This is a genomic window from Pseudomonas onubensis, assembly GCF_965653655.1.
GTDB lineage: Bacteria > Pseudomonadota > Gammaproteobacteria > Pseudomonadales > Pseudomonadaceae > Aquipseudomonas.
This window is the reverse complement of record NZ_CBFHAZ010000042.1, coordinates 1-48,082: the sequence shown is the minus strand read 5'-3', so window position 1 is coordinate 48,082 and position 48,082 is coordinate 1. Positions and strand designations below refer to the sequence as shown.

General features: G+C 61.6%; 30 protein-coding genes. 27 read left to right on the top strand and 3 right to left on the bottom strand.

From position 1 onward, the window contains the following. Positions 1-1,180, bottom strand: a 1,180-nt coding sequence (locus tag ACTD9P_RS15645; protein WP_438868370.1) for a retention module-containing protein, incomplete at its 3' end; no start/stop codon positions are given. 341 nt (positions 1,181-1,521) lie between these two features. Between ACTD9P_RS15645 and ACTD9P_RS15640 the strand changes: the two genes are divergently transcribed. The 11 genes from ACTD9P_RS15640 (at position 1,522) to ACTD9P_RS15590 (ending at position 15,298) form a co-directional block, all read left to right on the top strand. Then, positions 1,522-2,880 carry a TolC family outer membrane protein gene (locus ACTD9P_RS15640; RefSeq protein WP_438868369.1) on the top strand — a complete coding sequence of 453 codons (1,359 nt, stop codon included), beginning with the start codon at positions 1,522-1,524 and terminating at the stop codon, positions 2,878-2,880. 41 nt (positions 2,881-2,921) lie between these two features. Continuing rightward, positions 2,922-5,078 (top strand): type I secretion system permease/ATPase, encoded by a 2,157-nt coding sequence (locus tag ACTD9P_RS15635; protein WP_056858202.1) that lies wholly within the window; start codon positions 2,922-2,924, stop codon positions 5,076-5,078. Then, complete coding sequence (locus tag ACTD9P_RS15630) at positions 5,068-6,432, top strand: HlyD family type I secretion periplasmic adaptor subunit (RefSeq protein ID WP_438868368.1); 1,365 nt, start codon at positions 5,068-5,070, stop codon at positions 6,430-6,432. The genes ACTD9P_RS15635 and ACTD9P_RS15630 overlap by 11 nt, the downstream gene beginning before the upstream one ends. A gap of 246 nt (positions 6,433-6,678) precedes the next feature. After that, entirely contained in the window at positions 6,679-7,572 is an 894-nt protein-coding gene (locus ACTD9P_RS15625) for a TauD/TfdA dioxygenase family protein (RefSeq protein ID WP_438868367.1), read from the top strand. 20 nt (positions 7,573-7,592) lie between these two features. Next, complete coding sequence (locus ACTD9P_RS15620) at positions 7,593-8,444, top strand: ABC transporter ATP-binding protein (RefSeq protein ID WP_438868366.1); 852 nt, start codon at positions 7,593-7,595, stop codon at positions 8,442-8,444. A gap of 11 nt (positions 8,445-8,455) precedes the next feature. Continuing rightward, positions 8,456-9,304: an ABC transporter permease gene (locus ACTD9P_RS15615; RefSeq protein WP_017136616.1), complete on the top strand. Its 849-nt coding sequence runs from the start codon at positions 8,456-8,458 to the stop codon at positions 9,302-9,304. A 99-nt stretch (positions 9,305-9,403) separates the two neighbouring features. After that, positions 9,404-10,030, top strand: a complete 627-nt coding sequence (locus ACTD9P_RS15610; RefSeq protein WP_138817394.1) for a TonB family protein — start codon at positions 9,404-9,406, stop codon at positions 10,028-10,030. Positions 10,031-10,082: 52 nt separating this feature from the next. Continuing rightward, on the top strand, positions 10,083-11,003 hold the full coding sequence (locus tag ACTD9P_RS15605; RefSeq protein ID WP_438868365.1) for a LysR family transcriptional regulator: 921 nt from the start codon (positions 10,083-10,085) through the stop codon (positions 11,001-11,003). Positions 11,004-11,240: 237 nt separating this feature from the next. Further along, positions 11,241-12,776, top strand: coding sequence for an MFS transporter (locus ACTD9P_RS15600; protein WP_438868364.1), 1,536 nt, complete (start codon positions 11,241-11,243; stop codon positions 12,774-12,776). A gap of 15 nt (positions 12,777-12,791) precedes the next feature. Then, positions 12,792-13,850, top strand: coding sequence for an HlyD family secretion protein (locus ACTD9P_RS15595; protein ID WP_438868362.1), 1,059 nt, complete (start codon positions 12,792-12,794; stop codon positions 13,848-13,850). Then, positions 13,847-15,298, top strand: a complete 1,452-nt coding sequence (locus tag ACTD9P_RS15590; RefSeq protein WP_438868361.1) for an efflux transporter outer membrane subunit — start codon at positions 13,847-13,849, stop codon at positions 15,296-15,298. The genes ACTD9P_RS15595 and ACTD9P_RS15590 overlap by 4 nt, the downstream gene beginning before the upstream one ends. Positions 15,299-15,317: 19 nt before the next feature. On the opposite strand, the gene ACTD9P_RS15585 is transcribed toward ACTD9P_RS15590, so the two are convergent. Together ACTD9P_RS15585 and ACTD9P_RS15580 are read right to left on the bottom strand one after the other, a co-directional pair. Further along, positions 15,318-16,022 carry a DUF3142 domain-containing protein gene (locus tag ACTD9P_RS15585; protein ID WP_438868360.1) on the bottom strand — a complete coding sequence of 235 codons (705 nt, stop codon included), beginning with the start codon at positions 16,020-16,022 and terminating at the stop codon, positions 15,318-15,320. Continuing rightward, a complete protein-coding gene (locus tag ACTD9P_RS15580; RefSeq protein WP_438868359.1) occupies positions 16,019-18,175 on the bottom strand; it encodes a PA5441 family protein in 2,157 nt (718 codons plus the stop codon). Before ACTD9P_RS15580 ends, ACTD9P_RS15585 begins: the two co-directional genes overlap by 4 nt. Before the next feature lie 194 nt (positions 18,176-18,369). On the opposite strand from ACTD9P_RS15580, the gene ACTD9P_RS15575 reads away from it, so the two are divergent. From ACTD9P_RS15575 to ACTD9P_RS15500, 16 genes are all read left to right on the top strand, one after another. After that, complete coding sequence (locus tag ACTD9P_RS15575) at positions 18,370-19,980, top strand: glycosyltransferase family 39 protein (protein WP_438868358.1); 1,611 nt, start codon at positions 18,370-18,372, stop codon at positions 19,978-19,980. A gap of 33 nt (positions 19,981-20,013) precedes the next feature. Next, a complete protein-coding gene (locus ACTD9P_RS15570) occupies positions 20,014-20,259 on the top strand; it encodes a DUF2789 domain-containing protein (RefSeq protein ID WP_438868357.1) in 246 nt (81 codons plus the stop codon). 470 nt (positions 20,260-20,729) lie between these two features. Beyond that, positions 20,730-21,146, top strand: a complete 417-nt coding sequence (locus ACTD9P_RS15565; RefSeq protein WP_200431220.1) for a MarR family winged helix-turn-helix transcriptional regulator — start codon at positions 20,730-20,732, stop codon at positions 21,144-21,146. Next, the gene (locus ACTD9P_RS15560; protein ID WP_438868356.1) at positions 21,143-23,221 is read left to right on the top strand and encodes an FUSC family protein; all 2,079 of its coding nucleotides are present in this window, start codon (positions 21,143-21,145) and stop codon (positions 23,219-23,221) included. Before ACTD9P_RS15565 ends, ACTD9P_RS15560 begins: the two co-directional genes overlap by 4 nt. After that, the gene (locus tag ACTD9P_RS15555; RefSeq protein WP_016969155.1) at positions 23,218-23,427 is read left to right on the top strand and encodes a DUF1656 domain-containing protein; all 210 of its coding nucleotides are present in this window, start codon (positions 23,218-23,220) and stop codon (positions 23,425-23,427) included. Before ACTD9P_RS15560 ends, ACTD9P_RS15555 begins: the two co-directional genes overlap by 4 nt. Next, complete coding sequence (locus ACTD9P_RS15550; protein ID WP_438868355.1) at positions 23,424-24,314, top strand: efflux RND transporter periplasmic adaptor subunit; 891 nt, start codon at positions 23,424-23,426, stop codon at positions 24,312-24,314. The genes ACTD9P_RS15555 and ACTD9P_RS15550 overlap by 4 nt, the downstream gene beginning before the upstream one ends. Continuing rightward, positions 24,311-25,753, top strand: coding sequence for an efflux transporter outer membrane subunit (locus ACTD9P_RS15545; RefSeq protein WP_438868354.1), 1,443 nt, complete (start codon positions 24,311-24,313; stop codon positions 25,751-25,753). Before ACTD9P_RS15550 ends, ACTD9P_RS15545 begins: the two co-directional genes overlap by 4 nt. An 81-nt stretch (positions 25,754-25,834) precedes the next feature. Further along, positions 25,835-26,467: an NADH:ubiquinone oxidoreductase subunit N gene (locus ACTD9P_RS15540; protein ID WP_200431216.1), complete on the top strand. Its 633-nt coding sequence runs from the start codon at positions 25,835-25,837 to the stop codon at positions 26,465-26,467. 148 nt (positions 26,468-26,615) lie between these two features. Beyond that, positions 26,616-28,112, top strand: a complete 1,497-nt coding sequence (locus ACTD9P_RS15535) for a YdgA family protein (protein WP_438868353.1) — start codon at positions 26,616-26,618, stop codon at positions 28,110-28,112. 375 nt (positions 28,113-28,487) lie between these two features. Next, positions 28,488-30,968, top strand: coding sequence for a poly-beta-1,6 N-acetyl-D-glucosamine export porin PgaA (gene pgaA, locus ACTD9P_RS15530; protein ID WP_438868352.1), 2,481 nt, complete (start codon positions 28,488-28,490; stop codon positions 30,966-30,968). Positions 30,969-30,980: 12 nt separating this feature from the next. After that, positions 30,981-32,978 (top strand): poly-beta-1,6-N-acetyl-D-glucosamine N-deacetylase PgaB, encoded by a 1,998-nt coding sequence (pgaB, locus tag ACTD9P_RS15525; protein WP_438868351.1) that lies wholly within the window; start codon positions 30,981-30,983, stop codon positions 32,976-32,978. Between the two features lie 2 nt (positions 32,979-32,980). After that, the gene (gene pgaC / locus ACTD9P_RS15520) at positions 32,981-34,321 is read left to right on the top strand and encodes a poly-beta-1,6-N-acetyl-D-glucosamine synthase (RefSeq protein ID WP_438868350.1); all 1,341 of its coding nucleotides are present in this window, start codon (positions 32,981-32,983) and stop codon (positions 34,319-34,321) included. A 2-nt stretch (positions 34,322-34,323) separates the two neighbouring features. Beyond that, entirely contained in the window at positions 34,324-34,806 is a 483-nt protein-coding gene (gene pgaD / locus ACTD9P_RS15515; RefSeq protein ID WP_438868349.1) for a poly-beta-1,6-N-acetyl-D-glucosamine biosynthesis protein PgaD, read from the top strand. A 647-nt stretch (positions 34,807-35,453) separates the two neighbouring features. Continuing rightward, positions 35,454-37,178 (top strand): ShlB/FhaC/HecB family hemolysin secretion/activation protein, encoded by a 1,725-nt coding sequence (locus ACTD9P_RS15510; protein ID WP_438868348.1) that lies wholly within the window; start codon positions 35,454-35,456, stop codon positions 37,176-37,178. Positions 37,179-37,209: 31 nt separating this feature from the next. Then, on the top strand, positions 37,210-47,541 hold the full coding sequence (locus tag ACTD9P_RS15505; RefSeq protein ID WP_438868347.1) for a hemagglutinin repeat-containing protein: 10,332 nt from the start codon (positions 37,210-37,212) through the stop codon (positions 47,539-47,541). Beyond that, complete coding sequence (locus ACTD9P_RS15500) at positions 47,541-47,825, top strand: hypothetical protein (RefSeq protein ID WP_043305952.1); 285 nt, start codon at positions 47,541-47,543, stop codon at positions 47,823-47,825. Before ACTD9P_RS15505 ends, ACTD9P_RS15500 begins: the two co-directional genes overlap by 1 nt. The last annotated feature ends 257 nt before the right edge of the window (positions 47,826-48,082 follow it).

Genomic DNA, 48,082 nt, shown 5'->3' with positions numbered 1-48,082 from the left:
TATAGGTAATCTGACCGCCTTCGGTCACGGTGTTACCCGCCGTCAGCGTGACGGTGGTGGTGTCGATCGAATCAGTGATCGTGGTAACCGCAGGCGTAGTGCTCGGTACCAGGTTCTCAAAGTTGCCACCGGTAGCGCCGGTAATAGTAGTGCTGACGGTCGAGCCATTGTTGTAAACGTCGTTAGCCGGAGTATCCACGACGACGGTGCCAACCGACTCCCCAGCCTTGATGGTAATCACCGAGCCGTTGCTCAAGGTGACAGTCACCGGCGTCTGCGCCGGGTTGGTCAAGGTGGCGGTGTAAGTGATCTGACCGCCTTCGGTCACGGCGTTGCCCGCCGTCAGCGTGACGGTGGTGGTGTCGATGGTGTCGGTAATCTGCGTAACGGCCGGGTTCGGGTCAATCGTCAGCACCAGGTTGTTGCCGCCGGTGGTGCCGGTGACGTTCACGCTGATCTGGCTTGGGTCGATGTACGGGCTGTCATTCGGTGCCAGCGGCACGTTGACGGTGCCGGTCAGTTGGCCGGCGGTGATGGTGATCACGGCACCGTTGGACAGGGTGATGCTCAGGTCATTGATCGGTGGCTGCGTGACGGTGGCGGTGTAGGTCAGCACACCACCGGCTTCGGTGATGGTCGGCGTTGCGCTCAGCGTCAGGGTCGAGGTCTGCAAGACCAGGTTGCCGTTGCCACCTGCGCCTTGGGCGCCCGTGAGTTGGGTGGTTGTCGCGGCGCCCTGGCCCAGTGGGCCGGTCGGGAAACCGATCGTCGGGTCGACACGGCCAGCCGTCGCGTCCAGTACAACAAAGCTGTGGCCCCCGCCCGCAGCACCATTACCGGCAGCCGTCGCACCTGCGGCGGTAGCATCCAGGTCGGTGGTCGGGTCGGCGCCCGCGACGATGGCTTGCTGCAGTTCGGCAACTGACGGTGCAGCGTTCTCGGCGGCAGTGGCCAGGTCGAGGCTGGAGTCCGGCAGTTTGGCGCTCCACTGGGTTTCACGGCCCAGGTCCAGGGTGCGGCCGTCGGCCAGCTCAAGGCTCACAGCACCGGAAATGCCGGTGTCGATCTGGTCGCCCGCGAACAGGCGGTCACCTTCTACAAGGACACGACGCGTCCCTTCCGGAGAAATAACGAAAACTTGACCAACAATGCTTTTGACGATGGCAACAACACTGCTCATTAAAGATTTCTCCGGCGATCCGTTTCTGATGAATTCCAAGTGGCCGCTCGCGGGGGTGAGGGCCAGACAGGAGGGGGCGTAGTCTAAGTAGTTACTGACGTCAAATTATTGGCTAGATTTATTCGTTATCTAGTTTATGCCAAACTATTGACCTTCTGGTCGCCATCCTAAACAATTGGTCCCGTAATGTCACATTGATATTTATGCGGCGAACCGTCCTACATGTGTGAAGCAGTTCCGCTTTTTGAACTTTCCGACGTACGGTCATTACGGTAGCCATTATCCGACGCAGCGAGGCCAATCGCTGTGATTTGAGACAAGAAGTCCTGGGGAATTTTTTAATGCGTCTGCACCTGTTCAAGGCAATACCGTTCGTACTCGCCGCCGGTTTCGTACACGCCCAAACATTGCCCCAGGCCATGCAGCAGGCGCTGGATGTGCACCCGGAAATTCAAGCCGGTGTGAACAGCCGTATCGCCGCCGATTACCAATTGCGCGCCGCTCAAGGTGGTTACTTGCCACGCGTTGACCTGAACGCCGGTTATGGTCGTGAAGGCACCGACGATTCCAACACGCGCGCCGCCAGCGGCCCGAACGGCAACCAGTGGGACACCCACAACCGCGGCGAATCGAGCCTGCGTCTGCAACAGATGATTTTTGACGGTTTCGCCACCTCCAGCGAAGTCGGGCGCCAACAAGCCAACGTCAATTCCCGCGCTTACTCCTTGTTGGGTACTTCCGAACGCACCGGTTTGACTGTCGCCCAGGTGTACCTGGATGTGTTGACTCGCCGCGAATTCGTGCGCCTGGCTGAAGAAAACCTGCGCAACCACGAACGCATTTACGACCAGATCAAGCTGCGCACCCAGCGCGGCGTCGGTAACGGTGCCGACCAGGACCAAGCCGAAGCGCGTCTGGCCCAGGCCCGCAACAACCTGATCACCGAGCAGACCAACCTGGCCGACTCACAGGTCAACTACCTCAGCGCCGTCGGCCAGATGCCCGACCAGCTTGAGCGCCCAGCGCCTTTTATGGCCATGCTGCCGGCGGACCTGACTGAAGCCCGTCGCCAGATGCTCGACAACAGCCCGATCCTGCGTTCGGCCGAGTCGGATATTTCCGCCGCCGAAAGTCAGTACGAAGCTGCCAAGTCCACCTTTTACCCGCGCTTTGATGCAGAGCTGGGCACTAATGCCGACAACAACGTCGGCGGCGATGCCGGTCACAGCAACGGCTGGGAAGCCATGGTGCGCATGCGCTTCAACCTGTTTGCCGGTGGCAGCAACAAGGCCGACCTGCAGTCCAAGTCGTACCAGGCCAGCCAAGCCCTGGATATCCGCAACAACGCCTTGCGCCAACTCAATGAAGAACTGGGCCTGGCCTGGAACGCCTTGAACAACGCCAACGCGCAGTTGCCGGTTGCCCAGCAATACGTCGACCACAGCACCCGCGTGCGCACGTCTTACCAGCAGCAGTTCAGCCTTGGCCAACGAACCCTGCTCGATTTGCTCGACAGCGAGAACGAATTGTTCACCGCTTCCCGTCGTCTGGAAGAGATCAAGAACATTCAGTTATTTACTCAATATCGAATCAAGGCGACCATGGGCGAATTGCTCAAAAGCCAGGGCGTAGTCGCACCAATGGCGTCCGTCGTACAGAACGACGTGAAACCTAAAGTCCAACTGCCTGGGATGAATTGAGCCACCCCTATAGCCCCATCTGTTAGTCGAGAGTGCACCGCGTGGAATCCGAAGTCAGTCGAGTTCATCTCAGTCATGATCCACGCACGCTGCACGACGACCCGTTACTGGACGGGCTGTTGGCGCTCTGTGCCCTGCATCAAAAGCCCGCCAGCGCGGCCATGCTCACCACCGGTTTGCCGCTGCCGTCGCAGCGCCTGAGTGCCGAGTTGCTGCCGCGTGCAGCCGCGCGTGCCGGGCTGCAAGGCCGGGTGTTGCAGCGCAAGCTGGAGCAGATCCCGACGATTGCACTGCCGGCGTTGCTGTTGCTCAAGGACGGTCGCAGCACCGTGCTGGTGGGTTGGCAAGGTGAAGACGAAGCACGCATCCTGCTCAGCGAAAGCGACGGCGGTGAAGTGCTGATCAAACGTGAGCTGCTGGCCGACGACTACATCGGCAAAGTCTTCTTCGCCCAGCCGCAGCACAAATTCGACGTCAACCACGGCACCCTGATTCCTCGGGCGCGCTCGTGGTTTCGCGACACGCTCAAGCGTTCGCGCTGGCTCTACACCGACGCCATTGCCGCGAGCTTCCTGATCAACATCATCGCCATGGCCGCGCCGCTGTTTGTGATGAACGTGTACGACCGTGTCGTGCCAAACCAGGCCACCGCGACCCTCTGGGTGCTCGCCGTGGGTATCTGCGGCGCCTACCTGTTCGACCTGGTGCTCAAAAGCCTGCGCAGTTTATGCCTGGACCTGGCGGGTAAAAAAACCGACCTGATCATCTCGGCCACGCTGTTCGAGCGCATTGTTGGCATGTCCATGAAGTACCGCCCGGCACGGGTTGGCAGCTTCGCGCAGAACATCCATGAGTTTCAGAGCCTGCGTGATTTCCTCGCATCCTTGACCCTCACCAGCCTGATCGACCTGCCGTTTACTTTGCTGATTTTCCTGGTGATCGCCATCCTCGGCGGGCACCTGGTGTGGATCCCGGTGCTGGCCTTCCCGCTGGCCCTGGGCATCGGTTATGCCCTGCAAAAACCGCTGGTGGCGACCATGGAACGGACCATGGCCCTGGCCGCCGAGCGCCAGTCCAGCCTGATTGAAACCCTCGCCGGGCTCGACGCGGTCAAGGTCAACAACGCCGAGAGCGAGCGCCAGTACGGCTGGGAACAGACCATCGGCACCCTCAGCCGCCTTGAGCTGCGCGTGAAGTTGCTGTCGGGCCTGTCGATGAACATGACCTTGCTCATCCAGCAACTGGCCGGCGTGATCATGATCGTGTTCGGTGTGTACCAGATCATCGACGGCAACCTCAGCATGGGCGGGCTGATTGCCTGCTACATGCTCAGTGGCCGCGCCCTGAGCCCGCTGGCCTCGCTGTCGGGCCTGCTGACCCGTTACCAGCAAGCCAAGGTCACCATGACCTCGGTGGACCAGATGATGGAGCTGCCCCAGGAGCGCAATTTCGAAGAGCGCCCCATGAGCCGTCGCACTCTGCAAGGCGCCATCGAGTGCCGTGGCCTGAACTTCACCTATCCGAACCAGCAGAACGCCGCGCTGAAAAACATCAACCTGGTGATCAAGCCGGGCGAAAAAATCGGCATCATCGGCCGCAGTGGCTCGGGCAAAAGCTCCCTGGCCAAGCTGATTGTCGGCCTGTACCAGCCCGACTCCGGCGCCTTGCTGGTGGACGGCGTGGACGTGCGCCAGATCGACGTGAGCGAGCTGCGCCACAACATCGGCTACGTCGCTCAGGACATTCAATTGCTGGCCGGCACCCTGCGCGACAACTTGGTGTCCGGTGCGCGCTATGTAGAAGACGAAATGGTCCTGCAAGCCGCGGAATTGGCCGGCGTACACGAATTCGCACGCTTGCACCCACAAGGTTATGAACTGCAAGTGGGCGAGCGTGGGCAGAACCTGTCCGGCGGCCAGCGCCAGAACGTCGCCCTGGCCCGTGCGCTGCTGCTCAACCCGCCCATCCTGCTGCTGGACGAACCCACCAGCGCCATGGACAACACCGGTGAAGAACGCTTGAAACAACGCCTGCAAGCCGTGGTGCAAAACAAGACCGTGGTGCTGGTGACGCACCGTGCCTCACTGCTCTCGCTGGTGGACCGCCTGTTGGTGGTCGACCGTGGGCAGATCCTCGCAGACGGCCCGAAAGCCGTGGTTATGGAAGCGTTGAAAAAGGGGCAGATCAGTGTTGCTTAACTCCATTAGAAGCGCGGTCGGCCGCTACTTCAAAGGCACCGACTCGCTGCAGGGCCAGCCCCTGCCTGAAGTCAATAAAGCGCTGATCGAAGATGCGCCGCGGGTTATCCGCCTGACCATCTGGGCCATCATCGCGTTCTTCGTGTTCCTGGTGACCTGGGCCGGATTTTCCAGCATCGATGAAGTCACCCGTGGCGACGGCAAGGCGATTCCGTCGTCCAAGCTGCAAAAAATCCAGAACCTGGAAGGCGGTATCGTCTCCGAGCTGTATGTGAAGGAAGGCCAGATCGTCGAAGCCGGCGCGCCGTTGATTCGCCTCGACGACACCCGGTTTGTCTCCAATGCCGGCGAAACCGAGGCGTTGCGCCTGGCCATGCAACTGCGCGTCGAGCGCCTGAGTGCGCAGGTGGATGACCGCCCGCTGAACATCCCGGATGACGTGCTCAAAGCCGCGCCAAGCCAAGCCGCCAACGAGCGCTCGCTGTATGAAAGCCGCCGTCAGCAATTAAAAGACGAAGTCGGTGGTTTGCAGGAGCAGTTGGTGCAGCGCCAGCAGGAACTGCGCGAATTCACCTCCAAGCAAGGCCAGTACCGCAGCCAGTTGTCCCTGCAACGCCAGGAAATCAACATGTCCGAGCCGTTGGTGGCCCAGGGCGCGGTATCGCCGGTGGAAGTGCTGCGCCTCAAGCGAGCCGAGATGGAAACCCGTGGTCAGTTGGACGCCACCACCCTGGCGATCCCGCGCGCCGAGTCGGCGATCAAGGAAGTGCAGCGCAAGATCGACGAAACCCGTGGCAAATTCCGCAGCGAAGCCCTGACCCAGCTCAACGAAGCCCGCACCGAGCTGAATAAAGCCGAGTCCACCGGCCGTGCCCTCGAAGACCGCGTCAGCCGTACCTTGGTCACCTCGCCGGTGCGCGGCATCGTCAAACAGCTGCTGGTCAACACTGTCGGTGGCGTGATCCAGCCGGGCAGCGACATGGTCGAAATCGTGCCGCTCAATGACACCCTGCTGGTGGAAGCCAAGATCCGCCCGCAAGACATCGCCTTCCTGCATCCCGGGCAAGAAGCGATCGTCAAATTCACCGCCTATGACTACACCATTTATGGCGGCCTCAAGGCCAAGCTTGAACGCATCGGTGCCGACACCATCACCGATGAAGACAAGAAAACCACCTACTACATGATCACCCTGCGCACCGACCGCAGCCACCTGGGCACTGATGAGAAGCCGTTGCTGATCATCCCGGGCATGGTGGCCTCGGTGGACATCATCACCGGCAAGAAAAGCATCCTCAGCTACCTGCTCAAGCCGATCATCAAGGCGCGGGCCGAGGCGTTGCACGAGCGGTAAGCCGCATCGCCTGTACCGACGCCTTCGCGAGCAAGTCGAATCGTCGCACCGCCGCTCCCACCTTGGAAAGCATTCCAAATGTGGGAGCGGCGGTGCGACGGTTCGACTTGCTCGCGAAGGGGCCATCAGCCTCACCACCTTTCACAATGCCTACTGCAAATCGCCATATCGATATTCGCTAACGGTATTTAAGCTTCCATTCTTATACCTATAAATTCACTCCCCTGTCCGACCGGGAGTGCCCTCATGTCCGCCACCTCTACTGTTCCAACAGCGACGCCAACCGCCCAATCCTTCGAGATTCGCCCACTGCCCGGCAGCGTCGGCGCCGAGGTCATCGGCCTGGACTTGTCCCGCCCAGTCAACGACACAGACTTCGCGCGCATCCACCGCGCGCATCTGGATCACCACGTCGTAGTGTTCCGCGACCAACGCATCACCCCCGAACAACAGATCGCCTTCAGTCGCCGTTTTGGCGTGCTGCAGATTCACGTGCTCAAACAGTTCCTGCTGGCCAACCACCCGGAAATCCTGATCGTCTCCAACATTATCGAAAACGGCCAATCCATCGGCTTGGGTGACGCGGGCAAGTTCTGGCACTCAGACCTCTCCTATAAAGAGCTGCCAAGCCTGGGCTCGATGCTGCACGCTCAGGAACTGCCCTCCGAAGGCGGCGACACCCTGTTCGCCGACATGCACAAAGCCTGGGATCAACTGCCCGAGCACCTGCGCAAAGCCGTGGAAGGCCGCAGCGCCGCGCACTCCTACACCGCGCGTTACAGCGAGACTAAATTCGAAGGCAACTGGCGCCCAACCCTCACGCCCGAACAGTTGGCTCAGGTGGCGCAAGTGGTCCACCCGATTGTGCGCACCCACCCCGAAAACGGCCGCAAAGCCCTGTTCGTCAGCGAAGGCTTCACCACCCGTATCGTCGACCTGCCGGAAGACGAAAGCCGCGACCTGCTGGCCCAGCTCTACGCCCACAGCGTGCTGCCGCAGAACATCTACCGTCACCAATGGCAGCCCCACGACCTGGTGTTCTGGGACAACCGCTCGCTGATCCACCTGGCTGCCGGTTGCCCGAGCCACCTGCGCCGCAAACTGTTTCGCACCACCATCCAGGGCGATGCGCCTTTCTGATTCCCGGCAAGAGAGTTGACATGAACGCGCCCCTGCAAGGCCACGCGGCCAGCACCCTGAGTACCGCCAAACCGCTGTTGGCGGTGGACAACGTCAGCCTCGAATACCGCACGCCCGAGCGTGTGGTGCGGGCCACGCACCAGGTCAGTTTCGAAATCGACCCGGCCGACCGTTACGTGCTGCTCGGCCCTTCGGGGTGCGGCAAATCCACCTTGCTCAAGTCCATCGCCGGGTTTATCAAACCCTGCGAAGGCGAGATTCGCCTGTTGGGGCAAAAAGTCGACGAACCCGGGCCGGATCGCATTGTGGTGTTCCAGGAATTCGACCAGCTGCCACCGTGGAAAACCGTCAAACAGAACGTGATGTTCCCGCTGTTGGCTTCCAAGACCCTCAAGCGCCGCGAAGCCGAAGAACGCGCGCTGCACTACCTGGAAAAAGTCGGCCTCAGTGCCTTTGCCGACGCCTACCCGCACACCCTGTCCGGCGGCATGAAAGCCCGTGTGGCCATCGCCCGCGCGCTGGCCATGCAACCGAAAATCCTGCTGATGGACGAACCCTTCGCCGCCCTCGATGCCCTGACCCGGCGCAAGATGCAGGAAGAATTACTGCTGTTGTGGGAAGAAGTGCGCTTCACCCTGTTGTTCGTCACCCATTCCATCGAGGAAGCACTGGTGGTGGGCAACCGCATCCTGTTGTTGTCGCCGCATCCTGGGCGCGTGCGGGCAGAAATCCACAGCCATCAATACGACCTGCACAGCCTCGGCGGTGTGGAATTCCAGGCGTCGGCGCGGCGTATTCATCGCCTGCTGTTCGATGAAGCGCCCGAGGCCGACCGTGAGTTGGGTTTCGCCGATATCCGCATTGCTTACTAAGGGGCCGAACCATGCGCCAGGAATTTGAAGTCACCCTCGAACCACTGCTCAGCGTCCCTGTCGAGCGCGAACTGCCCCTGCGCCAACGCCTGTGGCAGCAAGGCTGGCTACGCAAGGGCTTGATCCTGATCGTGCTGGCGATTCTCTGGGAGGCGGTCGCCCGCTACCAGAACAACGACCTGCTGCTGCCGAGCTTTTTGCAGACCTCCCAGGCACTGTTCGACGGCCTGCTCAGCGGTGAGCTTTTGAGCAAGGTCTGGATCTCGCTGGCGGTGCTGATCAAGGGCTATCTGATCGGCATTGTGTTGGCGTTTGCCCTCACCACGCTGGCGGTCTCGACCCAACTGGGGCGCGACCTGCTCAGCACCCTGACCTCGATGTTCAACCCGCTGCCGGCGATTGCCCTGCTGCCGCTGGCGCTGTTGTGGTTTGGCCTTGGGCAGAACAGCCTGATCTTCGTGCTCGTGCATTCGGTGCTGTGGGCGTTGGCGCTGAACACGTATTCAGGGTTTCTCGGCGTGTCCGAAACCCTGCGCATGGCCGGTCGCAACTACGGCCTCAAGGGTATGCGGTTTGTGTTGTTCATCCTGATTCCGGCAGCGCTGCCGTCGATCCTCGCGGGCCTTAAAATCGGCTGGGCCTTTGCATGGCGCACGCTGATCGCCGCTGAACTGGTATTCGGCGCCACCAGCGGCAAAGGCGGCTTGGGTTGGTACATATTCCAGAACCGCAACGAGCTGTACACCGATAAGGTCTTCGCCGGTTTGGCCGTGGTGATCCTCATCGGCCTGCTGGTGGAAAACCTGGTGTTTGATACCTTCGAACGGCTCACCGTAAAGCGTTGGGGCATGCAGCGTTAAATAGGAATGATTGCTCTTTGTCGGGTGTGAGCCCGATAATGCTGGCCGAACCTGACGTCGCCCTGGCGTCAGGCATTCCCGGTAGAAGGATTTACGGCGATGCGGTTTTTTGTCTTGGTGGCGGCTTTGTTTTTGTCGGCGTCGGCTTTTGCTCAGTTCACCCCGCAAGCGGTGTCGATGCCCAAGCCGACCTACCCATCCAACCTGATTGGCATCCAGGGACACGCGCGCATCAGTTTGAATATCCATAACGACGGCTCGGTCAGTGATGTCAAAGCGCTCAGTGCTACTAAGCCGGCTTTTGGCGAAGCCGCCGTAGCCGCAGCCACGCTGTGGCGCTTCAAACCCTGGGAGGTGAGCGCAGACCAACCCGCCCATGTCGTGGCGCAAAACGACATGGTCTTCACGCCTACACAGTCCAGCAAAGAAAGCGTCCAGCTGAGCTTTACTCAAACCACCTATCAATCCTGCAGCGCCTTGAACGAAGAAGTCAGCCAGTTCCAGCGTGAGCATCCCAACCGTCCTTTGATCGACATGAAGAGCTTTGCCATCACCCGAGTCGCGGTGATGTTCCCGGCATTGAGCGGCAAAAAGGACTACTACGAGGGGCTGTCCAAGGCGGACGACTTTGAGAAAGCCCTGCCGGAAATCGTGCGCAAGTGCCAGGCCAATCCCAAAGCCGCTTTCGCCGACTTCCTGCCACGCGGCACCAAGCTCTACCTGTAAAGCCTGCTAGGATTGCGTGCAATTCACTCTCCACTGATCACGAGTGCTTGGCATGCAACTACCGGACATGAACCTGCTCGTCGCCCTCGACGCCTTGCTCGACGAGGGCAGCGTGGTTGGCGCGGCGCGGCGGATGAACCTCAGCCCGGCGGCCATGAGCCGCACGCTCACGCGGATTCGCGAGGCGGTGGGCGACCCGATCCTGGTGCGTGCCGGTCGCGGCCTGGTGCCGACGCCCAAGGCTTTGCAGCTGCAAGGCCAGGTGCGCAACGTGGTAGAGCAGGCGGCGTTGCTGTTTCGCTCGGCGGACCAGGTAGACCTCAGCACCTTGCGCCGCCGCTTCAGCGTAAGGGCCAACGACTTTTTTGTCGGCGTGTATGGCGGTCGGCTGTTCGACACCATGGAGCGCATGGCGCCGCTGTGCGAGTTGTGCTTTGTGCCCGAAGGGGATACCGACGACGACGCACTGCGCGAAGGGCGCCTGGACTTGCGCGTGAGCAATACGTTGCCGGCCAGCCCCGAGGTGAAGGTGCAGAATCTGTTTTCCACCACCTTCGTCGGTTTGGCGCGGGAAGATCATCCGCTGTTCGACGAAGAAATCACCGCCGCACGGTTTGCCAGTTATTCCCATATCAGCATTTCGCGACGCGGCATCGCCCGTGGGCCGATTGACACTGCGCTGAACGCCCAAGGCCTGGAGCGCCGCGTGGCGATGATCGCCCCAGGCTTTCACGGCGCGATGTTCATGTTGCCCGATTCCGATCTACTGCTGCCGGTGCCAAAGGAAGCGTTGCTGAGCGCCAACCGCCTGAACCTGCCATTGCGCGCCTTCCCGTTGCCGATCTCCTTGCCAACCTTGGTATTGGCCCAATCCTGGCACCCACGCTTTGACAAAGACCCGGCCCATAGATGGCTGCGCGAGACCATGCGCGAGAGCTGCCATGCCACCTGGCTCGAAGCCCAGCCCAGCTGACTGTTGATGCTGGCTCGGTCAAAATGTGGGAGCGGGCTTGCTCGCGAAAGCGTTGGGTCAGTCAATACTTAAGGTGCCTGGCACACCGCCTTCGCGAGCAAGCCTGCTCCCACATTGGATTTACGCTATTCCAACGATTGCGTCTGACACACTTATAAGCTTCCAACAAGTAACTTTTTTGTCATGTATGCGCCCCCTTAAACTGCTCGGGTATTTCTAATCCCGAGTTGCGCGTTCATGACATCCCTCGCTGCCCCCGCTCTCCAGGCTGCAGCCAAACCTACTGCCCTGAGCCCACCTGTGTTCGGCCCGCGCATCATCATCGGCCTGGTCGGTGTGTTGTTGGCGGTGCTGGTCTCTGGCCTCAATGAGATGGTCACCAAGGTAGCCCTCGCGGATATTCGCGGTGCGCTGTTCATCGGCTTTGACGAAGGCACCTGGCTGGTCGCGGCCTACACGGCCACCTCCGTGGCGGCCATGGCCTTTGCGCCGTGGTGTTCGGTGACCTTTTCCCTGCGACGCTTCACCCTGTGCGTTATCGGTCTGTTCACCCTGCTGGGGATCCTGTGCCCGTTTGCGCCGAACTACGAAAGCCTGCTGGTGCTGCGCACCGTGCAAGGCCTGGCCGGCGGCGCATTGCCGCCGATGTTGATGACGGTGGCGCTGCGTTTCCTGCCGGCCCACGTCAAGCTCTACGGCCTGGCCGGTTATGCGCTCACCGCCACGTTCGGCCCGAGCTTGGGCACGCCGCTGGCGGCGTTGTGGACCGAATACGTCGGCTGGCAATGGGCGTTCTGGCAAATCGTCGGGCCGTGCCTGCTGGCGATGGTCGCGGTAGCTTACGGCTTGCCGCAAGACCCGCTGCGCCTGGAGCGCTTCAAGCAGTTCAACTGGCGCGGACTGTTGCTGGGTTTTCCGGCGATCTGCATGCTGGTGATCGGCCTGTTGCAGGGCAATCGCCTGGATTGGTTCGAGTCCGGCCTGATCACCTTTTTGCTGATCGGCGGCGGCGTGTTGCTGGTGCTGTTCATGCTCAATGAATGGTCGCAACCGGTGCCGTTTTTCAAGTTGCAGATGCTCGGCCTGCGCAACCTGGCGTTCGCCCTGATCGTGCTGGCGGGCGTGCTGATGGTGCTGACCTCAGTGATCATCATCCCGTCGAGTTTTCTCGCCCAGGTGCAGGGTTACCGGCCACTGCAAACCGCGCCGGTGATGCTGTTGATGGCGTTGCCGCAATTGATCGCGCTGCCGCTGGTGGCGGCGCTGTGCAACCTGCGTTGGGTCGACTGCCGCTGGGTGCTGGGGATGGGTTTGAGCATGCTGGTGCTGTGTTGCATCGGCAGTTCGCACCTCACCTCGGCATGGATACGCGACGATTTTTATGGCTGGTACCTGCTGCAGATTTTCGGCCAACCCATGGCCGTATTGCCACTGCTGATGCTCTCTACCGGCAGCATCCAGCCGATGGACGGGCCGTTCGCTTCGGCCTGGTTCAACACCGTCAAAGGCCTCGCGGCGGTGATCGCCACGGCCGTGCTGGACACGCTGACCACCCAGCGAGAGCACTTCCACTCGACCATGCTCGTGGACCACCTCGGCAACTCGCCCCTGGCCGACGGCGACGCGCCGGGCCTGGCGCAGCGCCTGCACCAGCAGGCGGTAGTGCTGACTTCTTCGGACCTCTATTACGTCATGGCCGGTGTCGCGGTGGCGTTGATCCTGCTGATTTTCTGGATGCCCACGCGGATCTTTCCGCCTCGCGCACCGACCTAGCCTCAAGGACTTCTCATGAAACGCAAAGACAAAATTGCCGTCTCCGTTATTGCTGTGTTTGCCGTCGGCGTGCTGGTTTATCTGGTCGCGCCGGGCGTGCTGGGCAGCAAGCGCCAGACCACTAACGACGCCTTCGTCGCCGCCGACTTCACACTGGTGGCGCCGCGCGTGGCGGGCTTCATCAAGGAAGTGCTGGTCGAAGACAACCAGCGCGTCAAGGCCGGCCAGCTGTTGGCGTTGATCGACGACCGCGATTTTCGCGCTGCCGCCCAGGCTGCCGACGCCGACACCTTGGTCGCCCAGGCCCAACTGAAGAACGCCACCGCGACCCTGGAGCGTCAAAGCTCGGTGATCGCCCAGGCTCAGGCCACCGTCGCGGCCGACCGCGCCGAAGTGGCGTTTGCCGAGCATGAACTGAACCGCTACAACCATCTCGCCGGTGTGGGCGCAGGCACCGTGCAGAACGCCCAGCAAGCCAAGACGCGTATCGACCAGGCCACCGCAAACCTGGCCAAAGCCACGGCCGTGCTGGCGGCTGAACGCAAGCAAGTGGAAATACTCACCGCCCAGCGTGACGCTGCCGACGGTGGGCTCAAACGCGCCCAGGCCGCCTTGGAAATGGCCAGCTACCAGTTGTCCTACACACGCATTGTCGCGCCGGTGGATGGCATGGTCGGTGAACGTGCCGTGCGCGTCGGCGCCTACGTGACGCCGGGCAGCAAGATCCTCGCGGTCGTGCCGTTGGCCGAGGCCTATGTGGTGGCCAATTTCCAGGAGACGCAACTGTCGCATATGCATGCCGGCCAAGCCGTAGAGCTCAGCGTCGACAGCCTCGACGGCGAATTGCTCAAGGGCCATCTGGAGAGTCTGGCGCCTGCCACCGGCGTGACTTTTGCGTCGGTCAGGCCAGACAACGCCACCGGCAACTTCACCAAGGTGGTACAGCGCATTCCGGTGAAGATTATTCTGGAGCCGAACCAGCCCCATATTGAACGCCTGCGCGTGGGCATGTCGGTGGAGGCCAGCGTCGACACTCAGCCCGTCGCGCAGTCGCGTGAGGTGGCCCGGCAATGAAGTCATTTGCCTGGCTCACCTTGAGCCTTATCAGCCTGAGCGCCTGCACGGTCGGCCCGGATTTCCAGCGGCCCCAAGGCCCGCAAGTCACCCAGTGGCGCGAACCCCAGGGCCGCCAGGCGGCCAGCCACGCGGTGGCCGATCCTTTGCAGGAGCGTTGGTGGGACGTGTTCCACGATGCAGAGCTCTCGGCCCTCACGCGCCGTGCGCTCACCGATAACCTCGACCTGAAACTGGCCAGCAGCCGCCTGCAACAAAGCCGCGCCGTGCGTCAGGTGACCACTGCCGAGCGTTATCCCAACGTCAACGCCACCGGGGATTACCTGCGCCAGCGCAACAGCGGCAAAGGTTTGAGCGACCCGTCCAACCGCAATGGTCAGTCAGCTTACAGCCAATGGGATATGGGCTTCTCGGCGGCCTGGGAGCTGGACTTCTGGGGCCGTGTCAAACGTGAAACCGAAGCCGCCGACGCTACCCTGCAAGTCGCTGAAGATGACCGTCGCGCTGTGTTGCTGTCGGTACTCGCCGAAACCGCCCAGGACTACATCCAACTGCGCGGCGTGCAGAACACCCGCGCTGTCACCGAGCAAAACCTCGACGTCGCCCGCCACAGCCTCAAGCTCTCGCAACTGCGCCTGGCCGACGGCGTGGCCACCGACCTGGACGTGGCTGAAGCCGCCGCCCAGGTTGCCGCCATCGAAGCGCGTTTGCCGGACTTGCAGCAGCGTCAGGACCAACTGATCAATGCCCTGAGCCTGCTGATGGGCGAGCCGCCGCAAGCGCTGCATGCGCAATTGTCCAAGGACGCCGCCATGCCGCAAACCCCGCGCCAGGTCGCTATCGGCTTGCCGTCGGAACTGGCCGAACGCCGGCCCGATATTCGCCAGGCGCAAGCGCGCCTGCATGCGGCCACCGCCAGTATCGGCGTGGCCAAAGGTGATTTTTACCCGCGTATCACCTTGTCCGGCAGCCTCGGTTCCCAAGCCCTGCAACTCTCGGATTTCGGCTCCTGGGGTTCGCGCGCCTTTGCCTTCGGCCCGCAGTTCAGCCTGCCGCTGTTCAATGGCGGGCGCCTGCAAGGCATGTTGAATTTGCGTGAAGCCCAGCAACAGGAAGCGGCGCTGGCGTACCAGCAAACCGTGCTGCGCGCCTGGCATGAGATCGACGACCAACTGACCCGCTACAACGCCAGCCAACTGCGCCGCGACAGCCTCGCCGAAGCGGTGCGCCAGAACCAGATCGCGTTGAGCACCGCACAACAGCAGTACGTCGAAGGCGTGGTGGACTTCGTCACCGTGCTCACCGTGCAAAGCGCGCTGCTGGCCACGCAGGAGCAGTGGGTAGAAAGCTCCACCGGCGTGTCGCTGGCGATGGTGGGGCTGTACAAGGCGTTGGGCGGTGGCTGGCAATCCGTCTACCCCGAAACAGCTTCCATTCCCGCTGGCTGAACATAACCCAATGTGGGATTTAAGGGTTCTGCAAAAACACCACATACCCCCTGAACCATTCACTCCCTTTCAAATACGCAGGCTCTTCCCACACGCCGCCCTGCATCAGCCCCACCTTGAACGGCAGCCCCAGCCGGTTCATCCGTGGCAAATACGCCGCGTAATCCGGGATGCTGTGGCGCCCTTGGTAGGTCTGTACCACCACTTCATCAACCACGCCTTTGAGCTGGGCGATGGCGGCTGGGTCGGCGTTGCTGCTCCAATCCATAAGCCCCGTGATGCTCAACTTCATCTCAACGGGCAGGCGTTGGCGCAGGTCGCGCAGGAAGCTTGTGTATTCGTGCAGGTATTGGGTGCGGGCGTCGAAATCGATCTGGATGCCGACCACCGGGTTGCCCGCATCGCGCCAGCGTTGCACCTGGCCGAGCAGTTGGCTGTAGACGCGCTCGGGCCAGTGCAGGGTGTGGGCGCGGTACACCACCCAGACCTCGCCTTGGGTGATGCGCGGTACGCTGATGCCTTGGGCGATAAACTGCACACCCAGTTGAGGCGCGCGGCGGGTGGAGTTGATCTGGCCCTGGAGGATGTACAGGGTTTTCGCCTGCTTGAGCACCGGCTGCGGCGCGACCCCGCTCCACAGCCAGAAGGCGTCGTAGTCGCGGGCATTAACGCCGGCAAAGGCCGGGCTTGCCAGGAGCAGCAAGCCTAGCCACAGGTGCTTCACCAGTAGTACTTCAGCGACTGCGCCCACTCGGTGTCGGCAAACCCGGTTTTTAGCTGGCGGAACCAGCCTTTGCGCACGGATTTATCCACGTCTACACCGCCGCAACCGTTATAACCGGCCCGCGCATAGCAGTTGATCGCACGGAACAGTGCGTAGGCCTTGTCGTTGTGTGGCGCCTTGGGGTTGGCGATGACTTGGCGGTAACCGTCGAGGCGCGAGAAGGTCTCGCCCTTGAACAGCGAGGCGGTGCTGCCCAGGCTGCCGGCGGCGCGCACTTGGTCCAGCGGCATGCCATCGAGGTTGTTGCGCAGGATGAACTCACCCAGGCAGTTCAGGCCCTTGGGGTTTTTCCCATCGGCCTGCAGGGTGCTGGCGATTTGCGCAATACTCGGGCAGGTGTAGCCGGACTCAGCCTTATCGCCGTTCCACTGAAACAACTGCAGCGAACGGCCATCGCCATACACATAACCCAGGCTGGTGCCGAGTTTGTCGGCGGGCGCCGATGCCGGCAGTTGCTTGAGGTCGTCGGCGAAGGTGGCGTACTGGCCGCGCATCAGGTCTTTGTACAGCAGCACAAACTGGGCGGTGGCACGCTCGACCGGGTCACTGGCCTGGGTGATCTGCTGGCGCAGCAGGTCCTGGCCTGCGATGTTGCGCAGCAAGATATAGCGCACCTGCTTGGCGCTGATCGGCGAATCGCTGGCGAACACGCTGGCCAGTTGGTCATTGCGCTCGTAGTTCATCGCCAGCGCCAGTTCCAGCTGGTCGCGCTGCAAGGGTTGCTTGGCGAGGGGCAGCAGCTTCAGCCACAGCGCTTGCGCGCCTTGCCAATCCTTCTTGGCTTCCAGGGCAAGGCCACGCAGGGTTTGCTGGCTGAAGGCGAAGTAGTCGAGGCTGGCGGGCACCTCCTGAGGCAGCAGTTTCAAGGAGCTGTCGGGCTGATGTTCGACGTACAGCGCAAATGCCGCCTGCACGTAGTCGTACAGCGCAGGCTCCTGGGCAAACACCGGTTTTTGCGCATCCAGGGCCGCGCGGCTGAGCTGGGGCGGGTTGCCGGCGCGCATCCACATCAAGTCGTTGACGGCCAGCATCAGTGGGTTGGCAGAAGGTTTTTGGATGGCACTCAGCAGCTTGTTGTCGGCTTCCTGCACCAGCTCGTCCAGCGACACATTGCGCTGTTTGGCGCTCAACTGCGCGGCCAGGTCGTTGGCCAACTTGTCGGTATCGCCCGCCAGCCAATGCACCCGGCGCAGCAGGCCCTGGGCAGAGACAGCGTATTCACCCTGTGGATAAGTTTTCAGGTACAGGCTGAAGCTGGTGTCGGCATTCGCCAGCACCGATTTATCCACATGCTCCAATTGCGGCATGCCGTATTCGTCGAAGGCGTTTTCCTGGGCCTGGTTCAACTCGGTGCGCGCGATCATGTAGAACGCGGCTTCCTTGACCCACGGCAGGCTGCCGGCGGCGGCGGCGACAAAACCGCGCTGCGCATCAGCGAAACGGCCACTGTAGAAGTCACCGGCGGCTTGCAGGTAAGTGCGCAGCTCGCGGCCGGCGGTGGACTTGATCTGCTCCGGGTCACCCAGGCTGGCGCCGTCCCAGGTACAGGCGCCGAGCATCTGTACACGCCCCTTGGCCAGCAGCTGGCGCTCCGCTTCGGGCACGTCGGCTTTAACCACTTGGCTGATAAACGCCGTGGCGCTGCCTTCATCATTGCTGCGGCAGCGGCTGCCTTCGCCGGTCAGGAAGGCGTCACCCGCCGCCTTGTCGCCTTCACGCTGAATGCCCAGTGGCGCGAGCAACTCGTCGAGTTTGCCGGGTGTGGGGGCCACGTCGGTTTTTTCGTCGGTGGCGTCGGCCACCGGGGTCAGGCGGTACACCGGAAACGGCACCGGGCCGAAGCCTTCTTCCAGGTCGGTCTCGCCCAGTGCATTGGGCGTCAGCGCTGCCACCTGTTTATCCGCCAGCAACAGGCGCAGGTTGACCCGGCTGTCATTGCCCGGGCTCAGGAAGGGCAGGTTGCTGCAGCCTTCAAGGCTGTCGCGTGAGACCCGCCAGTCGGGGTAACACGAGTCATCGCCGCTGGCCTGGGCCTGGAAGGAAAGGCCGGCGAGCAATGCCAGGGCCAGTGGTGACAGAAAACCGATGCGCATGACGTGTCCTTGATCCTGAGTCCTTTGAAGGACGCAATAATAGCGTGATCTGACAAATGCTTCGGTGAAGGCCTACACAAATCGCCGATTTGTCCGATTCCAGCAGCGAATAAAGGGTTTTTGTCCTAGAGTGGCGGTCATTCGCGCGCAGGGCTTTTTGGCCTGCCGGAAAAGGCAATGGTAGGGGAATCGAGGTGCGACGGTCTGTGGTAGAGCAAGATGAAAAGGTGGCGGCGTTGCCCGCATTTGATCGCGTCGCGAGTAGCTGGGACGTTGCCGGCTGGATGAGCCGTCTGTGGTGGGTACCGATCCTGGTACTGGCCGTCGCCCTGCGTTTTTACAACCTGACCTCCTCCGCAATCTGGGGTGACGAAGGCTCCAGTCTGCTGCTCAGCGAATACGCTGCCGCTGACCTGTGGTTTCACGCCGCCCACGATGTGCACCCACCGCTGTACTTTTTCATGCTGCGTGGCTGGATCGAGCTGTTCGGTGACAGTATCTGGTCGATTCGCAGCATGAGTGCGATCCCCGGTGCGATCGCCGTGGGCCTGGGCATCTGGTTGACGCGGCAACTGACCACCCGGCGTGCCGCCGTGCTCGCGGGGATCCTGCTTGCACTGCTGCCTACGGCGGTGCGCTACAGCCAGGAAGTGCGCATGTATTCGCTGTTGGCCGTGTGGCTGCTGGGCGCCACGCTGGCGCTGGTGTACTGGGTGCGCCAACCAGAGCGCACGCGCTATCTGGCGGCGTATATCGTGCTGATGAGCGCCGGTTTCTACACCCATTATTTCACTGCCCTGTGTGTGCTGGTGCATTGGGCCTATCTGGCCTTGTTGAGCTCAACCCAGGCGCCCGGCCAGCGTTTGCTCAAACGCCCTGCGTGGTGGGTGGCCAATGCCGCGATCGTCGTGGTTTACCTGCCGTGGTTACCCAATGTGTTGGGCCTGGTGCAACACATTGAACAACTGAAGGTGGGCGGGGACATCGGCTGGGAAGACCCGGTCAACCTGTTCTCACTGCCGTCGATGATCTGGCAATTCATTGTCCAGGACGAGGGCATCGGCTTATGGGCACCGTTGTACTGGTTGGTGCCGTTGCTGCTGATTGCGGTGGTGGGCATCACCGCCTGGCAGGACCGCGACCGCTATCGCCCGGCTAGCCTGCTGGCGCTGTTTTTCCTGCTGCCGCTGCTGCTGGTGTTCGCGGTTTCGTTCGTTTCGTCGGTGTTTATCGAGCGTTACCTGACGGTGTACGCCCTGGGTTTGCCCATCCTGGTGGCGCTGGCCATTGATCGCCTGCCGACACGCTGGTCATGGCTGGGCGTCGCGTTGTTCGTGCTGTTTGCAGGTGTGGAGTTGATGGGGCTCAAAAACAACTTCACCGTCGATGAACATGACCAGTTCAACGTGCCCGTGGAGTTCGTCAATCGTAATTACCAGGAAGACGACCGCATCGTTCTCAGCGACATGTTGTGGTACCTCAGCTACGTGTATTACGACCAGACCGACGCCCAATTGCAGCTCTACACACCGCCCAAACCTGATGGCACGCCGACCCGGCCGAACGCCTACGGTTTCGGCACACTGGTTGATCAGGACGGCGGGCGCATTTACCTCGACCGCCTGTCGGCATTGCCTGCCGATACCCGCCGCGTCTGGCTGATCAGCAGCAACGAAGCGCCGGATGATTTCGCGCCCTTACCTGAAGGCTGGCGTGAGTTGAGCCGTCAGGATGGCGGTGGTGCGATGGCGCGACTGTTCGTGCTGTGCAACGGGGCGCAGCCGCAACCCGAAGGTTGCCGCTAGACTCATTTAAGTATTCTTTACCTGGAGTTCGCCATGGAGTCGCCTGTGCACAGCTTGCCGTCACTGTTCAAGCAGCTCGGGCTGCCGGACGACCCGGTCAGTATTGAGAAGTATGTGGCCGTGCATTCGCCGCTTAAACCGGATCTGAAGTTGGCAGATGCCTTTTTCTGGACTGCCAGCCAGAAAGCGTTTTTGCGTGAAGAAATTTTGGAGGATGCGGATTGGGCTGAGGTGGTGGATGAGCTGAACCTGTTATTGCGGGGTGGACGCGGGGTGTAAGGGCCGATCGTTCCCACGCTCCGCGTGGGAATGCCTCCTGTGACGCTCTGCGTCACCACTTCAAGAGCGGACGCGGAGCGTCCTGGGCTGCATTCCCACGCAGAGCGTGGGAACGATCAAAAATCCAGCGCCGCCTGGATACTCAGGCCGAACAGCCAGTCTGAGGCCAACACGGGTCCAAAATGTGGGAGCGGGCTTGCTCGCGAAGGCGGTGGATCAGTCGATGCAGATGTCGACTGTTAGTCCGCTTTCGCGAGCAAGCCCGCTCCCACATTTGATCTGCTGTGTTGCAACGACTGCTGAAAATCCAACGCCTGCCCTTAAACCCGCTTTACTTATTTTCACCTGCCCACCACCCATCATAAAAGTGTTTCAAAACTTGACGGCTTTGGATCCATCCACCATATTGATAGTTAGCAAACTAACTGTATGCGAAAAATCCAGTGTCCCAAACCCTCGAACAACTCCATATGAACCTCAGCAGCAGCATGGTGGTGGGCGCCCGTAACTGGCGCAAAATCTGCCAGACCACGCTGGTGAGCTACGGTATTTCCGAAGCCTGCGCCGTGCCGCTGTTGATGATCGGCCGCTTGGGCGACGGTGTGCACCAGGTCAAAGTAGCCCAGGCCTCCGGCATGGAAAGCCCGTCGCTGGTGCGCCTGCTTGATCGTCTGTGCCATGACGGTTACGTGTGCCGCACCGAAGACGTTCACGACCGTCGCGCCAAGGCCTTGAGCCTCACCCCGCGCGGCCGTGAGCTGGTGCAGGCGGTGGAAGTGCAACTGGTGCGCCTGCGCCAGGAAGTGTTGGCCGACATCGCCCACGGCGACCTTGAAGCGGCGTTGCGTGTACTGCGGGCCTTCGAGGCGGCTGAGGCGACCTCTTGAACGGGTTTTTTACCGGCATGCCGCCGGCCCGCGACTGGTTCTACGGCGTGCGCACCTTTGCGGCTTCGATGATCGCTCTGTACATCGCCATGCTCATGCAAATGCCGCGTCCGTATTGGGCGATGGCCACGGTGTATATCGTCTCCAGCCCGTTTGTCGGCCCCACCAGCTCCAAGGCGTTGTACCGCGCCGTCGGCACCTTTATGGGCGCGGCGGCGGCGGTGTTTTTTGTGCCGATGTTTATTCAGACGCCGTACCTGCTGGTAGTGATCATTGCGCTGTGGACCGGCACCTTATTGTTTTTGTCTTTGCACCTGCGTACCGCCAACAGCTACGCGCTGATGCTGGCTGGCTACACCCTGCCGCTGATTGCTTTGCCGGTGGTGGATAACCCGCTGGCGGTGTGGGATGTGGCCGAGGCGCGTACCGAAGAAATCTTCCTCGGCATTGCCGTTGCGGCCATCGTGGGCGCGATGTTCTGGCCGCGGCGCCTGATGCCGGTGTTCGACGGCTCGGTGGCCAAGTGGTTTGCCGATGCCCAGGTCTACAGCCAGCGCTTTCTGACCCGTAACGTTGCGCCCGAAGAAATCAGCACTTTGCGCGGCGGCATGGTCGCCACCTTCAACACCCTGGAACTGATGATCGGCCAGTTGCCCCACGAGGGCGCGCGGCCGCAGACGGTGCGCAACACCAAGGAACTGCGCGGGCGCATGATCCACCTGCTGCCGGTGATCGACGCGTTGGACGATGCGGTCTACGCGATCGAACACCGTGCCCCGGAGTTTCTCGACCGTTTCACGCCGTTGCTGCAAGAAGCCAACGCCTGGTTGGAGAGCACCACCGAGCAGGCGCCCCTGGAACGCTGGCGCGTATTGCGCGACACGATCGACGCCGCACAGCCCCAGGGCGAAGCGCTGGACGACCGCCACACGCTGCTGTTCTCCAATGCCCTGTACCGCCTCGGCGAGTGGGTCGACCTGTGGCAAGACTGCCGCAGCCTGCAAGCCGCCATACAGTGCGAAAGCCAGGACACCTGGCGCGCCGTGTACCGCCACTGGCGCCTGGGCCGGCTCACGCCGTTCCTCGACCGTGGCCTGATGTTCTACTCGGCGTTTTCCACCGTTACCGCGATCATCGTCGCCTCGGTACTGTGGATATTGCTGGGCTGGACCGACGGCGGCAGCGCGGTGATCCTGGCCGCCGTGGCCTGCAGCTTTTTCGCCTCCATGGACGACCCGGCGCCGCAGATCTACCGGTTCTTTTTCTGGACCGCGATGTCGGTGCTGTTCGCCAGCCTGTACCTGTTTCTGGTGTTGCCCAACCTGCACGATTTTCCGATGCTGGTGTTGGCATTTGCTGTGCCGTTTATCTGCATCGGCACCCTCACGGTGCAGCCGCGTTTCTACCTCGGCATGCTGCTGACGCTGGTAAACACCTCGTCGTTTATCAGCATCCAGGGCGCCTACGACGCGGACTTCCTCAACTTCGCCAACGTCAACCTGGCCGGGCCGGTGGGCTTGCTGTTCGCCTTTGTGTGGACGCTGATCGCACGGCCGTTCGGCGCCGAATTGGCGGCCAAACGCCTGACCCGCTTCAGCTGGCGCGACATCGTCACGCTCACCGAGCCTGCGACCCTGGCCGAACACCGGCACATGGCCGCGCAAATGCTTGACCGCCTGATGCAGCACCTGCCGCGCCTGGCCCTGATCGGCCAGGACACCGGCAGCGCCCTGCGTGACTTGCGTGTGGCGCTCAACCTGCTCGACCTGCTGGCCTACTCGCCACGCATCTACGGCGTGCCACGGGTGCTGCTCAACCAGGTGGTCGAAGGCGTGGGTGGTTACTTCAAAGCCTGCCTCAAGGCGGGTGAACGCTTGCCCGCGCCGAGTGGTCTGCTGATGACCCTCGACCGCACCCGCCGCGCCCTCAACGGCCAGGGCAAGCAAGACGAAGAAGACACCCGCCTGCATCTGCTGCATGCACTGGCCGGCCTGCGCCTGTCGTTGCTGCCAGGCGTGGAATTTATCGACGGCACCGAGCGGGAAGCGCCGTTACCTGATGGAGCGCCTTTATGATCGGTGATCTGGATATCAGCGGGGTGTTCTTGCCCACGCTGCTGGTGCTGATGGGCATTACGTATGTGTTGTTTCTGGTGGTGCACGGGCTGTTGACGCGCATTCACTTCTATCGCCTGGTCTGGCACCGGGCATTGTTCAATGTGGGGCTCTACGCGCTGTTACTGGGCGCTGTGGACTCACTCAGTCGATACCTCATGACATGAAAAAACCTTTTTTGACCATCGGCCGTGTCGTCCTGACGTTATTGATAGTGACCTTCGCTGTCGTCGTAGTGTGGCGCATGGTCATGTATTACATGTTTGCGCCCTGGACCCGTGACGGGCATATCCGTGCCGACATCGTGCAGATCGCCCCGGACGTGTCCGGGCTGATCCAGCAAGTCGACGTACGCGACAACCAGTTGGTGACCAAGGGCCAGGTGCTGTTCGCCGTCGACCAGGACCGCTTCAAGCTGGCCCTGCGCCAAGCCCAGGCCGCCGTGGCCGACCGCCAGGAAACCCTGGCCCAGGCCAACCGCGAGTACAAGCGTAACCGTGGCCTGGGCAACCTGGTGCCGAGTGAGCAGCTGGAAGAAAGCCAGTCGCGCGTGGCCCGTGCCCAATCGGCCCTGGCTGAGGCGCAAGTGAGCGTGGACGCTGCCCAACTGAACCTCGACCGCTCGGTGATCCGCAGCCCCGTGGACGGCTACGTCAACGACCGTGCACCGCGCAATCAGGAGTTCGTCACCGCCGGGCGCCCGGTGCTGTCGGTGGTCGACAGCAACTCCTTCCACATCGACGGCTACTTTGAAGAGACCAAGCTCGACGGCATTCATGTCGGCATGGCCGTGGATATTCGCGTGATCGGCGACAACGCTCGTCTGCGCGGCCATGTGCAGAGCATCGTCGCCGGTATCGAAGACCGCGACCGCACCAGCGGCTCCAACCTGCTGCCCAACGTCAACCCGGCGTTCAGTTGGGTGCGCCTGGCCCAACGGATTCCGGTGCGCATTGCCTTTGATGATGTGCCGGCGGATTTCCGCATGATCGCCGGGCGCACGGCCACGGTGTCGATCATCGGCGATAAGGTCAACGACGGAGAAAAACCATGAAGCAGCTGCTGGCAACCGCTGCGCTGGGTTTGCTGCTGTCGGCCTGCCAGGCGGTAGGCCCGGATTACAAACTGCCGGAAACGTCTGCCATCAACCGTGGCGACCTGCAAGGGCAGCTCGCGGGCGAGGGCAACAACGTGGTGTCGGCGCCGGTGCCGGCCGATTGGTGGAAGCTCTACAACGACCCGCGCCTGGACGAGCTGGTGCGCCAGGCCATGGCCTCCAACACCGATTTGCGCGTGGCCGCCGCCAACCTGCAACGCGCGCGTTTCCAGACCCAAGAGGCTGAGTCGGCAGGCGGTTGGAGTGCCGGCGCCAAGGCGGAAGCCCAGCGCCTGCAAGAGTCGGGCGAAGCGTTTTTGCTGACGGAAAAAGTACCGGTGGCCAACATCGGCAGCGCCAGCATCAGCACCTCCTACCAGTTTGACCTGTTCGGCACCTTGCAGCGCGGCATTGAAAGCGCCCAGGCCAGCACCGATGCCGCCCAGGCCGCCGCTGATATTGCGCGCATCACCCTGGTGGCGGACGTGGTACGTTCCTACACCCAAGTGTGTGCGGCCAACGAAGAACTGGCGATTGCCAACGAGTCCCTCGACCTGCAAGGCCAGAGCACCCAGCTCACCCAGCGCCTGCGCGACGCCGGGCGTGGTGACGAAACCCAGGTGACCCGCTCGCAAACCCAATACAAATCCTTGCGTGCCGAGATCCCGCGCTATCAAGCGTCGCGTCAGGCCGGCCTGTTCCGTTTGTCGATGCTGCTGGCCAAGCCGGTGGACCAACTGCCAGCGGGCACCGGCACTTGCGCCGAGCTGCCGCACATCACCCAATTGCTGCCCGTGGGCGACGGCGCTGCGCTGCTCAAGCGCCGCCCCGATGTGCGCCAGGCCGAACGCCAACTGGCGGCTGCCACCGCGCGTATCGGCGTGGCCACCGGCGCGCTGTACCCAGACATCAGCATCGGCGCCACAGTGGGCACGGTCGGCATTCTTGACGACCTCGGCACGCCCGCGACCAACCGCTGGGGTTTTGGCCCGCTGATCAGCTGGACAGTACCGACCAACGGCGCGCGTGCACGTATCCACGAAGCCGAAGCCGCGACCCAGGGCGCCCTGGCGCACTTTGACGGCGTGGTGCTCAATGCTATCCGCGAAACCCAGACCGGCCTTGCGCAATACACCGCACAACTGCAACGCCGCGACGCGCTGGCCGATGCCGGTGCCTCCGCCAAGCAAGCCTCGGAGCAGACGCACCGCTTCTTCCAGGCCGGCCGCGCCTCGTTCCTGGCCGACTTGCAAGCCACTCGTACCTACACCGATGTGCGCGCGCAATTGGCTGCAGCCAACACGCAAGTTGCCATGAGCCAGATCGATCTTTTCCTGGCCTTGGGCGGCGGTTGGGAAAGCGGACGAACGCAGGCGTCACAACCCGGCAAACCCTGAGCGAAAAGCTATGCTTTGACAGGCGGGCCACCGTGATGGCTCGCAGGTCAAAGTTCGCGTTTGCTCATGGGGATTCCAATAATGAAAAACCCTTATGCTCCCGCATTCTGGTGCGTGCTCTTCGCGCTAGTGTTGTTATCGGCTGCCTACTTCTACGGCGTCATGCTTGCCCACCAACTCGACAAGGCCATGGTGTTTCTCGACAGCGCCTGCCTGGTGATCGGCACGTTGTCCATCGGCGTGGTGGCCTGGGCGTCTTATCAAAATCAACGGGTGAAGCGAAAGCTGCTTCAACAAGGCAAGACCCGCGTAGCTATCTGGGACACCAAGGTCGCGCTGCGCCGCGTCGAAACCGTGTTCGACCGCTATTTTTGGGGCAGTTACTGGCAGCCTGGGCGCACTTTCCAGGAAGTCATGGGCGAGCTTACCGGCACGCCGCTGGAAAAAAGCCTCGAAGCCCTGAAAAAACAGTGTGTGCTGCTCGACCAGCAGGTCGCCGACGGTAGGCATTGGCTGAATAACGCACGGGAATTGTCCGACGTGGCCACGCAGATGGCGCGAGAACGCTACCAGCTGGACTTCTGCGACCCCAAGGCCGATACCCCCAGCAACGCGGTGATACACCGCGAGTTTGAGGTGTTGGTGTACACCTGGACCGCACGCTTGAAGAGTTTTGATCACCAACTCGATGAGGTTGAATTGGAATACTCGTGAACCAACCGCTGACCTGACCCCTCTGAAAAGCTGGGCCGTTTTCGGCCGCCAGTGCTAATCTTCCCCCGTTTTCGGCGGGTTTGAGCCAACCCCTCCCGGGGTTCAAGGAAGACAGCCCACTTCTCACAGGATTTGATCAGGTCACTTCATGAATAAGCCAGCAGTTGTTTTCTTGGGTTTCGTTGTCGCCGTCGGCGCCATCAGTGCAGGCGGCGCCTGGTACACCGGCAAGCAACTGGAGCCGGTGTTGCAAACCGCGATCCAGAACGCCAACAAAGAACTGCAGACCTCCATGGCCGGCGTCGATGGCACGGTGAACCTGGAGCTGGTGTCCCTGGACCGTGGCCTGTTCAGCAGCACCGCGCACTACCGTCTCAAAGGCCAAGGCAGTGTGTTCGGTGAAGAAAACCCGAACCCTGAGCTGTTGTTCGTCGACCATATCGAACACGGCCCGCTGCCGTTCTCGCGCCTGGTGTCGCTGAAGTGGCTGCCGGTGATGGCCACCAGTCACTATGAGCTGGAAAAGAACCCCACCACCGAAAAATGGTTCGCCGCCAGCAAAGACGTGTCGCCGCTCAAAGGCGTGGCCAATATCGGCTACAACCGCTCGGTCGACGGCAACGTCGAACTGCTGCCGCTGGACATCAAGGACGACAAGTCCTCGGTGAGCTTCTCCGGTGCCAACCTGGACTTCGACAGCAGCGCCGAAGGCCAGAAGGTCAAAGCCAACGGCTACATGAACAGCCTTAAAGTCTCGGTGATCGATGCCAACGGCCAGCCGCTTGAAGCCGAACTGTCCGGCCTGACTGTGGCCAGCAACCTGGAGAAATCCACCTTCGGTTTCTACACCGGGCAAAACACCGTTGAGCTGACCGACACCAAAGTCACCTTCGGCCCGCAGAAAGCCGTGCTGACCCTCAAGGGCTTCGAGCAAAAAGACACCAGCGAAACCAAGGACAACAACCTGGCAGGCCGTGTCGACTACAAGATCGACGAAATCGGCTACCAGGGTAAACCTGTCGGCTCGGCGGCCATGGCCCTGAGCATGAAGAACATCGACATTCCGGCCATGCTGGTGCTGACCAAGCTCTACCAGGACAAGATGCAGCCGGTGCAAGCCGCCGCTGCTGCCGGCCAACCGGTGCCTGAGCTGCAACTGACCGAAGCCGAGCAGACCCTGGCCGAGGCCAACGTCAACCAGGTGCTGGCCGCCAAGCCGCAAGTGGCAGTGGAAAACCTGTCGCTGAAAACCACCCACGGAGAAAGCAAATTCAACCTGGTGGTGGACCTGACCAAACCCACCTCGATGGAATTGCCGCCGGTTGAGCTGGGCAAGCAGGTTGTCGCGCTGCTGGATGCCAACCTGACCCTGTCCAAGCCGATGATCGGCGACGTCGCTGCTCTGCAAGCTGAAGTAGGTGGCGTGACCGACCCTAAAGCCATCGAGCAGCAATCGCAGATGGCGGCTGAGATGGTCAGTGGTATGGCCGTCGGCACGCAACTGGCAACTCTGGTGGGCACCGACGTGGTTTCCAAACTGCACTACGCCAACAATGAAGTGACGTTCAACGGCCAGAAGATGACCGTGGAGCAATTCATTGGTTTTGTGATGGCTAAAGCGGGTGCGGTCAGCGGCGCGCATTAATTCTGTTAGATCTAATTGAAGTAATCAGACTGTGAAGCGCACTTTTTGTGGCGAGGGAGCTTGCTCCCGCTGGGCTGCGTAGCGGCCCCTAAACCTGACACAGCGACCGCCTTGAAAAAGCGGTCGTTTGAATGGGGGCTGCCCTGCAGCCCAGCGCGAGCAAGCTCGCTCGCCACAACGACGGTGCTTGCAGACTCACACTTATGGCTGCCCCTGCAATTCTGAACAATTGTTCTGAATTAGCCTTTCCCCTACATTCCTAAGGGATAGTTCCTACAGGAAAGCTAGGCCGGGTCACGAGACGCCGGCACCCTGATGCGTTTCGCTCAGGACCACCTATCGTTACAGCTTTCCGTGTGTAAGGAAGCTCACGATATGCTGCGAACACTACCCATCAGTGCTTCAGGCCGCTTGCGTCTGCTCATTGGGGCCGCCTTATGCAGCCAATTGCTGACGCCCAGCCTTGCCTTCGCCGACCCAGCCTACGATGCCCTGATTATCCAGGCGCGTAACGGCAACTTCACCCCCGCGCTGACCCAATTACGCCAACTGCCGCCTGAACGCCAGACACCCGGCCAGATCAGTGATCACCTGGTGATTGCCGGTTGGGCAGGGCAAGACGCCGAAGTGCTGAAGGTGTACGAGGCCCAGGGCAAAAATCGCAACGTCACCACCCAGGCGCTGGCCACGGTGGCGCGTACTTATCGCAACCAAAAGCAGTGGCCACAGGCCCTGGCGGTTTACCAGCAAGCGCTGCTGCGTGAGCCGGGCAATATCGACCTGCAACTGGGTCAGGCGCTGACCCAGGCCGACGGCGGCCAGGCCACCACGGCTGTGCAGCGCTTGCGCGCACTGGTAGCGGCGCAACCCAATGACCCCAACCGCCGCATGGCCCTGGGTTATGCGTTGACCCGCGCAGGCTTGAACTACGACGCGTTGTTCGAGTTCGACCAAGCCTTTACCCGCGCCGGTGACAAACCCGAAGTGGTTCGCGAATACATCGTCGCCCTGCAAAAGGCCCGCCTGCCGGAGCCGGCGCTGCGCTTGTCGGCCCAGCATCCGGGCCTGCTCGACGCGGTGACCCAGCGCCGTCTCGAAGGTGACCTCGCCGCCGAGCGTGTGCGCATGGCCGAGTTCGCCACCCGTACCGAAAAAGAACGCTACGTGATCGCCGATCGCGCCCTCAATGACTACGACAAACTGCTCGCGCGCTGGACCCCGGACGCCAGCGCCCACGACGACGTGGTGCGCTGGCGCATCGACCGCCTGGGTGCCCTCAAGGCGCGGGCACGAACCGCCGATGTGATCCGCGACTACGAAACCCTCAAGGGTGAAGGCGTGCAATTGCCGACCTATGCCCTGCGTTGGGTCGCCGCGTCTTACCTCGACCAGCGCCTGCCGGAAAAAGCCGAGCCGTTGTACCGCCAGGTGATCAGCGCTGCCGATGCTGAACCCGATGACCGAGTCGAAGACACCACGGCCCTGTTCTACACCTTGCAGGAAAGCGACAAAGGCGCCGATGCGCGCGAAGTTGCCAACAGCCTCGCCACTAGCCAGAAACCTCGGGTCGAACTCAAGGGCTTGCCCATCGGTAACCCCAACGACGCCTGGATGGACGCGCAACAGCTGTCGGCCCAGGCCGGTGTCTATGGCGGCGACCTGCCCGGCAGCGAAGCCGGCCTGGACGCGTTAGTGGCCAAAGCCCCCGGCAATGTCGGCCTGCGCCTGGCCCAGGCTGACATGTACCGAGCCCGCGACCTGCCGCGCCGCGCCGAGGGCGTCCTCAAGGAAACCGAAGCCCAGACCCCGCGGGACATCGGCCTGGAAGTCAGCCAGGCCTACACCGCCATGGACCTGCAGGAATGGCGGCAAATGGACGTGCTCACCGATGACGTGCTGGCCCGCAACCCGGACAGCCGCCAAGTGCAGCGCCTGAGCCGCCTGCGGGATGTACATGACATGGCCGAGCTGCGCGTGGAGGCCTACACCGGTAAAAGCTACGGCGGCGGCAATAACAACGATGCCGGCGCGGTGGCCGGCAGCCGTGACTGGGGCATCGAAAGCGTGCTTTACACGCCGCCTATCGATGAAGACTGGCGCCTGTTTGCTGGTGCCGGCTACGCCACCGCCGATTTCAGCGAAGGCACCGGCCAGCACCGTTGGCAGCGCGTCGGTGTGGAGCGCCGCACCCGCGACATGACCCTGGAAGCCGAAGTCTCCAACCATTCCTATGGCTACGGCTCCAAGCAGGGCGCGGCCGTGTCGATTGCCCGCGACATTAACGACAACTGGCAGTACGGCGGCAGCCTCGGCTACCTGCTCACCACCACGCCGCTGCGGGCGTTGAATGCCGATGTCACCGCCAACGGCGGCAGTGGTTTTATCCGCTGGCGCGCGAATGAAAGCCGCGAGTGGAAACTGGCCCTGAGCCCGTCGCATTTCAGCGATGGCAACAACCGCTTCGAAGCCGTACTCACCGGCCGCGAGGGCATCTACAGCGCGCCGGGCGTGCAGGTAGACCTGGGCCTGGAAGTCGGCACCAGCCACAACAGCAAAGAAGACACGGTGTACTTCAACCCCAAATCCGACTTCACCGTGTTGCCCACGGTCACGGTCAATCATGTGCTTTATCACCGCTACGAGACTCAGTGGAGTCAGCAGTTCCAGCTCGGTGCAGGTACGTACAGCCAACGGGATTACTCCACCGGTGGCGTCGGTTTGATCGGCTATGGCCAACGTTTTCGCTGGAACGATGTACTCGACGTGGGCGCCAACCTGAGCCTGATCAGCCGACCTTATGACGGTGATCGCGAACGCGATCTGCGCTTGCTCGTCGACCTCACTTACCGTTTCTAAAAGAGCCTGACCATGACCGTCCTTTGCCGTTGCCTGTTGGTCCTGGGTGTAATGCTGGCCAGTGCCTGCGTCCAGCAACCCGCGCCCTTCACTCCACCCTCCGAGCGGCCGATAGCGGCCAACGAAGCGCCGTGGCCGAAAAACCATTTCCTGGGTATTGCCTACCACGACGTCGAGGATCGCGACCCCGACCAGGCGGTGGTGGCGGTGCGCACCGAACGCTTGATCGAACAGCTGGCGTGGTTGCGTGAGAACGGCTACCAGGCGGTCAGCGTCGACCAGATCCTGGCGGCACGCAACGGCGGCCCCGAGTTGCCACCCAAAGCCATCATGCTCAGCTTCGACGACGGCTATTCGAGCTTTTACACCCGCGTGATGCCGATTCTGCGCGCCTATCGCTGGCCGGCCTTGCTGGCGCCGGTGGGGTATTGGATCGACACGCCGCTCAATCAACCGGTGGACTTCGCCGGCTCGCCGCGCCCACGTGGGGAATTCCTCACCTGGCAGCAGATTCGTGAAGTGTCGCAGTCGGGCCTGGTGGAAATCGCCGCGCACACCGACAACAACCACAAAGGGATTTTGGCCAACCCCCAGGGCAACCTGGAGCCGGCGGCGACCAGCCTGCGCTTTGACCCGGCCACCGGTCGTTATGAAGACCAGGCCAAATTCGACGCGCGCATGCGGGCTGATGTCGCGGCGATCACCAACAAGATCCGCAGCGTAACCGGCAAGGCGCCTCGGGTGTGGGTGTGGCCGTATGGCGCCGCCAAAGGCACCTCGCTGGCGATTGTCGACGCGCAGGGCTACCAGATGGCGCTGACCCTGGAAGACGGCCTCGACAGCCTCGGCAACCTGATGAACAGCCCGCGCTTTTTGGTTGCCTCGGACCCGGACGGCGAACACTTCGCCAACAGCATGGTGGCCGTGCAAACCCAGGCACCTATGCGGGTGCTGCACGTGGACCTGGACAACGTTTACGACCCCGACCCGGCCCAGCAAGCGCGCAACCTCGACCAGTTGGTACAGCGTGTGGTCGACATGGGCGCGGGCACCGTGTTCCTGCAAGCTTTTGCCGACCCCAAGGGCGACGGCCTGGTGCATTCGCTGTACTTCCCCAACCGCCATTTGCCGGTGCGCGCCGACCTGTTCAACCGCGTCTCCTGGCAGTTGCACACCCGTGCCCATGCGGCGGTTTACGCCTGGATGCCGGTGCTGAGTTTCGCCCTTGACCCCAAGTTGCAGCGTGTGACCCGCTGGGACCCGCAAACCGGCCAGGTCGGCACCGACCCGGACCAATACAAACGCTTGTCGCCGTTCGACCCGCAGGTGCGCAAGATCATCGGCGAGATCTATGAAGACCTGGCGCGCAACAATGCCATCGACGGTGTGCTGTACCACGACGACGCCGTGCTTTCCGACTTCGAAGACGCCAGCCCCGCGGCGCTCAAGGCTTATGCCGCCAACGGCCTGCCAGGCAGCATTGCCGCGCTGCGCGCAGACCCGGCAGCGATGCAACGCTGGACGCGTTTCAAGAGCCGCTACCTGATCGACTTCACCAACGAGCTGACCGCCAAGGTCCGCGCCATTGGTGGCCCGCAGGTGCAGACCGCGCGCAATATCTTTGCCGAGCCGATGCTCAACCCGGCCAGCGAAGCCTGGTTTGCGCAGAACCTTGATGACTTCCTCCAGGCCTACGACTGGACCGCGCCCATGGCCATGCCGTTGATGGAAGGCCAGGAGCTGAAAACCTCCAACGCCTGGCTGGAAAAACTCGTCGCCACCGTTAAGGCACGCCCCGGCGCGCTGGAAAAAACCGTGTTCGAGCTGCAAGCCAAAGACTGGCGGACCAAAGCAGCGCCGGATATCAATGGCGCGCAAATGGCCGAATGGATGGGCGTGCTCAAACGCCAGGGGGTCAAGAGCTTTGGCTACTACCCGGATAACTTCCTGGAAAATTCGCCGGACCTGAAGACAGTTCGCCCGGCCCTTTCCAACCAGTGGAACCCTTGATCATGTTCGACAGAATCCTGGCTTTATTCGTGTTGGCGCTGGTATTAGGTGTGCCCCTGGGCCTGATCTTCCTGGTCACCGGGCAGTTCCTGATGGACTTCGTGTTTTTCTACCCGCTGTTCATGTCGGCGCTGTGGATCGCCGGCGGGCTGTACTTCTGGCTGCACTGGGAGCGGCATTGGCCGTGGAAGGAAGACACGCCGGCGCCGACCCTGGCCGGCAACCCGCTGATCTCGATCATCATCCCTTGCTACAACGAGGGCGATAACGCCGCCGACACCATTCATGCCGCACTCGGCCAGCTGTATCCGAACGTTGAAGTCATCGCCGTCAACGACGGTTCCAGCGACAACACCGCCGCCGTGCTCGACGCCCTGGCCCTGGAAAACCCGCGCCTGCGCGTGTTGCACCTGGCGCAGAACCAAGGCAAGGCCGTGGCCTTGCGCATGGGCGCCGTGGCGGCGCGCAGTGAGTACCTGGTGTGCATCGACGGCGATGCCTTGCTCGACAAAAACGCAGCGGCCTACATGGTCGCGCCGATGCTCGACAACCCGCGCCTGGGCGCCGTGACCGGCAACCCACGCATCCGCACGCGTTCGACCTTGATCGGCCGGGTGCAGGTGGGCGAGTTCTCCTCGATCATCGGTTTGATCAAGCGCACCCAGCGCGTGTTCGGGCGGATCTTCACGGTGTCGGGTGTGGTGGTGGCGTTTCGCAAGAAAGCGCTGGACCGCATCGACTACTGGTCCACCGACATGATCACCGAAGACATCGACGTGAGCTGGAAGCTGCAATTGGACCACTGGGCGATCTTCTACGAGCCCCGTGCCCTGTGCTGGATCCTCATGCCCGAAACCGTCGGCGGCCTGTGGAAACAGCGCCTGCGCTGGGCCCAGGGTGGCGCCGAGGTGCTGTTCAAGAACATCCGTGGCATCTGGCAATGGCGCCATCGCTACCTGTGGCCACTGCTGTTCGAATACTGCCTGTCCACCGGTTGGGCCTTTACCTTCCTGCTCTCAGTGATCTTCTGGGGCATGGGCAAGTTCGTGGTACTGCCCCAGGCGATTGCCGTGGATTCTTTGGTGCCACCGGCCTTTACCGGCCTGGTACTGGCGATGGTGTGTCTGCTGCAATTTGCGGTGAGCATCCTGATCGACCGGCGCTATGAGAAGGACCTGTGGAAAACCCTGTTCTGGACCGTGTGGTACCCGATGGTGTTCTGGCTGGTCAGCCTGTTCACCACCCTGGTCAGTTTTCCCAAAGTGCTGTTCAACCAGCACCAGAAACGCGCGCGCTGGGTCAGCCCGGACCGCGGCATCAAACCCGCTCAAGAGGAGGCGTGACCATGAAGCTGGTCAGAACTCGCCAAAACATCGTGATGTGGATCATCGACGTGCTGCTGACGCTGCTGGCGTGGGGCGGGCTGATCTGGCTGCTCGCGCGTGGCATCGGCGCCATGCTCGAAACCCACGGCGGCCCGCGTATCGAGGCGCCGATTTTCGCCGCGCTCAACACCTTGCAGATCTATCTGTGGATCGCCTTGTTCAACGCAGTGATCCTGATCAGTTGGGCGCGCTATCAACAACGCCGTGGGCGCAAATTCGCCCAGCGCCGCGCCGAGGCCAATGCGCTGAGCGACAAACACCTGAGTGAGAGTTTCAATTTGGGCGACGGCCACCTGGAGCAGTTTCGCAGGCCGGGTGTATTGGTGATCCACAACGACGAAGACGGCGGCGTGGAGGATGTGAAGTCCCATGTGTCCCGCGACGTGGAGCGCCCCGGCCTGACCCTGGTGCCCGGCGCGGAAAAAGGCAAAGACGCGGGCTAGAAACTCCAAAGCACCAAAAAGATCGTTCCCACGCTCCGCGTGGGAATGCATCCTGTGACGCTCCGCGTCACCCTAGGGCTGATGTCACCGGGACGCGGAGCGTCCGAGGCGGCATTCCCACGCAGAGCGTGGGAACGATCCCTTGTACTCGGCGCGGAAAAAGGCAAAGACGCCGGCTAGAAATTCCGAAAGCACCACGAAGATCGTTCCCACGCTCCGCGTGGGAATGCATCCTGTGACGCTCCGCGTCACCCTTGAGCTGATGTCACCGGGACGCGGAGCGTCCGAGGCGGCATTCCCACGCAGAGCGTGGGAACGATCCTGAGGCAATAATCCGATAAATGGGATCCAATTCACAAAACAACCGCGAACTTTTCGCTATTCCCCTGCACTAACCTAACTCGGCAAGTAGTTGATGGCTAAATAATGGCATTTGCTCGGTTGTTTGCCGAATTACTATCAAAAGAGTTGCCGCTGGTCGGAATAAAAGTTCTAAAGACTGACGCTATCTCTGTTTGATAATTCTTTGTTGTTAATAATCAATGTGTTGCGGCTGTAATAAGTACGAATGTGCAACTGTCCCCGTTTCTTGGGGCAGCGCTAGTTCGATGGTAGTTTGCCGCCCCTTGATTTTCGATGGATCGAACATGTCTTTTTTATTGCCACGGACTCGGTACTTGTTGTGCACTTTCATGCTCGCCTGCCTGAGCATGAACACGGCCATCGCCGCCCCCACGCCTGGGGATCAAGACCTGATCCGCGATCGGCAGAACCGCCTGCTCGAAGAGCAAAGCCGGCGCCTGCAAGAGCTTCAGGACCTGCCTGGCAAAGAAGCCAAGCCCCAGGCACCGGCCACGCCTGCCGACACCCGCTGCTTCCCGATCAAAGACATCGAACTCAAAGGCGCCGACAGCCTGCCTGCCGGCGACCGCACTCTGCTGCTCAAACCCTATGTAGGCCAATGCCTGGGCGTCTCGCAGCTCAATGAGCTGCTCAAAGTCATCACCGACTATTACATCGCCAAAGGCCGCGTCACCAGCCGCGCCTATTTGCCGCAACAAGACCTCTCCAGCGGCCATCTGCAGGTGTTGGTGGTCGAAGGCAAACTCGAAGCCGTGCGCAGCGCCGAAGGCAGCAACGTCACTGAGCGTGAACTGGCCATGGCGTTTCCCGGCAAGGTCGGCGAGGCGCTGAACCTGCGCGAAGTCGAGCAACTGGTGGACCAGCTCAACCGGTTGCCGTCCAAACAGGCGCAAATGGAACTGACCCCCGGCAAGCAAGTGGGCGGCAGCGACGTGGTGGTCAAGAACACCCCGCAAAAGCCCTGGCGCGCCAGCCTGTCGCGCAACAACGACGGGCAACGCAGCACCGGCGAGCAGCAATGGGGCGCGGGCCTGGAATGGGACAGCCCGCTCGGCCTGGCCGACCAACTGGTGCTGCGCGGCGGCCACGACGCCATCAGCGACCACCAGAAAACCTCGAAAAACACCCTGCTCTATTACAACGTGCCGTGGGGGTGGTGGAACTTCACCTACACCTACAGCGAGAGCGATTACCGCGCGCTGGGTTACACCGACACCTTCAAGTTCAAACAGTCGGGCGACAACCAGAACCACCAGTTGCGCGCAGAGCGCGTAATCCACCGCGATGACGTGAGCAAAACCTCGCTCAACGTCGGCCTGGCTCACCTGCGCACCAACAACTACATCAACGACGCCCAGCTCGAAATCAGCAGCAACCGCCTCAGTGAGTTGCAGTTTGGTATCAACCACGGCCGGCGCATCGGCAATGCCTTCGTCAACATCGACCTGGGCGTACAGAACGGCATCGGTGCCTTTGACGCCCAGCGCGACGACCAGCACCGCGACCAGTTCGGCAACCTCACGCCCACCCCGGACTACCGCAAATACACCGCCACGGTCAGCTACTTGCAGCCGTTTCGCCTGTGGGGCGAGTCGTTCAGCTTCACCAGCCTGGCCACCGGGCAACGCAGTGAAGACGTGCTGTTCTCGCCGCAACGCATCAGCCTCGGCGGCTCGTCGTCGGTGCGCGGTTTCAAGGATCAGCAACTGTCCGGCGACAGCGGCGGCTACTGGCGCAACGAAGTGCGTTGGGCGCGCCCGGTCACCCTGGAATGGCTGCGCCCGGCCTTCGCCGAATACGGCACCAGCCTCGGTTACGACCAGGGCGTGATCCGCAACGACCGTTACAACGGCGACAACCACGGCCGCGTTTCAAGCAACTCCGTGGAACTGTTTGCCCGTGGCAAATACGTCAGCACCAGCGTGACCTTTGCCCACTCGTTAGAAAGACCCGCAGTGGTGACGGAGCGTGAAGCGCCGATCTACTTCCGCATGGATTTCTTCCTGTAATTCAACGCCCCGCTGCAACGAGAACTTGACCATGGATGTTCGCCACTTTGCCTTTCTGGCCCGCCAACCTTCTGCTGCCTTGAAGCGCCGCGACGCGTTCTTCGGCCTGCCCAAGCGCGGCCTGGTGCTGATCCTGGTCAACGCGCTGTTCTGGCAGCCGTTGCTGGCCCAGGCCGAAGGCATTGTGGTGAGCAACCCGGCCACCAGCGTCGGCCAGGCGGGCAATGGTGTGCCGGTGGTGAATATCGCCACACCCAATGGCAGTGGTTTGTCCCATAACCAGTTCAAGGACTACAACGTCGGCCCTAACGGCGTGATCCTCAACAACGCCACCGGTGCGGTGCAGAATACCCAACTGGGCGGTTATATCGTCGGCAACCCCAACCTCAAGGGCGGCGCGGCCAACGTCATCCTCAACGAAGTCAACGGCGGCAGCCCGAGCCAGCTGCGCGGTTACACCGAAGTGGCGGGGCAGTCGGCCAAAGTCATCGTCGCCAACCCTTACGGCATCACGTGCAGCGGTTGCGGGTTTATCAACACGCCCAACGTGACCCTGACCACCGGCAAGCCGATGATGGACAACGTCGGTCGCCTGGACCACTACCAGGTGGACGGCGGCGCCGTGACCATCGACGGCGAAGGCCTGAACGCCAGCAACGTCGACCGCTTCGAAATCATCACCCGCTCGGCCAAGATCAACGCGCAGATCAACGCCCGTGAACTGGCTGTGGTCGCCGGGCGCAACGACGTCGACGCCAAAAGCCTGAAAGCCACTTCGCGGGCCGACGATGGCAGCGCGAAACCCGAGCTGGCCATCGACTCCAGCGCCCTGGGCGGCATGTACGCCGGCGCAATCAAACTGGTGGGCACCGAAGCCGGTGTGGGCGTGAAGCTCGACGGCACGCTGGCGGCCAGTGGTGGTGATATCCAGCTCGATGCCAATGGGCATTTGAGCATGGCGCAAACCGCCGCCAGCGGCGCGGTCAACATCAACGCCGCCAGCCTGGACGCCAAAGGGCCGGTGTATGCCGGTACAGCCCTGAACGTGAACACCCAGGGCGACCTAACTAACCGCCAGAGCCTGGCTGCGGGTGACCGCATTGCGCTGTCCAGCGGCGGCACGCTGACCAACGGCGACATCATCGAAGCCGGCGTCAACGCCGACAACACCCGCAACGCCACGGGCGATGTGAGCCTGCGTGGCAAGGTCGTCACCAACACCGGCGCCAGTGTGATTGCCAGCCGCGCGTTGAGCGTGGATGCCCAGGCGTTGAACAACCAGGGCGGCACACTGGGTGCCAAACAACACACCCAAATTACCGCCGCCACCGTCGATAACCAGAACAAAGGCCGCATTCTCAGCAACGGCGGCCTGACCATCACGGCCGATCGCCTGCAAAACACCCAAGGTGGGTTGGTCACCAGCAACGGGCCGCTGACCGCCGTGGTCGGCGAGGTGCATAACCAGGGCGGTGAACTCTCAAGCCTCGACACCGCAGCGCTCACGGTCGCGACCCTCGATAACGTCGCAGGCCTCATCACGGCGGGCAATGCGCTGAGCCTCAACGTCGGCAGCCTCAACAACCAAGCCGGGCTGGTCACCAGCCAAGGCACGGTGAGCGTGGCCGGCAATAGCCTCGACAACCGCAAAAAAGGCTTGGTCGCAGGCGTGGGTGGTGTGCAGGTCAATGTCGCCAACATCGACAATCGCAACGGCGAGCTGTCCAGCCGTTCGGGCGTTGTGGTGACCGCTACGCAACTGGATAACAGCGACGGCGGGCTGCTGATTGCCGGTGGCGGCGCAGGTTTGAATGTCGACCAACTGCTCAACCGCAACCAGGGTTTGATCAGCAGCGAAGGGCTGCTGAGCATCTCGGCGCGCACGCTGGCCAACGGCGGCGGCACGCTCTCCAGCGCCGGGCCGCTGACCCTCAGCGCACTCGGCGCAGTGGATAACCGAGGCGGGCGGCTGGTCACCGATGGCAGCCTGATACTCAACGCCGCAAGCGTTGACAACAGCCAGAACGGCACCCTGAGTGCGCGCCAGGCCCTGTCCCTCGGCACCGCCGACCTCAACAACCAGCAAGGCGGTCAGATCACCAGCGCCGAGGCGCTGACGCTGGACCTGCACCGTGGCGAGTTCAACAACCAGGGCGGGCTGATCAACGCGCCGCTGTTGATGCTCAGCAACCTCAAGAACGTGCATAACCAGGGCGGTGAAATCTCCAGCAGCCAGGCGTTCACACTCACCGCCGACAACCTCGACAACAGCAGCGGCAAACTGCTGAGCAACGCCGCGCTGACCCTGCGCATCGGCCAGGCCCTGGCCAACGTCAAAGGCCTGATTGCCGCCGCCTCGGTTGACGCCCACGCCACCGACCTCGACAACAGCGGCGGCACCCTCACCAGCCGTGGCGACACGCTGCTCAACGTGGCTGGCCGCCTCACCAACCGCGACCAGGGCCTGCTCAACGCGAGCAATACGCTGACGCTCAACAGCGCTGCGCTGGACAACCAGAACGGCTCGCTGCTGGGCAGCGCGATTGCCCTGGACTTCGGCACCGCCACCGGCGACCTGAACAACACCGGTGGCCTGATCACCACCGCCGGCAACCTCTCCATCAACCACCTGCGTGACCTCAGCAACCAGGGAGGCGAACTCTCCAGCGCGCAAACCCTGAACCTTAGCGGCCGCACGTTGAACAACAGCAACGGCAAGCTGATCAGCAATAACCTGCTGGTGCTCAATGCCGAAAACCTGATCAACCAGAATGGCCTGATGTCCGGCTGGCAGGGCCTCACCGTCAGCGGCGCGAACCTCGATAACCGCAACGGCGGCACCTTGTCGAGCCGATACGGCGACCTTAACGCCACGCTGACCGCCAACCTGCTCAACAGCGCAGGCGGGGCACTGGTGAGCCAGAAAGCGCTGACCGTTAATGCTGGCGAACTGGACAACAGCAACAAAGGCGTACTCTCCAGCGCGGCCGGGCAGACGCTTACCGTCGGCGGCTTGCTCAACAACGCCCAGGGCGGCGTGATCGACAGCGGCGCGGCCCTGAGCCTGACTACGCAAAACCTGGACAACAGCGCCGGCAGCATCAGTGGCGGCACCGCCACCACCCTCGACCTGCTCGCGACCCTGACCAACACCAATGGCAAACTGGCCAGCGGCGGCCCGCTGCTGATCAGCCGCGCGGCGCAGATCAACAACCAGGGCGGCCAGATCGCCAGCCAAGGTTTGTTGACCCTGCTGACTGTCGGCCTGGATAACCGCAACCGTGGCACCCTGGCCGCCAACGACCGCTTGAGCCTCACCGCCAGCGGCCTGGTACAGAACGGCAACGACGGCTTGATCTACAGCCAGAACGCCGACCTCAGCCTCACGGCCAACCGCTTGGACAATGGCAAAGGCACCGTGCAAAGCCAGGGCGGCATGACCGCCAACGTGGCCGACATGCTGGATAACCAGAGCGGCAAACTGATCGCCCAGGCCGGTGACCTCAGCGTCAACGCCGCCAGCCTCGACAACCGTGGCGGCACCCTCGCCAGCCTCAAGGCCGCGCTGCAAACCCAAGTAGTCGGCGTGCTGCGCAACGGTTACGACCTCAACAACAACCGCCAGGGCGGCGTGATGCAGGGGCAAAGCCTCAACCTGCAAGCCGGCAGCGTAGACAACTACGGCGGGCGCATCGCCGCGCAGGGCGGCAACGCACTGGTCACCACCGGCAACTTCGACAACCGCAACGGCGGGCTGTATGCCAAAGGCCTGATGCGCGTGGTCGGGCATGACTTCGATAACAGCGGTGACAACGACGGCCAGATTGCCGGCCAACAGATCGACCTGGACCTCAGCGGCGCACTCAACAACCGCCTCGGCATCATCGAAAGCGAAAGCACCCTGAAGGTGCGCGCGGCCAGCCTCGATAACCAGACCGGGCGCCTGCGTGCGCTGGGCACGGCGGGCACCACCGAATTCGCCATCGGCGGCCTGTTCGACAACCGCAACGGCGTGGTGGAAACCGCCAACAACGACCTGACCCTCAACGCCGGCAGCTTCCAGAACCTGGGCGGCAACGTACTGCACGTGGGCACCGGCAATTTCGGTATTGCCCCGGCCAACCTCAACGACGTGGGCGGCAGCCTGGTCACCCGTGGCGACCTGACCATCACCCAGGGCAACTGGACCAACAGCAGCGTGATCCAGGCCGGGCAGCTCACGGTCAACGTCGACAACCTCGACCAGACCGCCACCGGCCAACTGCTCGGTGCCCGAGGCTTTGTCGGCAATGGCGCCAACTGGACCACCCACGGCCTGATCGCCAGCGACGGCGCGCTCGACCTGACCTTGAGCGGCGCGCTCAACAGCAGCGGGCGCATCAGCAGCCTGGGCAACCTCAACCTCAGCGCCGCACAGGCCAACTTGAGCGACACGGCCAGCATTGCCGGCGGCGGGGTTACTACCGCCAACATCGCCGGCACACTCAACAACCGTGGGCGCCTCACCGCCGCCACAGACCTCGTGGTCAACGCCGGCACACTCAACAACTACGCGACCCTGGGCAGCGGCCAGCGACTGGTCGCCACCACCGGCGCCTTGCTCAATGACCACGGCCTGATCTTCAGCGGCGGCGACATGAGCCTGCGTGTGGACGCGCTGAACAACAGCTACGCCGACGTCTACAGCCTGGGCAACCTCAGCGTCGACCGTGACGGCAAGGGCGGCCTGGCCAGCAGCATCCTCAACAGCTCATCCACGATCCAGAGTGACGGCAACCTCAGCCTGTCCGCCAACTCGATCAAAAACCAGCGGGCGGTACTCGACGTCAACGATGCGGGCGTCTACACCGCCTCGGCCACCGAAGGCACCTGCATCGAGTACGTCAACGCCGGTGACTGCCATGCGGGCGGCACCCCGCGTAACTACGTGTGGGAGTTGGTGACCCGCGACAAACTGGAAGTGACCGCCGCCAGTGCCGGTTCGAGCATCACCTCGGGCGGTAACATGACCCTGGCGGGCGGCGACCTGCTCAACAGCAGCAGCTCGATCGCGGCCGGCGGTAACTTCACCGCGCGCCTGAACAACCTGGTCAACACCGGCATCGAAACTGGCGAGACCGAGACCTATCGTCTTTTCACGTCAAAGCGCACCAAGCACCCTGAAGGCTGGTTCGGCGCCGCCGCCGCACTCACCAACAAATACTGGTACAAAAGCGCCGGTTACAACCCCAATGACCTCGGCGGCCTTGAGGCCACCGTGGCTAACTTTATCGGCATGATGGAGATCGAGCGCACCCAGTTCGGCAAAGTCACCAAAATTGCCAGCGATGACCAACGTTACGCCGCCGTGATTCAGGCGGGCGGCGCAGTAGACGTCAAGGCCCAAGCCGGTATCGACAACAGTGTGGTGCGCCTGGGCTATAGCTACATCGGCGCAGGTGCCAAAACCACCACCGACGCCACCGGTGCCAGTGGCGCAGCCGGTTACTCGACACGCGTCACCCTCAACCAGCAACTGCCGCCGGACCTGGCCCAACAGCAGATCAACCCGCTGAGCCTGCCCGGCTTTACCTTGCCTACCGGCCAGGGCGGGCTGTTCCGCCTCAGTGGCCAGAGCGCCAGCGCGCCTGCCAGCACCGGCCCGCAAGGCTGGACCCTGGGCGGCGGCAGTGTCGACCGCACGCCGGTTACCGGCCCGGTCGTGCCCGGCAGCGGCACCTCGGCCGACGGCGTGGTGATTAACCGCGTGCAAGGCCTGCCAGACAGCCAGTTCGCCTCCAACCCACAGAAATACCTGATCGAAACCAACCCGCTGCTGACCAACCTCAGCCAGTTCTTAAGCTCCGATTACATGCTGTCCAAACTGGGCTACGACCCGGACCAGGCACAAAAGCGCCTGGGTGACGGCCTGTATGAACAGCGCCTGATCCAGCAAGCCGTGATCGCCCGTACCGGCCAGCGCTTCATCGATGGCCAGACCAGCGACACAGCAATGTTCAAGTACCTGATGGACAACGCCATCGGCACCAAACAGGCGCTAAACCTGGCCGTAGGCGTGAGCCTCACCGCCGAGCAAGTGGCGGCCCTGACCCACGACATCGTGTGGATGGAAAACGCCACCGTCGCCGGCCAGCAAGTGCTGGTGCCCGTGCTCTACCTGGCCCAGGCCAACAACCGCCTGGCGCCCAACGGCGCACTCATCACCGGCAGCGACCTGAACCTGGTCAGCGGCACCGACCTCAACAACGTCGGCACCCTGCGCGCCACCAACAACCTCGCCGCCAGCGCCGGGCGCAACATGGTCAACAGCGGCCTTGTGCAAGCGGGCAACCGCCTCGACCTGCTCGCCGGCAACACCCTCACCAACCGCGCCGGCGGCATCATCGCCGGGCGCGACGTCAGCGTCAGCGCAGTAAATGGCGATGTGCTCAACGAACGCACCGTCACCAGCCACCAGAGCAGCAGCGGCTACCGCACCGAACGCACCGACTTCGTCGACAACGCCGCCCGCATCGAAGCCGCCAATACCCTCACCCTGCAAGCCGGGCGCGACGTCAACAGCACCGGCGGCGCCTTCAAAAGCGGCGCCGACCTGGGCGTTCAAGCCGGGCGCGACGTGAACCTGGCCACCGCCGAACAACGCAACGCCAATGCCGTCAGCACCCTGATGCGCAGTAACTCGGCCACCCAATACGGCACCGTGATCGAGGCCGGGCGCGACTTCCAGGTGGTGGCTGCGCGGGACATCAGCGCTATCGGCAGCCAGTTGAATGCCACGCGTGATCTGGCGCTGGTAGCCAAGGGCAATGTGAACCTGGCGTCGGCGGCGAATGAACAGCATTCGGCGTTTAATTCCAAGAAGGTCACCAGCCAGGAAGACCACGTTCAGCAAGTGGGCACCTCGCTGGTTGCCGGTGAGAACCTCTCCCTGAGTGCCGGCAACGACCTCGTGGTCAGCGCCAGCCGTGCGAGTGCCGGCAAGGAAGCCTACCTGTACGCAGGCAATGACCTGGCGCTGAACGCCGCGCAAGACAGCGACTACAGCTATTACCGCAAAACCAAAACCAGCAAAGGGTTGCTGTCCAGCAGCCAGAAAACGCGCATCGACAGCAGTAACCAGATCAGCCAGCAGGGCTCTTCCATCAGCGCTGATACCGTGGTCGTGCGTGCTGGCCGTGACATCGGCACTACCACCAGCGACGTGGTTTCCACCAACGCCACCAGCCTGGTTGCCGGGCGCAATGTAGTGATTGATGGGGCAACGGAAACCTTTGAACAAAGCCATTCGTCCTCGACCAAAAAATCGGGCTTGATGAGCAGCGGCGGCATCGGCGTTACGTTGGGTTCAAGCAGCAACCAGAACACCTTCACCAGCAGCACCGAAACCACCCGGGCCAGCAACATCGGCAGTGTGCTGGGCAGTGTGGATATTCAGGCTGGCAAAGACCTGACCATTCGCGGTTCTGACGTGGTTGCCGGTAAGGACATCAGCCTGGTTGGGCAAAATGTCAGCATCCTGGCTTCCGAGAACAACAACCGCAGCGAGCAGACCTCCAAAAGCAAAACCAGTGGTTTGACCCTGGCGTTGTCCGGCACTGTGGGTAGCGCGGTGGACTCCGCTTATAAGACCGCCAAGCAAGCCAAGAACGAGGACGACGGCCGTCTCTCGGCGCTGCAAGGTGTGAAGGCAGGGTTGACGGGCGTGCAGGCGTGGCAAGCGGCGCAGCAGAATGGCGGCATGACCGGTGCTAACGCTTCGCAGTTTGTGGGGATCAGCATCTCCCTGGGTTCGCAAAAATCCGATTCCAAACAGACTCAGGAGCAAACACTCAGCCAGGGCAGCAGCCTGACGGCCGGCAACAACCTCACCATCGTGGCGGACGGCAACGGTACGCCTGGGGCCGCAGGTGATATCCATGTTCAAGGCAGCAAGCTTCAGGCCGGTAATGAGATGCGGCTGGCGGCGGAGCGCGATATTCGCCTGGAAGCTGCGGCGAATAACCAAAAACTTGATGGCAAAAATAGCAGCAGTGGTGGTGCGGTAGGTATCAGCCTAGGCGTGGGTTCCGAAGGCGGCGGCCTGAGCATTTTCGCCAATGCCAACAAAGGCACCGGTAACGAGAAGGGCACCGGTACCACCTGGACGGAAACAACCCTGGATGCGGGCAAACAGGTCAGCCTGATCAGCGGCCGAGACACCGCCCTGAAGGGCGCGCAGGTCAGCGCAGACAAAATTACCGCTACTGTGGGGCGCGACCTTACGCTGCAAAGCCTGCAAGACACCGATAACTACAAGTCCAAGCAGACGGACGTGAGTGGGGGCGTCAGCTTCGCCATCATCGGCACCGGTGGCAGTGCAAACCTGAGCATCAGTAAAAGCAAGATCGACTCCAAATACCAGAGTGTGCAGGAGCAAACCGGCCTGTTCGGCGGTAAGGGCGGCTACCAGATTGACGTAGGCAAACACACGCAACTCGATGGCAGCGTGATCGGCAGCACAGCCACGCCGGACAAAAACCGCCTGAGCACCGGCACGCTGGGATGGAGCGTTTTAAAGAACAAGGCTGAGTACACAAGCCAGTTGCAGAGCGCCAGTGTGAGCAGTGGCGCAAGCGGAGCGAACGCCTTCATCAGCAACCTGCCCTCCGGCAGCTTGATCGCGTTCAATCATGGCGACAGTGACAGCGGCACCACCTCATCGGCCATTTCCAACGGTACCCTCGACATCCGCGACCCTGCCAAACAGCAGCAGGACGTTGCAACGCTGAGCCACGATGTTGAACACGCCAACGGCAGCATCAGCCCGATCTTTGATAAGGAAAAAGAGCAGAAGCGCCTGCGGCAGGTGCAGTTGATTGCGGATATTGGTACTCAAGCGGTTGATATTGTCCGCACGCAAGGCCAGATCGATGCTGATAAAGAGGCGCGTGCTGAACTTGATAAGCGTGGCATCAAGGACCCTGGAAAAGATGCCAAAAAAGAGGACGTCGATGCCTACAAGAAACAACTGATTGCCACTGACGCTTATCAACGGATCATGGCGGACTACGGGGTCGGCGGCAATTACCCACGTGTAGCGCAGGCGGTGACAGCAGCATTGCAAGGGTTGGTGGGAGGCGATATCGGTTCCGCTATTGCGGGCGCGTCGGCGCCGTACATGGCGCAAGTCATCAGGAAAACCACCGGAGACAACGCTGTACTCAACACCATGGCGCATGCCGTATTGGGTGCGGTGGTGGCGCAGGCGCAAGGCAACTCTGCGGGAGCGGGGGCTGCGGGAGCTGCGACGGGTGAATTCATCGCCCATCAGTTGTATCCGGGCAAGAAGACAATCGAGTTGACGGAGGAGGAGAGAGAGACGGTTGTTGCACTTTCGGGTCTAGCAGCAGGGTTGGCTGGGGGGATTGCTGGTGGTGATCTGGGCGGTGCGGTTACTGGAGCAAAGGCGGGAAGCAATGCGGTGGAGAACAACTCCCTCAGTGATATTGCAGAAGCATTAGCCGCACATAAGACACTTGAGCAGCAGGCTGAAGACCGCGTCAAAGCAGAAAACCAACACTACAAGGAGCAAAACTGCGCTGGCATGAGTGAGCAAGCGTGCTCGGTCAAGATGTATACTCAGCGGCGGGAAGAGCTCAAAGGTGCCCTGTCAGAAGGCGCAAATTTTGTACCAGTTATCGGCACAGTTAAAAGCGTAGCGGAGGCTGAGAGTGCACTTGATTACCTTGAGGTAGCAGCATCTCTTATTCCAGGTGAACGGATTATTTCCGGCACCCTGAAAATGGCACGCAAAGCTCTGAACAGGGGCGATATCAGCGAAGCATCGAAGCTGATTAGCAGCGCCAGTAATGAGATTCAGGGTGCAAAGGCGCCATACACCTCGATTTCCTCGCCGGATGCTGAGGCTGGCATGCCGTATGCCCACCCGGTAAAGGAGGCTGGTGCAAAAGCAACTGGTGGCGCTGCCGGAAAGGTAGATGATCTAGCTTCAGCGTCAAACCTTCCAAGTGGAACAGGTCTTGGTGGTTTCAAGGTCGGCTTAAGTGCAGACGACATCACTGCTATAAATTCACAGTTTGGCGGTTCGGTTTCATTCAGAGAAGTAGATACGGCTATTGCAAATGCTGCCAATTATGATGGTTTTTATAATAAGGCTGGCTCAATGATCAGGGATATTGCAGGCGGGCATCTGTTTGATAATGGGAACAAGCGGACTGCTGTTGAGGTGGTTGAGCAGTTGCTTATAAAAAACGGCGTGGATGGTCCGCCAAAACAAATTATTTGGAATGTTGTGGATAAGGTTGCGACGGGGAAGCTAACTAATGTCCAAGACATTTCAAAAGCATTAAGAGGGCTGGATTAATGTCTTTCAATGAGCTTTCTGAAAAGTATGCGGCTCGTTTCGGTTCGCCAAGTATGAATGGCGTCGGGCTAGAGGAGTTTATTCAAATACTAGAGTTGGTGGCGATGAAAAATAAGGGTTTTTTCATCTTTAAGGTGGATGGTGAAAGAGAGCGTAATATTTATACTTTTATTTTAAATATGTCGACAAGTAACGATGTTGTAATAAGAAAAGATACAGATAGCATACGGGAAGGTATGGAATATTTTTTCTCTGAGCTTGAGCGGCTCGGCATATATCCATAACTTGATATTTAGATATTTTGCTTGGCCCCGATAGCAGAACTCGCGGAAATAGCGGAAATAGGGGTCACGAAAATAGCAGGAAATAGGGGTCAGACCAGAATGGCACTTCCTTAACAGCTAACCAGCTAACCAGCTAACCAGCTGATCTGACTACAGAAAAATGAAAAAAGGCCGTCCTTGGTCTACGGTGATAGTTGCGAACACACACCACTCGAACAAGGACAGCCCGCGTGAATCGTAGACGTCAAATCGTCAGG

Excerpts from the sequence above, each read along its gene's own strand:
- ACTD9P_RS15640 (WP_438868369.1), top strand. The coding sequence starts at position 1,522 with ATGCGTCTGCACCTGTTCAAGGCAATACCGTTCGTACTCGCCGCCGGT.
- ACTD9P_RS15625 (WP_438868367.1), top strand. The coding sequence starts at position 6,679 with ATGTCCGCCACCTCTACTGTTCCAACAGCGACGCCAACCGCCCAATCC.
- ACTD9P_RS15620 (WP_438868366.1), top strand. The coding sequence starts at position 7,593 with ATGAACGCGCCCCTGCAAGGCCACGCGGCCAGCACCCTGAGTACCGCC.
- ACTD9P_RS15615 (WP_017136616.1), top strand. The coding sequence starts at position 8,456 with ATGCGCCAGGAATTTGAAGTCACCCTCGAACCACTGCTCAGCGTCCCT.
- ACTD9P_RS15610 (WP_138817394.1), top strand. The coding sequence starts at position 9,404 with ATGCGGTTTTTTGTCTTGGTGGCGGCTTTGTTTTTGTCGGCGTCGGCT.
- ACTD9P_RS15605 (WP_438868365.1), top strand. The coding sequence starts at position 10,083 with ATGCAACTACCGGACATGAACCTGCTCGTCGCCCTCGACGCCTTGCTC.
- ACTD9P_RS15600 (WP_438868364.1), top strand. The coding sequence starts at position 11,241 with ATGACATCCCTCGCTGCCCCCGCTCTCCAGGCTGCAGCCAAACCTACT.
- ACTD9P_RS15595 (WP_438868362.1), top strand. The coding sequence starts at position 12,792 with ATGAAACGCAAAGACAAAATTGCCGTCTCCGTTATTGCTGTGTTTGCC.
- ACTD9P_RS15590 (WP_438868361.1), top strand. The coding sequence starts at position 13,847 with ATGAAGTCATTTGCCTGGCTCACCTTGAGCCTTATCAGCCTGAGCGCC.
- ACTD9P_RS15580 (WP_438868359.1), bottom strand. The coding sequence starts at position 18,175 with ATGCGCATCGGTTTTCTGTCACCACTGGCCCTGGCATTGCTCGCCGGC.
- ACTD9P_RS15570 (WP_438868357.1), top strand. The coding sequence starts at position 20,014 with ATGGAGTCGCCTGTGCACAGCTTGCCGTCACTGTTCAAGCAGCTCGGG.
- ACTD9P_RS15565 (WP_200431220.1), top strand. The coding sequence starts at position 20,730 with ATGAACCTCAGCAGCAGCATGGTGGTGGGCGCCCGTAACTGGCGCAAA.
- ACTD9P_RS15555 (WP_016969155.1), top strand. The coding sequence starts at position 23,218 with ATGATCGGTGATCTGGATATCAGCGGGGTGTTCTTGCCCACGCTGCTG.
- ACTD9P_RS15550 (WP_438868355.1), top strand. The coding sequence starts at position 23,424 with ATGAAAAAACCTTTTTTGACCATCGGCCGTGTCGTCCTGACGTTATTG.
- ACTD9P_RS15545 (WP_438868354.1), top strand. The coding sequence starts at position 24,311 with ATGAAGCAGCTGCTGGCAACCGCTGCGCTGGGTTTGCTGCTGTCGGCC.
- ACTD9P_RS15540 (WP_200431216.1), top strand. The coding sequence starts at position 25,835 with ATGAAAAACCCTTATGCTCCCGCATTCTGGTGCGTGCTCTTCGCGCTA.
- ACTD9P_RS15535 (WP_438868353.1), top strand. The coding sequence starts at position 26,616 with ATGAATAAGCCAGCAGTTGTTTTCTTGGGTTTCGTTGTCGCCGTCGGC.
- pgaA (WP_438868352.1), top strand. The coding sequence starts at position 28,488 with ATGCTGCGAACACTACCCATCAGTGCTTCAGGCCGCTTGCGTCTGCTC.
- pgaB (WP_438868351.1), top strand. The coding sequence starts at position 30,981 with ATGACCGTCCTTTGCCGTTGCCTGTTGGTCCTGGGTGTAATGCTGGCC.
- pgaC (WP_438868350.1), top strand. The coding sequence starts at position 32,981 with ATGTTCGACAGAATCCTGGCTTTATTCGTGTTGGCGCTGGTATTAGGT.
- pgaD (WP_438868349.1), top strand. The coding sequence starts at position 34,324 with ATGAAGCTGGTCAGAACTCGCCAAAACATCGTGATGTGGATCATCGAC.
- ACTD9P_RS15510 (WP_438868348.1), top strand. The coding sequence starts at position 35,454 with ATGTCTTTTTTATTGCCACGGACTCGGTACTTGTTGTGCACTTTCATG.
- ACTD9P_RS15505 (WP_438868347.1), top strand. The coding sequence starts at position 37,210 with ATGGATGTTCGCCACTTTGCCTTTCTGGCCCGCCAACCTTCTGCTGCC.
- ACTD9P_RS15500 (WP_043305952.1), top strand. The coding sequence starts at position 47,541 with ATGTCTTTCAATGAGCTTTCTGAAAAGTATGCGGCTCGTTTCGGTTCG.